We start from the raw sequence: 57,671 nt of genomic DNA, 5'->3' as shown, positions 1-57,671 counted from the left end.
CCGCGTCGTCGCTGGTGGCGGATCGTTTCGCCGGACTGCATGCCGGCAAGAGCGACACCTTTGTCCCCAAGCCAGTCATCTCGGATCCGTCCGGACTGCAGTACGTCCCGTACGAGCGCACGTTCAAGGGCCTGCCGGTCATCGGCGGTGACTTCGTCGTTGTCACCGACGCGCAAGGCGCCGTCAAGGCCACCTCCGTCGCACAGACCACAGCGATTCCCGAACTCGCGACGAAGTCCGGCATCAGCGCGGCCACCGCCAAGGCGACCGCGACCAAGCAACTCAAGGTCGTCACCTCCAGCACCACCCCGACGCTTGCCGTCTATGCCCTCAGCGGTACGCCGCGGCTGGCCTGGCAGTCTCGCGTCAGCGGCAGCAACGGCGAGGAGCCGTCGAGCCTTTCCGTGTACGTCGATGCTGTCAGCGGCAAGGTGCTCGGTACCAAGGAGCACGTGATGGCCGGCACCGGCACCGGCGCCTACAGCGGGCCTGCCCCGCTGCCCCTGGCGACGACGCAGTCCGGCAGCACCTTCACCATGAAGGACCCGGTCACCACCAACCTGGCCTGCCAGGACGCGGCGAACAACACGACCTTCAGCGGCCCGGACGACGTCTGGGGCAACGGGGTCGGGACCAGCCGGGAGACGGGCTGTGTCGACGCGCTCTTCGCCGCGCAGACCGAGAAGAAGATGCTCACCGACTGGCTCGGCCGTAACGGCATGGACGGCGCCGGCGGCGCCTGGCCGATCCGCGTCGGCCTGAACGACCAGAACGCGTACTACGACGGTTCGCAGGTCCAGATCGGCAAGAACACCGCCGGCGCCTGGATCGGTTCGATCGACGTCCTGGCGCACGAGATGGGCCACGGCATCGACGACCACACCCCGGGTGGTATCTCGGGATCGGGAACGCAGGAGTTCGTCGCCGACACGTTCGGCGCGGCCACCGAGTTCTACAGCAACCAGGGCGCGTCGTACGACCCGCCGGACTTCCTGGTCGGCGAAGAGGTCAACCTGGTCGGCAGCGGCCCGATCCGGAACATGTACGACCCGTCGCAGCTCGGCGACCCGAACTGCTACTCGAGCTCGATCCCGGGCACCGAGGTGCACGCGGCGGCCGGACCCGGCAACCACTGGTTCACCATGCTGTCCCAGGGCAGTGGCGGTAACCCGAACGTGCCGACCTGCAACAGCTCGACGGTGACCGGTCTGGGTATCCAGAAGGCCATCAAGATCATGTACAACGCGATGCTGATGAAGACGAGCAGCAGCTCGTACCTGAAGTACCGCACCTGGACGCTGACCGCGGCCAAGAACCTGTTCCCGGGCAGCTGCACCGAGTTCAACACCGTCAAGGCGGCGTGGGACGCGGTGAGTGTTCCGGCGCAGAGCGCTGACCCGACCTGCAGCACCAGTGGTGGCGTCACCGTCGGCAACCCGGGCAACAAGTCCGGCGTCGTCGGTACGGCGATCGCGTCGTTCACGCTGTCGGCCACCGGCGGCACCGCGCCGTACACCTGGTCGGCCACCGGCCTCCCGGGTGGCGTCACGATCGGCTCCTCGACCGGCACCATCTCCGGTACGCCGACCGCCGCAGGCACCTTCAACGTCACCGCCACGGCGACCGCGAGTGCCGGTGGATCCGGTAGCACCTCCTTCACCTTCACCATCACCGGTGGCGGCGGGGGCTGCTCCGGCCAGGTGATCGGCAACCCGGGCTTCGAGTCCGCCACTGCGGCACCGTGGACGGCCTCGGCCGGGGTGATCGGCTCCGACGCCGGTCAACCGACTCACGGTGGGACGAAGAACGCCTGGCTCGATGGCTATGGAACGACTCACACCGACACGCTGAGCCAGTCCGTCACCATCCCGGCCGGCTGCCACGGCACCCTGTCCTTCTACCTGCACATCGACTCGGCTGAGACCACCACCACGGTCCAGTACGACAAGCTGACGGTGAAGGCGGGCGCCACCACGCTGGCCACGTACTCCAACCTCAACAAGGCCACGGGCTACACCCTGCGGTCCTTCGACGTCTCGTCCCTCGCGGGCACGACGTCGACCATCACCTTCACCGGTACCGAAGACAGCTCCCTGCAGACGTCGTTCGTCGTTGACGACACGGCCCTCAACCTGAGCTGACCTGCCTGCGAGGCCCCGGTAACCATCTGGTTGGTTACCGGGGCCTCGCCTTGTCCACAAGCTGCTGAAGACCATTCGATCCTGACGGAATCTGTTGGTTTGTGGGCCTACATGTCTTGTCGGCGGGTGACGACGCGTGTAGCTTCCATCGCAGTGAGTGCCGCCCCACCCACAGATGGAGTCCCCTCATGCGCCGACGTCTGCTCGCGTCCCTGCTCGGTCTGGTCCTGTCCGCGACCCTCGTGCCGAGCGCGGCCCAGGCCGCCGTACAAGCCAAACCGGATATCGCGTCCACTCCACCGATGGGGTGGAACAGCTGGAACACCTTCGCCTGCAACATCAACGAGGGTTTGATCCGCGACACCGCCGACGCGATGGTGTCGTCCGGGATGGCGGCTGCCGGCTACAAGTACGTGAACATCGACGACTGCTGGATGGCGCCGCAGCGGGACGGGAGTGGGCGGCTGCAGGCCGACCCGGGCCGTTTCCCGAGCGGTATCAAGGCTGTCGCCGACTACGTGCACGCGCGGGGGCTGAAGCTCGGCATCTACTCGTCGGCGGGATCCCACACCTGCCAAGGGCTTCCGGCCAGCCTCGGGCACGAGACGGTGGACGCGCAGTCGTGGGCGAGCTGGGGAGTCGACCTGCTCAAGTACGACAACTGTGGTGAGCAGAACGGCATCCCGGCCACTACGCGCTACAAGACCATGGCTGACGCCCTGCAGGCCACCGGTCGCCCGATCCTCTACAGCATCTGCGAGTGGGGTCAGAACCAGCCATGGCTGTGGGCTGCCAACGCCGGCGGCCACATGTGGCGCACCACTGGCGACATCGCCAACAACTGGTCGAGTGTGATGTCCCTGCTGGACCAGCAGGTCGGACTGGAGCAGTACTCCGGCCCCAACGCGTGGAACGACCCCGACATGCTCGAGGTCGGCAACAGCGGTCTCACGTACGCCGAGAGCCGCGCCCACATGAGCCTCTGGTCGATCATGAACGCGCCTCTCGTTGCAGGCAACGACTTGCGCTCCATGCCCGCGTCGACTCGCGACCTGCTCACCGATCCCGACGTAGTCGCGGTCAATCAGGACTGGGCCGGCCGGCAGGGTGCCAAGCTCCGGGACGACGGTGACATCGAGGTGTGGTCGAAGAAGCTGTCCGACGGTGGTGCAGCGGTCGTCCTGCTCAACCGCTCACCGAACACTGCCACCATCAGTACGACGGCCTCTGCGCTCGGGTTGCCCGCGTCATCGGCGTACACGGTGAAAGACCTGTGGAGCAACGCCGTACGGGCGTCTGTGGGTAATGTGCGGGCACAGGTCGGTTCACACGACGCTGCGATGTTCCGCGTGACGCCGGGAGTTGCTGCGGACGTGGCGCCGATGGTTGTACCCGAGGCGGTTCCGGCGAAGGCTTACGTGTCGACTGCGGGACGGGTCGACGTACAGACGCAGTTGCACAACGACGGTCCGACAGCGGTGACCGGTGCGCAGATCTCCCTGACCGCACCGGCTGCCTGGACGGCGACTCCGGAAGGCTCGACGGAGCTGGGCACTGTCGGTGCTGGGCAGTCCGGGTCGGTCACCTGGCACCTTGCTGCGAACAACCCAGCGCTCGGTCCGGTCGCTCTGGCCACCAGTGCGAGCTGGACGTGGAACGGTAGTTCACAGAACGGCGCCGGAGCTGGCAGGTTCGTGGTGGCCAATCCACCGGCGCTCGGCCGTACGACGCTCTCCGACGGGACATGGGTCTACGCCGACAACGGCTGGGGACCTGTGGAGCGCAACATGAGTGTCGGTGAGCAGGCGGCCGGTGACGGCAAGCCGTTGACCGTTGCGGGGACTGTGTACCCGAAGGGCCTTGGTGTACACGCACCTGGTCGCGTCGGGTACTTCCTGGACGCGCAGTGCACCACGCTGACCACCAAGGCGGGTATCGACGATGAGGTGGGCGACAAGGGTGAGGTGCAGTTCGAGATCTGGGCTGACGGCACCCGGCTCACGCAGGCCACTGCAACTGGTGCTGGTGGAGCTGTCACGCTCAACGCCGACCTGACCGGCGTACAGGTCGTTGAGCTGGTCGTCGACCCGAAGGGCTCGCCTGACTTCGACCACGCCGACTGGCTGGCTCCTGAGCTCACCTGCGTCGGTACGCCGCCGCCCGCGGGCAAGTCCAAGCTCGGCGACCGGCCCTGGACCGCTATGACCAACGGCTGGGGACCGGTGGAGCGCAACCGCTCGAACGGCGAGCAGCCCGCCGGTGACGGTCAGCCGCTCACCGTGGCCGGCACCGTCTACCCCTCCGGACTGGGCGCACACGCCAACGGCTCGATCACTTTCTACCTGGGCAAGCGTTGCTCCACCCTGACTGTTGCCGTCGGCATCGATGACGAGGTCGCCGACCGCGGTCAGGTTCACTTCGAGGTCTGGGGCGACAGCACCCGGTTGGCCCAGGCCGACGCGACCGGTGCCGGCCCCGCCGTACCGCTCACTGCCAACCTCGCCAACGTCACCACGCTGGAGCTGCGCCTCGACTCGGCCGGCTCGGTCGACTACGACCACGCCGACTGGCTCAACCCCGAGGTCACCTGCAGCTGACAAATCATTGGCCGGGAGCCACGCCGTCGGGAACACTCGACGGCGTTGTCCGGCGGGTTCTGACCTGTAGGTCCGGACCAATTCACCTTTGTGAGAGGGTGAAGCAGTGGTGGTCATCCTGGTGGTGCTGGGCGCTGCGGTGTTGCACGCGACGTGGAACGCGATGGCGCATGGAGCGGTCGATCGGTCGGCCGGGGTGGCGTGGATGGCGTTGGCCACGGGGGTCATCGGGCTGGGGATCGTGCTCGTGCAGGGACTGCCGCCAGCGGGAACCTGGTGGTACATCGTCGGGTCCACGGTGCTGCACCTGGCGTACTTCGGTGGCTTGCTGACGTCGTACCAGCTGGGGCAGTTCAGCCAGATGTATCCGTTGGCCCGCGGTACGTCGCCCTGGGTGGTGGCTGTGGTCTCGGTCGTGGTTCTGCAGCAGACCCTGGCGCCGGCGGTGCTGGCGGGCGTGCTGCTGGTGTCGGCCGGGCTGATAGCGCTGGTGTTCATCGGGCGGCCCGGGCGGCGGCAGGTGCCGGCGTTGGCAGCGGCCACGGGAACCGGGGTGATGATCGCGGCGTACACGGTGGTCGACGGGCTGGCGGTGCACAAGATGCCGGTGCTGACCTACCTGGGGTGGGTCTTCATGCTGCAGGGGTTCGTGATGCCAGTGGCGGTCGTCGCTTGGCGAGGGACCGCTGTACTGCGGCTGCCGCGGGCTGCTGTGCTGTCCGGGCTGGGCGGCGGTGCCGTGTCGATGGTGGCCTACGGGCTGGTGTTGTGGGCACAGACCCGGGGCACCCTGGCTGAGGTCGCCGCGTTGCGGGAGACGAGCATCATCTTCGGCGCGCTCATCGGCGCCGTCTTCTTCGGCGAGCGCTTCGGCCCGCGCCGCGCGATCGCGGCCGCGGTCGTCGTCGCCGGCATCGTGCTGATCAGTCTCAACTAATTCGCTAACGTCCGAAAACACGCCGACCACGTACTGCGGATCTTCGGACGTTGAGTGAGTGGGGGTCCCGGGCGGGAGACCCCCACTCCGATCAGGGGTTACCAGCCGCGCTTGACCGCGTCCAGCGCGTCGACGAGGCCTTCACCGGCGAAGGCGTTGTTCGCCGTGGTGCCGGTGCAGCGGGCGTCGATGACGGCAGGGCAGGCGACGTCGTCGGCCTGCTTGCGCAGCGCGGACTCGATCTGCAGCGGGCCCCACCATGGGTGTGCCGACTTCATCAGTGCGGCGACGCCGGCGACGTGCGGCGAGGCCATCGACGTACCGCTCTTCGTGCCGTAGCCACCGCCGGGCAGGGTGGACAGGATCGTCCGGCCGGGCGCCGTCACGTCGATCTTGTTCAGGCCGAAGTTGGAGAAGGCGGCGCGGGTGCCGTCCTTCTGGAACGCGGCCACGGTGATCACGTGCGGGAGCTCGGTCGGCATGTTCAGGCAGTTGTTGTCGATCGTCCGGGTGACCGGCGTCGTGTCGTTCGGGCTGCCGGTGTCGGTCGTCTTGTTGGCCAGGTCGTAGTTCGAGTTGCCGGCTGCTGCGACCGCGAGTACGCCGCTGTCGGTCGCGTACGCCACGGCCCGCCGTACTGCTTCCTGGACCGCGCCCTGGTCGGCACCGTCCTTGCACCAGTACTCGTACGGGTCGATGAAGTAGCTGTGGTTGGTGACGTCCATGTGCCGCTCAGCCGACCAGATGAAGCCGCAGATCGCGTACTCCGGGTAGATGAAGCCGCTGTCGTTCACCACCTTGACCGAGGCGATCCGCACGCCCGGCGCGACGCCGACGATGCCGACACCGTTGCGGGCAGCGGCGACCGTGCCGGCCACGTGCGTGCCGTGGTCGCTGGTGGTCGGGCGCCAGGCGCCGACAGTCCGGTCCGGTACGCCGTTGGTGGTGCAGTTCACCGAGTCCTTGGCGTCGAAGTTCGGCGCGAGGTCAGGGTGGGCGTCGTCCACACCGCTGTCGTTGATGCCGACCAGGACCTTGCGGGAGCCATCCGTGATCGCGTGGGCCTGGTCCGCCTTGATCTGGGTCAGGTCCCACTGCTCGCTCTCACGGGGGTCAGGGACCGGAGTCGCCGCCGTCTCGAGCTCGGACGCCGCACCGGCCGGGGCCGCGGCGGAGGTCGCGGTCGTGCCGTCGGTGACGGCCGCCGTACGGGTGGCGCCGACGGACTGGACCTCTCGGCCGTCGCGGCCCGACTTCAGCGCGGTCTTGAAGTCGGGGTTGGTCGACTGGGCGACGACGACGCCGATCTGCCCGTAGGAGACCAGGACGGTGCCACCGGCGGCCTTGACAGCGTTCTCGACCTTCCGGACATGGCCCGGGGAGGCCTTGGTGTTCACCACGTAGTTCATCAGCGGGCCAGGCTCGGCAGCAGCAGCCGTCGGGGCCGGTACGGCGCTCGCGGCGGTAGCTGCACCGAGTGTGGTCAGCACGAGGGCGGTGGCGGCCAGGCCGGCGGACAGCCGGCGGGGTCGGGACAAACGGGTCACGCTGCCTCCAGATGGCGGGGCCTGGAGCGGACGGGTCCAGGCGCAATCACTGGTGACTCTAAATCCGATCACCGGCAAGTGGTCTGGTTTGTCCACAAGACAGGGGAAACCCTGCGTTTGTCACTACCGATCGTGCGACGGTTCACGCTCAGTTACCCACATCATGTGGATCACCCTGTGGATAACTCGTGGAGAAGTTGGGGACGAGCGGTGGATTGCCTGTGGGTGTAGGATAGATACATCAGAGATACCGACCGTATGTTTCAGTGCACAGCTAGTCGTTGGGTGAGGTAGTTGCAGTTCGAACTGGGGGAAGAAACCGCCGAGATCGCTCGGGTGGTCGTCGAGTCAGCGCCGGGTGTGGAGAAGATCCCTGCCGCTGAGCGCGTGTACGCCTATGTGAAGGCAGCGATCCTGGACCGGGTCTACCCCGGTGGGGAGCTGCTGACGGAGGGCGAGCTGGCCACTGCGGTCGGCGTATCGCGCACTCCGGTCCGGGAGGCGTTGCTGCGGCTGGAGGAGTCCGGCCTGGTCAAGCTGTACCCGAAGAAGGGCGCGCTGGTGCTGCCGGTGCTGCCGCAGGAGATCAACGACGTGCTCGAGGCACGCGAGCTGATCGAGACGCACGCGGCCGCCAAGGTCTGGCCGCGCCGCAAGCAGCTGATCGAGAGTCTGTCGGCGCGCGTCGACGAGATGCGCGCGCACCGCAAGGCCGGGGACGCGAAGAGCTTCCTGGAGGCCGACCGGGCCTTCCACGAGGCGATTGTCGGTGCCGCAGGCAACGAAATTCTCGCCAAGCTCTACAACAGCCTGCGGGACCGCCAGGTGCGGATGGGTGTGCCCGGTATCGAGGTGCAGCCGGCCCGGATGGACAAGTCGATCATCGCGCACCAGGAGATGATCCTGGCGCTCGGCGGGAACAGCGCCAAGCGTTTCCGTGAGCTCGTTGTCGCCCACATCGATTCCGCCGCGGCGGATCTGCGGGGGATTCGGTGACCGAACTCCTCTTCCCCCTGGGCGGACGGCGCGCCTGGGCGGTGTGGGCCACTGCTGTCTTCACCTACCTGGTGACCGTGCTGCACCGCGGCTCGATGAGTGTGGCGGGGCTGCAGGCGGCAGAACGCTTCCACATTTCCGCATCCGCGCTGGCCAGCTTCACCGTCGTACAGCTGACTGTCTACGCCGCCATGCAGGTGCCGGTCGGCGTACTGCTCGATCGGTACGGCTCAAAGCGGCTGCTGATCGTTGCGTCCGGACTGCTGTTCGTGGCGCAGTCCGCGTTCAGCATGGTCGACTCGTACCCGGCGGCGCTCGCTGCGCGCGCCGTACTGGGTGTGGGTGACGCACTGGTCTTCATCAGCGTGCTGCGCGTCGTCATGGCCTGGTTCCCCGCGCTCCGGCAGCCACAGATGTCGCAGGTGACCGGGATGCTCGGCGGTATCGGTGCGATCGTCTCGACCGCTCCGATGGCCGCTGCCTTCCACGCCTTCGGCTGGACCCCGACGTTCGCCGGCGCCAGTGTCCTCAGCCTGGTCGCGGGCGTCGCCGTACTGCTGCTGATGAAGAACACCCCGTACGACGAGCCGCTGCGGCGGCCCAAGCAGTCGGTCACCGAGGTGCGCAAGAACCTCCGCCGGGCCTGGAACGAGCCGGGTACCCGGCTGGGCCTGTGGACGCACTTCACCACCAGCTTCTCCGGCAGCACGTTCGGCCTGCTCTGGGGCTACCCGTTCCTCGTGCAGGGACAGGGCGTCGCGCCCGGGACCGCAGCGGCGATGCTGATCCTCCCTGTGCTCGCGGGGCTCTGCTACGGACCGCTGGTCGGCCGGTACGCCGCTAAGTTCCCGTTCTACCGGTCCTGGATCGTGCTGGCGGTTGTCGCGGGCTCGGTGCTGATGTGGACCGTCGTCCTGCTCTGGCCGGGTCAGGCCCCGATGCCGGTACTCCTGCTGCTGATCGTCGTACAGGCGGCTGGTGGACCCGGGTCGATGCTCGGATTGGACTACGCACGGACCTTTAACCCGAGCAACCGCTTCGGGGCGGCCAACGGAATGGTGAACACCGGCGGCTTCATCGCCACGCTGATCTGCATCGGCATGGTCGGGATCCTGCTGGACGCCTCGTCCGGTGGCGCTCCGCAGACGATCGGTGACTTCAAGTACGCGCTGGCCTTCCAGTACGTGCTGTGGGCGATCGGCATCCGGCAGATCCTCAAGTACCGCCGCCGGGCGCGTGGTCACCTGGCCCGCTACAACCCGGAGGCCTACCAGGCGCTGCTCGCCAACAAGGTCGTCCCCATCCAGGGCTGACACCAGTCAGGGCTGACACCCAGTCAGGGCTGACACCAGCTGTCGCGGGCCTGCCAGAGCGATGCCAGGCCCGTGACAGCGACCAGGCGCAAGGTAATCCCAGTGAGAAGCAACACCACTGGGAGGAATCGATGACTGCATCGAACCAGGTCGCCATCGAGGCGGTCGGCTTGGTCAAGAAGTACGGAAACACGACTGCGCTGGCCGGGGTCGACCTGACCGTCCCGACCGGGACGGTGCTGGGGGTGCTCGGGCCGAACGGCGCGGGCAAGACGACGGCGGTCCGGATCCTCGGCACGCTGCTGCGTCCCGACGCCGGCCACGCGACGGTCGGCGGGTACGACGTCGTCCGCGACGCCGCCAAGGTGCGCGGGATCATCGGGCTGACCGGGCAGTACGCGTCGGTCGACGAAGACATGTCGGGCCGCCGCAACCTGGTCATGATCGGCCGGCTGCTCGGGATGTCGCGGGCCGATTCCCGGAACCGCGCCGAGAAACTGCTCGAGCGGTTCGAGCTGACCGACGCCGGTGAGCGGATCGCGAAGACCTACTCCGGCGGCATGCGGCGCCGGCTCGACCTGGCCGCGAGCCTGGTCGGCAACCCCCGCATCCTGTACCTCGACGAGCCCACCACGGGTCTGGACCCGCACGCCCGCAACGGCGTCTGGGAGACGATCCGCGATCTCGTCCTGGACGGGACCACGGTGCTGCTCACCACGCAGTACCTGGAGGAGGCCGACGCATTGGCCGACTCGCTGATGGTGTTCGACAAGGGCCGCGTGGTCGCGTCCGGCCGTCCTGCCGAGCTGAAGGCGCAAGCCGGTAAGCAGACGCTCGACGTCCGTCCGGCCGAGCCCGCCCACCTGGAACGCGTCGCCGCGATCGTCGCCGAAGCAGTCGGCGTCCGGCCGAGCGTCGACGTCGTGAACGCACTGGTCAGCGCACCGGTCACCGACGGTACGTCGATGCCGGTCGTCGTCCGCCGGCTCGACGAAGCCGGTATCGCCGTCACTGAACTCGCACTCCGGCTGCCCAGCCTGGACGAGGTCTTCCTCGCCCTGACCGGTCATGCCGCCGAAGAACGCCCGGCCGACATCCTGGAAGGAGCAAGCCGATGACCACGGCAACTATCGAGAACGTATCGACGTACAAGTCCCGGCCCTTCGCCTGGGTGCAGCAGAGCCTGACCCTTGCCTGGCGCAACATCGTCCGGATCCGGCAGAACCCCGAGGCCCTGGCCGACGTGACGTTCCAGCCGATCATCTTCCTGACGCTGTTCCTGTTCGTCTTCGGTGGCGCGATGAACCAGGGCCAGGGCTGGCAGGGCTATCTGCCCTGGCTGCTCCCCGGCCTGCTCGTCCAGACCGTCGTCTTCTCCACCATGGGGACCGGTGTCGGCCTGAACGACGACTTCGCCAAAGGCGTCTTCGACCGCTTCCGCAGTCTCCCGATCGCCCGCATCTCCCCGCTGATCGGCGCCGTCCTCGGCGACGCCGTCCGCTACATGCTCTCGATCGTGATCCTGATGGCCACCGGCTTCGCCCTCGGCTTCCGCTTCGACAACGGTGTCGGCTACGGCCTGCTGGGACTCGTGATGGTCCTCGGCTTCGCCCTGTCCATGTGCTGGATCTGGGTCTGGCTGGGCCTCACCATGAAGACCGCCCAAGGCGTCCAGGGCATCGCCTTCCTGGTGATGTTCCCGCTCACCTTCGGCAGCAACATCTTCGCCCCCACCAGCACCATGCCCGCCTTCCTCCAGACGTTCGCGAAGTACACCCCGATCTCCTACCTCGTGGACCTGGAACGCGCCCTGATGGGCGGCGGCGCCATCCAAAAACCACTCCTGGTCACCCTCGCCTGGATGGTAGGCCTGGTAGCGATCTTCGCCCCGCTGGCCATCCGCGCCTACCGCCGCCGCACCTGACCGAACGCACCTGATGGGTTCACCCACGAGCTTGTGGGTTCCCCACCCGCATGCGGGTCCAAAGCCCACCATCTGATGGGGTAACCCATCAGATGGTTTCGGGGTTTCGGTGGCGTCTCGGGGCATGCCCCGAGCGGACAGGAACTCTTTGTCCACAAAGGGATTCCGGTGGTCCGGCTCCGTCGAATTCCTGGTTAGGCTTGACCGATGCGGATCAACGTTTACATCGACGGGTTCAACTTGTACTACGGCTCTCTCAAGGGCCGACCGTACAAATGGCTGAACCTCGAGCGGATGTGTGCGTTGCTGCTCCCTCACTCAATCCGCAGCCGGTGGCGAGCCAGCGACTGATGACCTGCCGACCGACGTTCGCGAAGCAGATTCGGGCGGGTGTGCTGGGCGCGAGCCAGTTCCCGGATCGGGTCGTCGGGGACTCCGGAGCCGTCATCCGGAAACCGGAGGGCTGGTAAAAGCAGAAGCCCCACCGGAGTGGGGCCTCGCACCCAGCCACCGAAGCAACTGGGGGAATGATCAGAGCCTAGCCGACCCCGTTCCGGCAGGCAACCTGCCGGGGTCAGAGCTCCGCGAAGGCGAGGGGTTCGCGGGTGCAGAGGTATGTTGCCCAGTGCAACTTAACGGGGGTTCCGGTGGCGTCTCGGGTGATGGTGAGGAGTTCGCCGGTCTCGCGCCCGGAGACGGTGCGGTAGGTGTCGTCGGCGACCTTTTCGAAGACGGCGGGGGCTTGCCAGTCGGCGGCGGCGGGGGACTTGCCGTGCAGGACGCCTTCCTTCACGGTGAAGGTGAAGGGGGAGCCTTCGGTGAACCAGGTGCCGAGTACGCCGGTGAGTTCGGCGGGGACCGGGGTGCCGGGGAGCCAGGGGTCGACGGGGAGCGGGTCGGTGTCGAGGACCTTGTTGATCAGGCTGATGGCGAGGGCCGAGGGGGCCGGGGCCGAGGTGGAGCTCTGCAGGCAGATGCCGGCGGTGCCGGAGGCGCGGTGGACGAAGGTCGAGGTGATGTGGCCGGGCATGCCGCCGTCGTGACCGACGTACAGCTCGTTGTCCTGGCGGAAGAGCATGAAGCCGAGGCCGAAGGCGAGTTGCCAGCGGGCGGTGTCGGCCATGATCTGGACCTGGCACATCTCTTCGAGGGTGTCTGCCGACAGCACCTCGGAGACCGGGTTCGCGATGAACATGGCCCACTTGGCGAGGTCCTCCGCCGTACTGGCGAGACCACCGCAGGCGGCCATCGCCTTGAGGTCGAGCAGCGGTTCCTGCACCGGTACGTCGGTGAAGGGCGGCACGTAATAACCGGTCGCAGCCGGACCACCGTCCATGCCGACCGTCGTACGGCGCATCTCCAGCGGATCGAGGATCCGGGCCTTGATGGCGTCGTACCAGGGCTTGCCGTCGAGGCGGGCGACGACCTCGCCGAGTAGTGAGTAGACCAGGTTCGAGTAGTGGAACCGGTGGTGCGGCTTGCCGATGCGGTCGGCCTCGTTCCAGCCGGCGACCAGTTCGTCACGGTCGGGGAACTTCATCAGGTCCCAGACGTCGCCCACGGGCTCGCGCTGCATGCCGCTCGCGTGGCTGAGCATCTGCCGGATGGTGACGCCACCGTGCTTGCTCTCCGGTACGTGCGTCTCCAGCGGGTCGTCGAGGCCGAGCTTGCCTTCGTCGCGCAGCGCCAGGATGGCGACCGCGGTCAGCGTCTTGCTCTGCGAGGCGATCAGGAACTGGGAATCCGCGGTCGGCGGCACTCCCGGAGTCGCCAGATCGGCGGAGCCGGCACCGTGCGACCAGGCCAGCGACCCGGCGCGGGCGACGGCGCCCACCACTGAGGGGACGCGGCCCTTGGCCTGGCGTTCGGCGACGAGTTGGGTGAGGGCGGTCTGCGTCTGCGCAGCGAGTTCGGTCACGACAGTCGACAATAAGCGAGCGAGATGACAAAAGGCAGAGTGCACGGACCGCGTCATGTGCGAGGCTGGTGTGGTGCGCATAGCGGTGCTCGGTCCTCTCGCGATGTGGGCGGCAGACGGGACTCCGCTCGACGTCCGCGGAGTTCGCCTGCGCGGGCTGCTGGCCAGGCTCGCGCTGAGCGCGGGGAAGCCGGTCAGCGTCGAGACCCTGGTCGACGGTTTGTGGGGGACCGGAGCACCCAGCGCCAACGCGCTGCAGTCGCTCGTCTCCCGGTTGCGCTCGAGCCTTCCGGCGACCGAGTCGAGCATCTCGATCCAGTCCGGCCCGGCCGGCTACACGCTGACCATCGGCCCGGACTGCGTCGACGCCCAGCAGTTCGAAGACCTGGTACGACGCGGTCGCGCGCGGCTGAGCTCCGAACCGGAGCAAGCCCACGCGCTGCTCTCCCAGGCCGACAAGCTCTGGCGCGGTGAAGCCCTCGCCGATCTGCGGGACCTCCCGTTCGTCGCGATCGAAGCGGACCGGCTGACCGAGCTCCGGCTCGGCGCGGCCGAGGACCTCGCCGAAGCCGCGGTCGCCTGCGGTCGCGCCCGCGACCTGATCACCGAGCTCGAGCGCCTCGCCGCCACGCATCCCCTCCGCGAGCGTCTGCACGAACTCCTCATCAGAGCCCTGTACGCCGATGGCCGCCAAGCCGAGGCACTGTCGGCCTACGAGCGAGTCCGTACGACGCTCGCCGACGAACTGGGCGCGGACCCGGGCGCGCGCCTTCGTGAGCTCCATGTCGCAGTCCTGCGTGGCGATGCGGTCGACCCGGTCGCGGCCGCCACCCCGGCGCCGATGCCGGCCGAGCCGCGGAGCAACCTGCGCGCGCCGATGACGAGTTTCGTCGGCCGTCGTGAAGACGTCGCCGAGCTGAGTCGCCTGCTGAGCAACGGCACGCGCCTGGTCACGATGGTCGGACCTGGTGGAGCAGGCAAGACTCGATTGGCCACCGAGACCGGTCGGACGCTGGTGGAGCAGAGCGGTGACGGCATCTGGTTCGTCGAGCTCGCGCCACTCGGCGACGCGGCCGACGTGGCCCCCGCCGTACTGTCGGCTCTTGGTGCGAGTGAGTACGTCGACGTCGTGCCGGCGTCGAGTCTCGTGCCCAAGCAGCTGCGGGCGAGCCGGGCCGCGACTGACCGGCTCGTCGAGGTGATCGCGGACCGCCGGATCCTGCTGGTGCTCGACAACTGCGAGCACCTGGTTCAGGAGGTTGCCGGGCTGGTCGACTCCCTGCTCGCGGCCTGTCCGCGACTGCGCGTGCTGACGACGAGCCGCGAGCCGCTCAGCATTCCGGGTGAACACCTGCATCCTGTTGGACCATTGGGGTTGCCACCCATCGATGCCTCCGGTGATGAGTTCGCCGCGATCCAGCTCTTCGTCGACCGGGCCCGCGCCGTCCGCCCGGACTTCGCGTTGACCGACGGGAACCGCATCGCAGTCGCCGAGATCTGCCGTCGGCTGGACGGGATGCCACTGGCGATCGAGCTCGCCGCAGCCAGGCTGCGGGCGATGACTCCGGAGCTGATCGTCGATCGGCTCGCGGACCGATTCCGCCTGCTGACCAGTGGTTCACGGACTGCACTGCCCAGGCATCAGACCCTGCGGGCCGTCGTCGAGTGGAGCTGGGATCTGCTCGACAACGACGAGCAGGCGGTCGCTCGCCGGCTCTCGCTGTTCTCCGGTGGCGCGACGCTGGGAGCGGCTGAGCGGGTGTGCAGTGACGACAACCTCCCGGCGGAGGCGGTGCTCGGCGTACTGGCTTCTCTTGTCGACAAATCGCTCGTCGAGGCCGTCTCCGGTGAGCGGTCGGTGCGTTACCGGATGCTGGAGACGGTTCGCGCGTACGGCGCCGAGCAGCTCACGGCGGCCGGTGAGCGCGATCGGTTCCGGCAGGCGCACACCGAGTACTTCCGTCGGTTGCTGCGCCAGGCCGCGCCCAATCTCCGGACCCGGGCGCAGGTCGAATGGATCGCGAGGCTGAAGGCGGACCACGACAACCTGACCGATGCCCTGCGCAGTTCGATCGACTCGGGCTCGGCGCGGAACTCGGTGCAGATGGTCTCCGTGCTCGCCGAGCTCTGGAACATGAGCGGTCGCCCGTCCGAGGCGGTCGGCTGGATGCGCGCAGCGCTCGCCGTACCGGGACCGAGCGTGCCGGTCGAGCGGGCGATCACCTTGATGATGCTTGCCTTCGGCACCATGTCCGCCGAGGAAGACCAAGCGGCGATGATTCCCAAGGCGCTGCGGGCGCTCGCCCAGGTCCGGCTGCTGTCGCGGCAGCACCAGATCGTCCGCGACTCGGCCGTCGGGCGGTTCGTCAACGCGATGTGGGCAGCGCTCCGGCGCGACACGGCGACGTCGTTCCGCGAGCTCGAGGCCGCGCGTGACCACCCGGAACCGTGGACCCGGCACATGGCCGCATTGCTGCTCGCGATGTTCCGCGACAACGAGGGCGAACCAGTCCAGATGGACGCTGATCTGGGGGTCGCTCTCGAAGGCTTCCGGGAGATCGGCGATCGCTGGGGCACGTCGATGGCGCTGCGCGGATTGGCGAGCCTGCAGGCCGCCCGCGGTGAGCATCGGGCCGCGCTGGACTCACTCGACGAGTCGATGCAGTTGTTCGCCGAGCTCGGCACCACCGAAGGCATCGGGCAGTTGCTCGGTGCGGCCTCGATCAGCAAGCTCGAGCTCGGTGACATCGACGGCGCCCGGGCGACACAGCAGCAGGCGCTGCGGATCGCCGAGGAGAACGGCTCCCGCGAGGGCGAGGCGATGTCACTGTTCGGCTTCTCGCGGATCGAGTTGCGGGCCGGCCGGCTGGACGAGGCGAAGGCACTGATCGATCGCGCCGACACAATGATGGGTGACCGCTGGGACCAGACGGCCCCGCACGGCAGGGCGATGTTGCTGGCGCAGTCCGGCCGGATCGCGCTGCGTCGTGGCGAGCTGGAGTCGGCGCGCGACCTGAACCGCCGGGCGGTCGAGGTCGCGCTGGGCAGCTCGGACATGCCGATCACCGCAACGATCGTCGACACCGCCGCCGAGATCGACCTCGCGTACGGCGAGGCGGAGGCCGGCGCGCGGACTCTCGGTCTGGCGGCCGCGCTGCGCGGGATGCGGAGCCTGCCGGACGCCGACGTCCGCGCCGCCACCGAACAGCTGCGGGAGCTGCTGGGTGACGACGGATTCGAGACGGCGTACGGCGCGGCCGCGGCGATGACGCGGGACGACGCCCTCGCCGAACTGCGTAAGCGGTTCAGCTCGTCATGAGCTGAATCGCCAGGTCCCGCAGGGATTTCTGCACCTTCTGCTCCGGCGGTCGCGGGTCGGCGAGCATCCAGTCGTAGACGACCGCGTTCACCGCCCCGAAGAAACTCAGACCGACGAACCGGAAGTCCCGGCGTTCGATCTCGCCCTTGGCCGCCGCACTGTCCCCGACGTCACGCACACTCGCGATCAGCAGGTCCCGGAACGCGATCCGTTGCTCCTCGACGGCCGGGCTGGTCCCGACCACCTCGACGAACGAGATCCGCGCCCGGCGCAGATCGGCCATGATGGTTTTCAGGTAGCTGTCGACCGCCGCGGTGATCCGCTCCCGGACCGGCCGGCCGTCGGTCGCCCGGATCGCGTCCCCGGTGTTCCGCACGGTCAGCTCGATCACCTGCGCATGCACCGCGAGCAGCACGGCTTCCTTGTTCTGAAACTCGTGGTAGAAGTGCCGAGTGGACACTTTCGCCTGTGTACACAGGCGTTCCACCGATGTCGCCGGGTACCCTTCGGTCCCGAACAACTCCAATGCCGCGGCCAGCAATCGCTCCCGGCGCGCAGCCTTCCACTCCTCGACCGATCGCCCGGAATAACGGCGTACGGAGGGTTCCCTCATTGCACCTCTTGTCGGCTACCCCGTGCCAGATCCCGGACATCCTATCCACCCCTTGGCGGCACCGGTACCGGTACCGGTCGTCGCGCCGAAGCACGCCACGACGACCGGCCCGCTGGTTGGAAACCAGTCAGCTCATCGACTCGTAGCCGACCCCGCCGTCGAGCAGTTCGCGGACGATGTCGAGGTGCCCGAGATGCCGGGCTGTCTCCTCGATCAGATGGCACAGGACATACCGCACGGACGCCTGTCCGCTGTCCCGTACGACGGCCTTTTCGAGGTCGCCGAGCTCCATTGCGGCAACGACCGCGTTCGAGCGCGCGTTCTCGGCCTCGTACTCGTCGAGCAGTTGCGCGAGCGGTACGTCGTCCACCAGCATCTCGGCGTCAGGATGCCCATCCGGTGTCCACGGGGTCTGCCCCGTGTCGGGAACGCCGCCGAGGTTCTGCTGGAACCAGCTGTACTCCACCCAGCGCAGATGCGCGACCAGAGCGGCAACGTTGGTGAGGGGCGAGGTCGGCAGCACCACGCGATGGGCGTCGACTTCGCTCAGTCCTTCGCACTTCACGCGGATGAGCGAACGCAGGTGGTCGAGCCAGCCAACGAGCTGTTCGCGCTCGTCGCCGGCGAGTGGCGGCCTCATGCGGCCTGCTTGCTGAAGTTCATTCGAAAGCTCCTGTGAACGGGGAGCCACCCGACCTCAGCCGCGGGTGCGGTGGTCGGACAGCACGATGGGGCCTTGCAACACCGTGCTCACCTCCCTCCGCGTAGAGCTGCACGCTACAACGGAGCCGTGCTCAGGCGCCAAGGTTTATCGGGGGCGGACCTGCGCCACTCACCAAGTGCCTCCGCTGGCCGATTCGCAGTCCGAGCTGCTGGTCTGACGGCGGACCGCCATCACCGTCTAACAGCGCGGGACCCGCGTCGTTCACGCTCAGCACGCCGTGCCGGACGGCTCCGGAACGCACTTGGACGGTGATGCAGGTCCGCCCTCAGCGGTTGTCCTTGATGCGTTTCGCCTTGCCCAGCGAGCGTTCCAGGGCGTGCGGGTCGACGATCTCGACCTTGGCGGTGACGCCGACGCGGTCCTTGATGCGGCGGGACAGCTTGGCGGCCGCGGTGGCGCGGTCGGTGAGGTCGGGGGCTGCTTCGACCTGGACGGTGAGTTCGTCCATCCGGCCGGGGCGGGTGAGAACGCAGAGGTAGTGCGGGGTGAGGCCCTCGACCAGGAGGATCTGTTCCTCGATCTGGGTGGGGAAGACGTTCACGCCGCGGACGATCATCATGTCGTCGGTACGGCCGGTGATCTTCTCCATCCGGCGCAGGCTCGGTCGCGCCGTACCGGGGAGCAGTTTGGTCAGGTCGCGGGTGCGGTAGCGAAGGACCGGGAAGGCCTGCTTGGTCAGTGAGGTGAAGACCAGCTCGCCTTCGGAGCCGTCGGGCAGGACCTCGCCGGTGACCGGGTCGATGATCTCCGGGTAGAAGTGGTCCTCCCAGATGTGCAGGCCGTCCTTGGACTCGACGCACTCCTGCGCGACGCCCGGGCCCATCACCTCGGACAGGCCGTAGATGTCCACGGCGTGCATGCCGGTGCGCTGCTCGACCTCGGTGCGCATCTGCTCGGTCCACGGCTCGGCGCCGAAGATGCCGATCCGCAGCTGGGTGTCGCGCGGGTCCATGCCACGCCGTTCCATCTCGTCGATGATCGACAGGAAGTACGACGGCGTCACCATGATGATCCGGGCGCCGAAGTCGCGGATCAGATCGACCTGGCGCTCGGTCATGCCACCGGAGATCGGTACGACGGTGCACCCGAGCCGCTCGGCTCCGTAGTGCGCGCCGAGGCCGCCGGTGAACAGGCCGTAGCCGTAGGAGACGTGGCAGACGTCGCCCGCACGCCCGCCGGCCGCCCGGATCGAGCGCGCCATCAGGTCGGCCCAGGTGTCGATGTCCTGCTTGGTGTACCCGACCACGGTCGGGCGACCCGTCGTACCGGACGAGGCGTGCACGCGCGACACCTCGGACTGCGGTACGGCGAACATCCCGAACGGATAGTTGTCCCGCAGATCCTTCTTGGCCGTGAACGGCAACCGGCTCAGATCGGACAGCTCCTGCAGATCACCGGGCTTGAACCCGATCTCGTCCAGGGCGTTCCGATAGTGCGGGACGTTCTCGTACGTCGTCCTGACCGTTGCCTGCAGCAATGACAACTGGCGGGACCGGAGCTCGTCGACGGACAGCCGCTCACCGGCGTCCAGCAGCTCCTCGGGACACGCATCACCGAGCATCTGTATTCCTCCGCGCTTAAGGACGGGCCAGCAGGGTCGCGATGCCCTGTCCGACGCCGATACACATGGTGGCCAGCGCATACCCGGCATCGCGGTGGCGAAGCTCCAGGGCGGCGGTGAGGGCGAGACGGGCACCGGACATCCCCAGGGGGTGACCCAGGGCGATGGCGCCGCCGTTCGGATTGACGTGCTCGGCATCGTCGGGGAGACCGAGGTCGCGCAGGACTGCCAAGGACTGTGAGGCGAAGGCCTCGTTCAGCTCGATCGCGCCGATGTCTTCCAGCGAGACACCAGTGCGGGCGAGAAGCTTGCGGGTGGCGGGCGCGGGCCCGATCCCCATGATCCGCGGCGGTACGCCGGCGGTCGCCGTACCGACGATTCGGGCCAGTGGTGTGACCCAGAGCCGCTCAACCATCGCGCCGCTCATCACGAGCAGAGCGGCGGCGCCGTCGTTCACGCCGGACGCGTTGCCGGCGGTGACAGTGCCAGGAGTGCGGAACGGCGTCTTGAGCCCGGCCAGTGCTTCGAGCGTGGTCTCGCGCGGGTGCTCGTCGGTGTCGACGACGGTCACTGCGCCGCGCTTGCCCGGGACCTCGACCGGCACGATCTCCTCGGCCAGCCGGCCGTTCGCCTGGGCCTTGGCCGCGCGCTGCTGACTGTGCAGCGCGAACAGATCCTGGTCCTCGCGGGAGATGTTGTAGTCGGCGGCAACGTTCTCCGCGGTCTCCGGCATCGAGTCGATCCCGTACTGCTTCTGCAGCAGCGGGTTCACGAACCGCCAGCCGATGGTGGTGTCGAAGACCTCGGCCTGCCGGGAGAACGCTGTCGTTGCCTTAGGCATCACAAAGGGTGCCCGCGACATCGACTCGACGCCACCCGCGATCAGTACGTCGTTGTCCCCGGCAATGATCGACCGGGCGGCATAGGCGAGGGCGTCCAGACCGGAGCCGCAGAGCCGGTTGATCGTCGTCCCGGGAACGTCGACCGGGAGACCGGAGAGCAGGACCGCCATCCGGGCGACGTTGCGGTTGTCCTCGCCGGCCTGGTTGGCGCAGCCGAGGATGACGTCGTCGATCAGGGCCGGGTCGAGCGTGGAGTGCCGGGCGATGAGTGCGCGGATCGCGTGCGCGGCCAGGTCATCCGGGCGGACGGTCGCGAGCGCGCCGCCGTACCGGCCGATCGGGGTCCGGACGCCGTCGACCAGGAATGCCTCACTCGTCATACATCCTCCGCAGGAATGATCGTGCCAGACAGCTGACGGCTGCGGCCGCGGAACTCGGCGATCACGTCGTCGCCACGGCGGACCGTTACGTCGTAGATCGCGTTCCGGCCGAAGGTGGTGCGCTCGGCCGCCTCGGCGACGAGCAGGTCGCCCCGGTGGGCGGGTGCGACGAAGACGATGTCACAGGCCTGCGCGACGGTGACCTGGTTACGGGAGTTGCAGGCGAAGGCGAACGCCGAGTCGGCCAGGCTGAAGACGAAGCCGCCGTGGGCCATCCCGTGGCCATTCGTCATGTCGTCGCGAACCGTCATCTCGACCGACGCCGTACCGTCCCCGACCGCGACCAGGCGCATGCCCAGCCCGGCGCTGGCGGTGTCCTCCGCCCACATCGCCGCGGCCACACGGTTCGCCAGGTCGTCGCCCATGTCTGATTGCCCCTTCAGGAAGGAGTTTGTTACACCCTAGCCCCGATTACGACATTGACTGTAACATCATCGTCATGACCTCGGACCTGCTCGCAGCCCACCGTGACCGTCTCGACGCCGCCCTGACCGCGATCCACAGTCGCGGCTACCACTCCGCCTTCCCGGAGTCCCCCAGTCCGCGGGTGTACGGCGAGACGGCGGCCGCCGACGGCCAGGCCGCGTTCGAGGCCCACCTCGGTACGACGTACGCCGTGGAGACCCCCGGAGCCCGCGGCACCGTGGTGACCGAGGAGTCGCCGTTCGGCATCAAGCTGGACGTGTCCTACCCGCGGACCGTCGAGGCGGGTCTGGACGAGCTGCTCGAGGCGTCGCGGAAGGGTCTGACCGACTGGCGGAACGCCGGGGTAGACGGCCGGACCGGCGTCGTACTGGAGATCCTGGACCGGCTGCACAAGCGGGTGTTCGAGCTCGCCAACGCCGTCCAGCACACCAGCGGCCAGGCGTTCGTGATGGCCTTCCAGGCCGGTGGCGCGCACGCGCTGGACCGCGCGCTGGAGGCCGTCGCCTACGCGCACGAGGAGATGAGCCGTTACCCGGCCGACGCACTCTGGGAGAAGCCGGCCAAGGGCGACCCGATCCGGATGCAGAAGACCTTCACCGTCACCGGCCGCGGCGTCGCGCTGGTGATCGGCTGCAACACCTTCCCGACCTGGAACTCCTGGCCCGGCCTGTTCGCCTCGCTCGTCACCGGCAACGCGGTCGTCGTGAAGCCGCACCCGCTGGCCGTGCTGCCGCTGGCGATCACCGTCGAGGTCTGCCGCGAGGTGCTCGGCGAGGCCGGCTTCGACCCGAACCTGGTCACCCTGGCCGTCGAGAAGGCCGGCGACGGCCTGGCCAAGCCGCTGGCCACTCGCCCCGAGGTGAAGCTGATCGACTTCACCGGCGGCACCGAGTTCGGCGACTGGCTCGAGCAGAACGCGATCCAGGCCTCGGTCTTCACCGAGAAGGCCGGCGTGAACGCGGTCATCATCGACTCCACCGACGCCTTCAAGGCCCTGACCGGGAACCTCGCCTTCACGCTCGCGCTGTACTCCGGCCAGATGTGCACCACCACCCAGAACATCTTCATCCCGGCCGGCGGCATCGAGACCGACGAGGGGCACAAGTCGTTCGAGGAGGTCGGGGCCGGGATCGGCGCCGCGATGAGCAAGCTGCTCGGGGACGACGCCCGCGCGGTCGAGATCCTCGGCGGCATCGTGAACCAGGCCGTGATCAGCCGCCTCGACCTGGCCGGCGAGTACGGCGACGTCGTACTGGAGTCGCGGGAGATCAAGCACCCGGCCTTCCCGGAGGCCAAGATCCGGACGCCGCTGCTGGTCGCGCTCGACGCCAAGGACACCGATGTGTACGGGCGGGAGTGCTTCGGCCCGGTCTCGTTCCTGATCAAGACGGCGGACACCGCGGAGTCGATCGCGCTGTTCCAGCAGACCGTCACCGAGGGTGGCGCGATGACCGCGGGCATCTACTCGACCGATGCCGCCGTCCTCGACCAGGCCCGCGAGGCCGCGCTCGACGCGGGCGTCGCGTTGTCGGAGAACCTGACCGGACCCGTTTTCGTGAACCAGTCGGCTGCGTTCAGTGACTTTCACGGCACTGGAGCCAACCCGGCGGCGAATTCGACCTATACCGACGGCGCATACGTTGCGAGTCGCTTCCGCGTCATTCAATCTAGGCGTCATGCCTGACGCTTTCAGTGCCCAGACCCTGCACGAAGCTCTTGCCTACTATCACCGCTGGCTGGCGTTCAATCAGCGCTACCAGCGGGTGCCGGGGGTGCAAGCTGCGGTCTACGCCGACGACGGGGTTGCCTTCTCGGCGGCGTACGGGTTCGCGGACCTCGAGAACGCCGTACCGCTGACCGAGGAACACCTTTTCCGGATCGCCTCGCACTCGAAGACCTTCACCGCGACGGCGATCTTCCAGCTGGTCGAAGAGGGGCGCGTGCGGCTCGACGACACGGCCGCCCAGCATGTGACCGAGCTGGTCGGTACGCCGCTCGGTGAGCGCACGGTCCGCGAGCTGCTCGCGCACGCCGGTGGGGTGACGCGCGACAGCGCCGACGCCGACTGGTGGCAGCTGTGGACCCTCTTCCCGGATCGCGCGCAACTGCTCGCCGTACTGCGGGACTCCGGCTCCGCGGTGCTCCCGGAGAACGACCGCTTCAAGTATTCGAACATCGGCTACGGCCTGCTCGGGCTCATCATCGAGGCGGCGACCGGTACGTCGTACAACGCGTTCGTGCAGACCGGGATCGTCGACAAGCTCGGCCTGACCGGGCTGGGGCCTGAGCTCGATCCGAACCGGCTCGGTGAGTACGCCGGTGGCTACAGCGCTCTCTCGTACGCCGATGTGCGGGTGCCGATCGATCACGTGGACACCCGGGCGCTGGCCGCCGCGACGGGATTCTTCGGGAACGCCCGGGATCTGGTCACGTACTTCTCCGCGCATTTCCCTGGCGACGAGCGGCTGCTGTCCGACCGCTCGAAGCGCGAGATGCAGCATCCGCTCTGGAAGACGGGTGAGGCGGACGGGCCGCGGTACGGGCTCGGCCTGCAGGTCGCGAAGATCGGCGACCGGGAGTACTTCGGCCACTCCGGCGGATATCCGGGCCACATCACCAAGACCTTCACCGACGGCGACCGCCGGTTGGCGATCTCGGTCCTGACGAACGCCATCGACGGCCCGGCCACCCAGCTCGCCGAGGCGGGCCTCAAGCTGATCGACCTCGCCGCCTCGAAGGAGCGCGGTGACGCGACCGGGCTCAGCCGCTTCGTCGGCCGCTACGCGGATCTGTGGGGCATCACGGACTTCGCCGTCCTCGGCGGCCGGCTCTACGCGATCGACCCGACCAACGGGGACCCGGCCGCCGACCCGCAGCCGCTCGAGGTCGACGGCGACACCCTCCGGGTCACCGGCGGAACCGGCTACGGCTCGTACGGCGAGTCCTACGTCTTCACCTTCGGCCCCGACGGCACTGTCGAGTCGATCCGTGGGTCCAGCGGGTTGTCGATGCAGCCCGTCGAGAAGTTCGCGCTGCCCGACCGGGTGACAGTCGCTCAGTAGGTCTTGCAGCTGGCCAACCGGCGGCGAGTACGGTCGGACCATGACGATCCACGGCGACCATCCGTTCCTGCCGCCGGAGTCCGACCGGAGCCCGGTCCGCCGGTTGCGCGGCAGGTTGCCGTCGCCGGTCGGCCTGTGGACCACCGCGTACGACGGTAAGCGGGCCGGGCTGACGGTGTCGTCAATGCTCGTCGCCGACGGCGATCCCGGGTACGTGATCGGCCTGCTCGACCCGGACTCGGATCTGTGCGAGATGTTGCTCAAGGCAAGGACTGCAGTGGTGTCGTTGCTCGGTGAGCCGCATCGTCAACTCGCCGACGCCTTCGGGTACGTCGCTCCGGCGCCGGGCGGGCCGTTCCGGATGATCGACTGGACCGAGACCGAGTGGGGCCCGGCCCCGGTCGGTGTCAGCGCGTGGGCCGGCTGCACGCTCGTCGATCCCGACCCGCCCGAGGTCGGCTGGGCGCTCCAGGTCCAGCTGGAGATCGTCCACGTGGAACTCGCCGCCGATGAGATCCCGGTCATCGTCCACCGTCGCGGCCGCTACATCGTCGTCTGACCCTCGCGACCGCCGCTCCGGGACTGAGCCGCGGTCGCGAGGGCGTCAGCGTGGGCCCGGAGAATCCGGTGGTGCACGGCGCAGTCGTCGAGATGTTCCTGTGAGCAGTCGAGCGTGTGTCGCAGGGCCTTCTGGGCCTGCTCGACCTGCCGAGCACGTTCATCGAGCTCGCCGAGCTTCGCCAGCGCCTTCGCCCGCCAGTCCGGCGCGGTTCGACCGGTCGGGCCGACCAGCGCCGCGATCTCGGCCAGGGTGAAGCCGCCGAGTTTGAGCAGGTCGATCAAGGCCACCTGTTCGACCGCTCGCGCGGCGTACATCCGTTTCCCGCCCGAGCGCCCGGTGGATCCCAGGAGCCCCTTGCGCTCGTAGAAACGCAGCGCCGAGGACGGCAGGCCGGTGCGCGCCTGCAGTTCGGAAATCGATAGTTCGCTCATTGACTTGAACCATAGTTCACCGTGAATCCTGGTCGCGCCCGAACACAGGAGGAGCTGGAGTGACAACAAATACAAGGCGCGTGGCCGTGGTGACCGGAGCCGGACGGGGGATCGGACTGGCAGTCACCCGGGCTCTGATCGCGGACGGGTACCAGGTGGTTGCCGGCAGCCGAACGATCACTGCTGCGTTGCGTGACGCGACGTCCGATGCGCTGACGGTCGACCTGGCAACCCCCGAGGGAGCGGGCGTGCTGATCCGGCACGCGATCGACCGGCACGGGCAGATCGACCTGCTCGTCAACAACGTCGCCGGAACTTCCGCACCTGCGGGTGGCTTCCTCGAACTCGACGACAACGCGTGGCAGCACACGGTGAATCTGACCCTGATGGCTGCCGTCCGCGCGATCCGGGCGGCACTGCCGAGCCTCCTGAGCAGTGCGGGGGCCATCGTCAACATCAGTTCGGTCAACGCGAGACTGGCCCAGCCGAGACTGGTTGCTCAGTCGGCCGCCAAAGCGGCGTTGACGAATCTCGGCAAGGCCTTGGCCGAGGAGTTCGCGGGTCGCGGTCTGCGGGTGAACACGATCTCTCCCGGACCCGTGTGGACGGACGTGTGGCGAGCTCCGGGCGGACCCCGCGATGTCCTGGCCCGGCGGGCCGGCGCCGACCCCGAGGACTTCACCGAGCGGCTGCCGGCGGCCGTCGGCGTACCGACCGGCCGGTTCGCCGAGCCTGCGGAGATCGCGGCGCTGGTGGTGTTCCTCGCTTCCGGCCAGGTGCCCAACATGAGCGGCGCGGACCTGGTGATCGACGGCGGGATGCTGAAAGCGATCTGACCGGCTGTGGTTCAGTGGGGGTATGCGAGCCACCACGATCCACGCGCCGTACGACATCCAGCTGAGCGACGTTCCGGACCCGAAGATCGACGGGCCGACCGACGCGCTCGTGCGGGTCGTTGCCTCCTGCATCTGTGGGTCGGACCTGTGGCCCTATCGGGGCGAGAACAAGATCAAGCCGGGCAGCCGGATCGGGCACGAGTTCGTCGGCATCGTCGAGGAGATCGGCGCCGACGTCCGGACGGTCAAGCCGGGTGACTTCGTGATCGCGCCGTTCGTGATCAGCGACGGGACCTGCCCGCACTGCCGAGCCGGGTTCCAGACCGCCTGCCAGAACCTGGTCGGCTTCGGCAGCAGCCGCGCCGACGGCGGTCAGGGTGAGTACGTGAAGCTCCCGTACGCCGATGGCACGCTGGTCGCCACTCCAGAGGTGCCGGACGAGGCGATGATCCCGTCGCTGCTGACCCTGTCCGACGTGATGGGCACCGGCTGGCACGCCGCCCGGGCTGCTCGGGTGAAGGCGGGCGACACGGTGGTCGTGGTCGGCGACGGCGCGGTCGGGCTGTCCGGCGTACTGGCTGCTGCGCGGATGGGCGCCGAGCGGGTGATCTCGCTGTCCCGGCACGAGTCGCGACAGCAGTTGGCGGTCGAGTTCGGCGCCACGGACATCGTGTCCGAACGTGGTGACGAGGCGCGCGACGCCGTACTGGAGTTGACCGGCGGTGTCGGTGCCGACGCGGTGCTCGAGTGTGTCGGGACCGGGCAGTCGATGGAGACCGCGTTCGATGTCGCCCGGGCGGGCGCCACGGTCGGGTTCGTCGGCGTACCGCACGGGGTCGAGGTCCCGATCCGGACGATGTTCCAGCGCAACGTCGGACTGGCCGGCGGGATGGCGCCGGTCCGGGCCTACCTGCCCGAGCTGATGGCCGACGTACTGGCCGGGGAGATCAACCCCGGGAAGGTCTTCGATCTGGAGCTGCCGCTGGCCGAGGTCGCCGACGGCTACAAGGCCATGCACGAGCGCCGTGCGATCAAGGTTCTGCTGCGTCCGTAACACCGCGTGGTCAGTCGATAACCAACATTACTACTCGAAACCGCTCATATGTGCGCGCTCTCATCGGAGATGCGCGGTGCGATGTCGGTTGCGCAACGCGCGCGCACGCAGCGTTGACACCGGAGTCCGCCGTGCCCAGAGTGGGGCGGTGTCAAGGGGGCATCGTTGTCAACGGCGCCACAACCTGCTTGATCGGAGAGTGGAACATGCGTGGTGGTCTGAGCAAGACCTTCGCGGTGCTGAGTGCGGCGGGTCTTCTCGCAGTGAGCGCCTGCGGTAACAGCAGCGATGGCGGCGGCAGCGGGGACACGGCCAGCAAGGACGTCACCGTCTTCACCTGGTGGGCCGACGGCGGCGAGAAGGCCGGTCTGGACGGTCTGGTGTCGGTGTTCAACACCGACTGCAAGGACTACAAGTTCGTCAACTCCGCGGTCGCGGGTGGTGCCGGTGCGAACGCGAAGCAGGTGCTGGCCAACGACCTGCAGGCCGGCAAGCCGCCGTCCACCTTCCAGGCGCACGCCGGCGCCGAACTGAAGGACTACATCAACGCCGGTCAGGTCGACGACGTGAGCGGGCTCTACAAGGACTACGGTCTGGACACGGCCTTCCCGAAGAACCTGATCGACCAGTTGACCGTCGAGGGCAAGATCTACTCGATCCCGGCCAACGTCCACCGCGCGAACGTGGTGTGGACGAACCCGACGGTCCTGAAGAAGGGCAGCATCGACGCCGGCAAGGCCCCGGCCACGGTCGACGCGTGGATCGCGGACCTGACCAAGCTGAGGAATGCCGGCGTCAAGGCGCCGCTGGCCATCTCCAAGGGCTTCGCCCAGGAGATGCTGGTCGAGGCGGTGCTGCTCGGCGAGCTGGGCACCGACACGTTCAACGGTCTGTGGGACGGCAAGACCGACTGGGCCGGTGCGAACGTGACCGCCGCCCTGAACAAGTACAAGACGCTGCTGACCTTCACCAACGCCGACCGCGAGGCGATCGACTGGTCGGACGCGCTGCAGTACGTCAACAAGGGTCAGGCCGGTTACACGCTGATGGGTGACTGGGTCGCCGCGCAGCAGCTGTCCGACAAGGTGCCGGACACGGCGTACACCTACTGGCCGTCCCCGGGAACCGCGGGCACCTTCCAGTTCCTGTCCGACTCCTTCACCCTGCCGACCAACGGCGCGGACCCGGACGGCGCCAAGTGCTGGCTGAAGACTGTCGGTTCGGCCGAGGGCCAGAAGGCGTTCAACACCAAGAAGGGCTCGATCCCGGCGCGCTCGGACGCCAATCCGGCCGACTACCCGAAATACCAGCAGGCCGCGATGGCCGACTGGAAGAAGGACAAGATCGCCCCGTCCTGCGCGCACGGCTCGGCCTGCTCCGCCGGTCAGAACAACGACATCCTGTCCGCGCTGAGCCAGTTCAGCGGTGCGCAGGACGTCGCGAAGCTGCAGACCGCGCTCGGCGCCGCGATGAAGACGAGCTGATGGCCTGCGAGTTGGGGATCTGATCATGCACGGAAGGATCCGAACCTGGGGCCCTGGCGCCCTGGTGCTGTTGCCGACCGTGCTGCTGCTCGGGTACTTCGTCTACGGCCTGATCGCGTGGTCGTTCAACACGTCGCTGACCGATCGGCACACGGCCCGCAAGGGCCCGGCCGACTACGTCGGCTTCGAGAACTACGCGCACCTGTTCGGTGAGGAGCGGTTCCTCAACTCGCTGAAGAACCTCGGCGTGCTCACGGTGGCGTTCATCGTGGGCACGCTGATCTTCGGCGTGCTCTGGGCGCTGCTGCTGGAGAAGGGCGTCCCGGGCGAGGGCATCTTCCGGTCGGTCTTCCTGTTCCCGATGGCGGTCTCGATGATCGCCTCGGGGGTGGTCTGGAGCTGGTTGCTGAACCCGTCCCAGGGCGACGACGCGCGCGGCTTGAACCGGCTGTTCTCGATCCTGCACCTGGGTGCGTTGGAGAATCCGTGGTGGACCGCCGGCAGCCGGTGGACCACGATGGCGTCGATCGCGCTGCCCGCTGTCTGGCAGTTGTCGGGCTACATCATGGCGCTGTTCCTGGCCGGCTTCCGGGGCATCCCGGGCGAGCTGCGCGAGGCGGCCCGGGTGGACGGCGCCTCGGAGTTCAAGCTCTACCGGCACGTGCTGTTCCCGCAACTGTCCCCGATCGCGCTCTCGGCGCTGATCATCCTGGGGCACATGTCGCTGAAGCTGTTCGACCTGATCTACGCGATCACCGGGCCGAACCAGTTCCGCACCGAAGTGCCGTCGGTCTACATGTGGAACACCTTGCTCCGCAGTGACATGGCCAAGGCGGCTGCGATCGCGATCGTGCTGTTGGCTGTCGTTGCAGTGCTGGTCATTCCGTACGTCGCGTACACCGTCCGGCAGGAGGCAGAAGAGTGAGCGCCCCAACTGCTGTTACCGATGCGACCGGCTCGGCCGCGGCGGCGATCCGTCGTACGCCGACAAGCCGTGGGGTGATCGCGGACGGCTCCACGCGCAAGAGCCGGACCGTCCGGTACATCCTGCTGATCCTGTTCCTGCTGTTCGTGCTCACGCCGGTGTACGTCGTGATCGTGACCAGCTTCAAGACGTCTGCCGACACCACTGCCGCCGACCAGTGGGCGTTGCCGCACACCTGGACCCTTGAGCCGTGGCGCAAGGCGTGGGACGTCCTGCAGCCGTACATGATCCGCTCACTGACGCTGGCGATCCCGGCCGCGATCATCTCCTCGCTGATCGGTTCGGCCAACGGGTTCGTGCTGGCCCGGTGGCGGTTCCCCGGCGCGAACCTGGTGTTCGCGTTCATCCTGTTCGGGATGTTCATCCCCTACCAGGCGGTGATGCTGCCGCTGCGGACGACGTTCACCGAACTGGATGTCACCCGGGGGGTGCCGACGCTGATCATCGCGCACTGCATCTACGGCATCCCGATCTGCACGCTGATCTTCCGGAACTACTACGCGACCGTCGTCCCGATGGAGATCATCGAGTCGGCCCGGGTGGATGGCGCCGGACTGATCCAGACCTACGCGCGGATCATCCTGCCGATCTCCATCTCCGGTTTCGTGGTGACGTTGATCTGGCAGTTCACCTCGGTCTGGAACGACTTCCTGTTCGCGTTGTTCCTCACCCAGCAGAACAACGGCCCGGTCACTCTCGGGCTCGCGGCCCTGTCGGGCGGCCAGAAGGTCGACTACGCAGCCAGTATGGCGGGCGCCCTGATCACGTCCTTCCCGACGCTGATCGTCTACATCGTGCTCGGCCGCTGGTTCATCGGCGGTCTGATGGCCGGAGCACTCAAGGGCTGACCATCGTCACGGCCTGTGCATCCCGGACGCTCGGGGATGTACAGGCCGTTGTCATGTGATCACGGCGTGTCCTAACAGTTGTCCACAGGACGCGCGCAGGGGCCTGCGGGGGGCTAGGTACGGGCGGTAACCTCACGAAGGTGACCAAGTCACCCCGAGGGCGAGACGGACGGCGCAATCACCTGCGCCTCGTCGATTCCACCCCTGATCCCACCCAGGCACCTACGGCGGGCGTCGACGTCGACACCACGCCGAGTGTCGCCGTGCTCGAAACCCTGCTCGAGACCCTGACCCTCGACCTCGCCGCCGCCCCCCGCAGCCTGCACCCGGTGATCGCCGAAGCCTCCGTAGCCCGGTCCGCCGCCATGCTCGCCGACCAGCTCTGGCCGGCCGGCCGCCCCGACGAGATCGGCGAGGTCGAACGCTTCTTCTGGGCCGACGCCGCCCGAGTCCTCGGCGAACGCCGCGACCCGGAGTCATTCCAGCTCCTCACCTCACTCGCCCGCACAGTCGGTCCGGCCGGCCGTCTGCCCTTGCAACGCGCCCACCTGTCCCGCTTACGCACCGAGGACGAGGTGCAGGACTGGGTCACCCGCATCGCCGGCTTCCGGCTGACCAGCGCGATCGTGTCCGAGGACATCACGGGTGACGGGCTGAGCGTCGTACTGGATTATGACGACGAGCAGCATCCGCATACCGTCGTCGTCTTCATCGACAACAACATCGGCGCGATCGTCAAGGACGTCTTCGTCGGCCCGCCCGTCGACCGTGTTCTCGACGCCTACCAACGCGGCGGCCGCGTCACGATCCGCACCGTCCGCCCCGCCACCGCCGCCGGAATCATCCTGCAGGCCCTCGGTGAAACCAACGACTACGACGAACCGCCCGTGACTGAGGACTTCGAGTTCTTCTCGGCCCTGCTGGTGAATCGCCTCACCCAGTTGCCGGAACGGCCCGTCCGCCCGCCCATCCGACCGCTCCTGTCGCCACGCCAGCGCGACCAGCTGGTCGACGAGTTTCTCCAGTCCCCGTTCGGATCCGACCTCCCCGACGACGCGGCCGACATCGTCCGCCTCTGGATCGACCACGCCGTCGATCACACAGTCGGCGGCCCGCTCCGCGTGAGCGCCGTACTGGTCGAACTCTTCCTCGCCTACTGGCTACCCCGCAAAGTCCTTGCCGACAGCACCTACTTCGCCGCCGTCCCAACGGTCGTCAAAGCCTGGCTGGCCCACGCCGGCGACCGCACCCAACTCGCGTTGGACGTAGTCGAGGAAGCGGTCGACGCGGTGGACGTCTGGACTCCGGCGTTGCAGGCGTCCGCCATCATCGACCCGGTCGGCGAACGCGTCTTCCTGGACGACACCACCAGCGACCTGGAAGACGCCTACCGCGCCCTCTCCGGCCTAGGCTCCCCACCGCAACCAGACCTTCAGGGCCTGGACAAATCCCAAGCCGCCACCCTCTCGGTCCTGGCCCCCCACGCCTGGCTCATGGCCGGCGAAACCCTAGGCACCGCCTACGCTCCCGACGCCTTCGACATCGCCGAACGCCTAGTCCGCGAAGCCCCCGACCTCCTGGCCAAGGCCCGCCTCTCCACCTGGCCCCGAGCCATCGTCTGGCTCCTGGCCCACCGCCACTGCCTAGTAGGTCCCGGCGAAACCCTCACCCCCTACTCCCTGGCCGCCGACCTCTCCTCATCCCCCGCCACCCTCCGCAAAACCGCCAAACTCCTCACCGACACCCTCATCCTCCCCCGCTAACCGCCCCCCTTCCTGTCCCCGCCCGCCGTTGGGCCATTTCAGGGGATATCCGCTCAATGTGCTGGTTCTCTGCTCAAATTTTGAGGGGAGAAGGGACAAGATGAGGGGAGATCCGTTCATTTTGCGGAAGGCCCAGGGCGGGTGGGGTGGCCGGGGAGTTTTGCCGGTCGATACGGGTCGGTTTTGATCCCTAGTTCCGGCGGACTGCTTGCTGTGTGGAAACTCCATGTCAGCTGGTGCACTTTAGTTTCCACAAAGGGTGGGTTCGTCCGCCTTCAGCGGCCACTGAAGCCTTCGGGTACGGCGGGTCTGTGGCTGAGGGGAATGGTGCGGTTGGCGATCGGGGCTCGCGTTGTTTTGGGTTGACGGGCTGTGGCTGGGGTTCATGAGGGGTCGCGTTGGGGGTGACGGTTCCTTGGGGATCTGCTACTGCGGCGGGTTAGCTGTCAGGCATCCGAGTGGCGGTCCGAGGGGCGGGCGGAGTACAGGACGAGTTGAGGCTGGGCGGACAATAGGGGCATGCATGTGCGCGCGCCGGAGCTCAGAGGTCGTGGGTGGCTCAACACGGGTGGTCAGGAGTTAGCGCTAGCCGACTTCCGCGGCCGCTTCTTACTCCTCGATTTTTGGACGTTTTGCTGCATCAACTGTCTGCATGTGCTGGACGAGCTGCGGCCGCTCGAGGAGAAGTACGGTGATGCGCTGGTGATCGTCGGCGTGCACTCGCCGAAGTTTGCGCATGAGGGCGAGGAGGCGGCCGTCAACGCCGCCGTCGAACGCTACGAGGTCGCGCACCCGGTCCTGGATGACCCGGAGCTCGTCACGTGGCAGAGCTACACGGCTCGCGCCTGGCCGACGCTCGTGCTGGTGGATCCCAATGGCTACATCGTGGCGCAGTACTCGGGTGAGGGCCACGCCCACGCGCTCGACGCGCAGCTGGCTGAGCTGATCGCTGAGCACGAAGCCGCAGGCACGTTGACGCGAGGCAAATCGCCGTACGTCGCACCGGAGCCGCAGCAGTCGGAGCTTCGCTTCCCGGCGAAGGTCATTGCCCTGGACAACGGGAACCTCTTGGTGGCCGACGCCGGCAACCACAGCATCGCCGAGCTCAAGGCCGATACAGAGACGCTGGTACGGCGAATTGGTACCGGCCAGCGTGGTTTCACCGACGGGGCGCAGCCGACCTTCTCCGAGCCCAACGGCCTGACCCAGCTGCCACAAGAGATCGCGGAACAGGTCGGGTACGACGTCGTCGTCGCGGACACGGTCAACCACGCCCTGCGCGGGCTCAACCTGACGACCGGCGAAGTCACCACCCTCGTCGGCACCGGTAAGCAGTGGATGGACGGCGACGGGACCGATGTACTGAGCTCGCCGTGGGATGTCGCGTGGTGGCAGGACAAGGTGTGGATCGCGATGGCCGGCGTCCATCAGCTCTGGACGTACGACCCGATCACCAAGGTCACCGAGGTCGCGGCCGGCACCACCAACGAGGGCCTGAAAGACGGCGATCCCAGAGCGGCGTGGTTCGCGCAGACCAGCGGCCTCGCAGCAGACGGCGACCGGCTGTGGCTCGCGGACTCGGAGATCTCCGCGCTCCGCTGGATCGACACCGAGGTGCACACCGCCGTCGGGACCGGACTGTTCGACTTCGGCCTCCGTGACGGCAAGGCGAGTGAAGCGCTCCTCCAGCACCCGCTCGGCGTGACCGTGCTCCCCGACGGTTCGCTGGCGATCGCGGACACGTACAACGGCGCCGTACGGCGGTATGACCCGCAGACCGACACAGTCGACACCATGGCCACGGACCTCGCCGAGCCGAGCGGAGCCGTTGTCGTAGGCAACGAACTGCTCGTGGTCGAGTCGGCCGCACACCGCCTCACGAGGATCCCGCTCGGGGCCTCCGCGAAGGCGTCCGAGTTCAGCACGCGGACCCAGCGGCCGCCGATGGAGATCGCCGCAGGCGAGGTGACCCTGGAGGTGGTCTTCACTCCGCCGCCAGGTCAGAAGCTGGACGGCCGCTACGGTCCCTCGACCCGACTCCTGGTCTCCTCGACGCCGGACACCCTCCTGAAGGAAGGTGCGGGCGACTCGACCGACCTCACCCGGCGATTGGTCATCGACGAGCGCGTGGGCGACGGCGTACTGCATGTCGCGGTTCAGGCCGCGTCCTGTGACGACTCGGACGCGGTCGAGTTCCCCGCCTGCCACATGCATCGGCAGGACTGGGGAGTGCCGGTCCGCGTCACTGCGGACGGACCGGCACGGTTGCAGCTGGTGCTGTCAGGAGGCTGAGCCGAGGGGGTTGGCTTACTCCTGGATGTCGCGGTGGTGCTGCTCGACGACGCGGTACTCCTCTTCGATCGCGGGGTCGATCGCGTCCGTCTCCACCCGGCGCCGCCGGTTGGTGATGTAGAACGACAGCGCGATCCCCGCGAGACCGGCGAGCAGAAGGATGTAGCCGACGACCTGCAGGTTCACCGCGTCCCAGCTGTCGCGGACGGCGAACGCGAAGATCGCGCCCACCACCATCAGGAATATCCCGACACCGATGCTCATCCGAGCCTCCTAAAAGAAGTGCGCGCGTGTGTACGACGCTACTCCGTGCGTGCGACCTAATCCATCACTTGTCAGACACGCCACCAGTACCCCGTGAGCAAACGTCAGTTGCGATCGAGCTCGATGTCGCCGCTGACGGTCGTCGCGGAGAGGCTGTGGGCGCCCGCGGTGTCGTTGCCGAGGTTGTTCTCGACCTCGCCGGAGCGGGTATCGGTGGTCACCCGGTAGCCGCCGGGCGCCGTGATGTCGACGTCGCCGCTGGTGCCTTTGACCTGTACGTCGTTCGCCTCGGCCAGGTCCAGCCCGATGTCACCGGATGAGGTCTCGACCTCGACCGCGCCCCCGCGGAGACCCTCGGCGTCGATGTCACCCGAGTTCGCCTTCACCTGCAGCCGGCCGGTGAGATTGCGGATCGAGACGTCGCCGGAGGTGAGGTCGAGCTTCACGTCGCCGGTCACGTCGGCGAGCTCGACCTTGCCCGAACGCGAGTCGGCGTCGATCCCGGCGATCCCGGTCAGCGTCAGGTCACCACTCCCGTTCTCGCCGACCACCTTGGTACCGCGCGGCACGGTCACCTCGTAGTCCGCGCTGCAGTTCCAGCCGCAGTCGCCGTCGAGCTTCAGGGTGCTGCCGTCCACCGAGTACGCATCACCGTGCTTGAAGAACCAGTAGTGCCGCTTCTCCTTGACCGACGTGGTGTCGTCGTCGGAGACCTTGATGCTGATGTCGGCGTTGTCCGCCGCCAGCTGGACCGTGTCGATCTTCGCGTCGACCTTGTGCTCGTCGTCGCTGTCCTTCCCCGCGAACTGCCACAACCCGATACCGGCCGCTATCACCAGCACCGCGACCCCCAGCTGCCTGCTCTCCATCGTCCGCCTCCCAGCGTGTCAGCCTCGACCGTAGGTGGACGACGCCGTACGCCGGATCAGGCAGACCCCCGAGCCGAACCCCCTGGAACCCCTGAGCGGAACCCCGGAGGGTCAGGAGCGGTGGGCGCCCCGCGCGACCTGACCGGCGAGGTCGTCGCCGACAGCACCGAAGAAGGTCCGCGCCCAAAGATCCTTGTCATGCCAGTACGGACCATCGACGCCCGGCAGCGACGCCGGAGCCTCGCCACGCTTCAGCGCTCGGCGGCAAGCGGCGCAGAGCGGCAGCGTCAGGGTGGCGCCGTCGGACTTCACCTGGGTCGGCTGTCCGGACGACCTGCCGTGCAGCGGGTTGAAAGCACACAGGTCCGGTACGACGTCGACCGGGCGATCGGCGGCGACCGCGACTGCGGCGTCGTACTCGCGCCTGGCCTTGTCCAGCAGGACCATCGCACCGACCACGTCCACGAGATCCTCGGACGAGTCGAGCACCTTCTCGGCCGCCTGACGAGCGTCGAGTGCGGCCTGCTGATGCGACAGCCCGCCGCCCTGCCACGTCGGCAGCGCGGCCAATTGCGAACCGAGGGTGGTCAGCTCAAGCATCGTCTCGCGGGTCAGCCGCCGGCGCTGCTCGGCCGCCACCGTCGCGGCGACGTGCGGCGGGATGCTGAACGGCTTCTCGCGCCGCGGCTCGCTGACACCGCCGGAACGACGGCGGGTCAGACCGATCACCAGCCCGAGAGCCACCAGCGCGACCAGACCGAGGACGACGAACAGCGCGGCCTTGCCGCCAGACGACGAGTCGTCGGAGTCCGAGTCCGCACCCGGGCTGGTGGTCTTGACCGGCTTGGTCGACTTGGTGGCCGGAGGCAGCGCCGGCAAAGCCAACAGCGCGTACATCCGGGCGATCACCTCGGTCGGCCCAGCGTCGTACCCGGTGTCGTCGAGCGCTCGTTCCCGGACAGCCTGGAGCCGGTCCTCGGTGAGCTGCGGCAGGTTGTGCGCCTCGTACCAGGGGAACCGGCTGCCACCGTCGATCACGACGTACAGGCCTGGCAGGTTGAGTGCGTCGATCACCAGCGTGAGCACGTTGTTTTCCTTGCCCTGGAACGCGTCGCTCGGCGTCAGCGGCAGCACGATCGAGTAGACCGGGTAGCCGAGCGCCTTGGCCTTGGTGCGCACGTCGGCCAGCAGGTTCTCCGGCAAAGCAGTCTTGTACGCCGGATCGACGTACAGCGCGTCTTTGCGCAGAGCCGTCGCGATCTCGCGGGCACGCTCGGCAGGCGTCTGCGTCGGGTGAGCCTGGGCCGGCGTCGCGGTCAGCATCAGCAGCGTGACCAGCGAGGCGAGCATCAGGGCGATCAGCTTCTTCACGAGCGTCCTCCACGTCTTGGGGCGACCAGCGCCGCTACGCCCAGCACCACACCGGCCAGAATCGCGCCGCCTAGCAGTCCGAGTACTCCCGCGCCGAATCCGCTCCCGAGCGCATCACCGACGGTGAATCGATCCGGCTCGGACCGGTACGGCGCTTTCGGCGGGAGTGGCGTCGTCCGAGCCGGCTCGGCGTCGTACCGGTCGTTCACCTTCACCGTGTCGAGGTAGTCGGACAGCTGACCGCTCATCGGTTGTTTGCCGGTCGAGTAGGCCGACTGCGAGGCGTACGCGTGGAGCTCGTGCGCCACCCCGTACGTCGTGTTCTCGTCCATCACGACGTACACCCCCGGCTTCCCGTTCGCCTGCGCGAGCCACCCGGCCAGGAGCGCGGTATCGCCCTTCTCCTGGAACCACGTGCCGGTCGGTACGACGGCGACGTAGACCGGCACCGGCGCCGACCGGATCACCTGAAGCATCTGCTCCGTGTCCGCCGAGTAATCGGGGTCCACATACAGCGGCGTGCTGACCCAGGCCTTGGCCGCGGCGGTGATCCGGGCATCGGCCGGGACCGCGGCCATGGCCGCCGACGGAACGGCCAGGACGAAGATCGTTGCCACGAGCAACATAAGGGCGCGCCTCATCGGACGTCGTCCAGCCGGCCGGAGACACGCTCGGCCAGGTCGTCGGTCAACGCGCCGAAACCGGTCGCCACCATCGGGCTGTCCTTCGGGTCCAAGGTCCAGTACGGGACGACTTCGTGACTGCGTCCGAGCAGTCCGCTGCTGCGCCGGACCCGCAGCCCGTACGGCGTCTTGCCCTTGGCCAGTCGCTCGGCGCACAGGCGACAAGCCGGTACGTCGATGCCGTTGGACCAGGTGACGTGGTTCGTCCCGGCTCGGTGCGTCGGATCGAAGAAGCAGGGCGGCCGAACCGCGGTTCCGTCGGCGGCCTGCCGAGCCTGGCGGGCCAGCACCAGCGCACCGGTGACAGCGAGCAGGTCGTCCGGCTGATCCGCTCGCAGAGTGCGGGCCGCGTCCAGCCGATGGTTCGCATCGTCGCGCCGATCGAGCAGTTCGAGCGAAAGGCTGGACCGCTTCTCCAGTTGCCGGACCGAGGTGGCCGCGCGCTTGATCGTCTGGTCGGCCTGCCGACGGATCTCAACCAGATGCGACGCACTCTTCGGCGGTGAACCCGGCCGGCGACCGCGTCGGCGCAGTACCAGCCACAAGGTCAGGACGAAGCCGGCCAGGCCGCCGACGCCGAGCCCGATGAACGCGGCCCGATCCTCCTGAGAGGTAGCGGAGGGTGTGTCCACCTGCGGCGGCTCGAGGTCGCTCGCCACGGGCGCGGGCAACGCGCGACCGTCGTACGCTGTCGCTGCCTGCTGGATCGTCCGGACGATCTGCGGCGCGGGCCGGTTGTCGACAATGTCGAGGCGCTGCTTGTCATCGGACTTCACACTGCTGAGGTCGCGCCCCTTGAGACCGCCCGGCCGGAACAGCTCCTCGACACCCGACCAGTAGTCGTCCGACACGACACGAACGACGTACAGGCCCGGCTGACCGACTCGCGCTTGCAGCAGCGTCGGCAGGTCATACAGGTTGTCCTTCAGGTACGGCGTTCGTGGGACCAGCGCGACGTACACGGCGAAGCTGGCCTCGGCCGACTCGGCGCGGATCCAGTCCAGCTCGGAATCCGGGATCGCCGGGCGGAGGCGGGCGTCGACGTACAGGTGGTCGGTGCGCCAGCCGGACGCGACCTGGTCCGGAAGCGAGGGGCTCGCCGCGTGAGCGGGGAGCAGTGGCAGGGCCACGAGGACGGCGAGCAGCGTGGCGAGGCGGCGGAGGTGGGCGGACATCGCGGACAGCCTACGACCACCTGACGGATACACATCCGCACAGACGCGGTCATGGGACCAGCGGTTCCTTACGGACACCGCGGCCCTGGCTAGGACAGGGGAAGCCAAGCCAGGGACGCGGGTGCCACGGGCAGAAACGCTGCTACACGGAACCGCTTCAGAAGAAGGGCAGATGGCGGGGCAGATCGATCGGTCGAGACATGCCCCTTGACGGGGAAACAAACCTCCGGCTCGGACCGCGCAAGCGACCGAGCCGGAGGAGTCCTCAGAAAGCCGACTCGGGCAGATCCATGATGTCGAGATCGGTCAGCTCGGCCTTGATCCGCTCGGCGCGGACGGTCGGCATCGTCGAGCGGACGAACCACTGGGCGGCCGCGACCTTGCCGCTGTAGAAGTCCTGGTCGGCCGGGGACAGGTCGCCACCGAGCCGCTCCAGGGCGACCTCGGCCTGACGCAGCATCAGCCACGAGCAGACGACGTCACCGAGGACGAACAGCAGCCGCGAGGTGTTCAGCGCGACCTTGTAGACGTTGCGCGGGTCGCCGTTCTCGGCCTGCGGGTTGCTCGCCATCAGGGCCTGGCCCATGATGCCCAGCAGCTTCTGCGTGTCCTCGAGGCCCTTGGCCAGCAGCCCGCGCTCCTCCTTGAGGCGGCCGTTGCCGGCCTCGGAGGCGACGAAGCCCTGGATCTGCTCGGCCAGGTGACCGAGGGCCTTGCCCTGATCCTTGATGATCTTGCGGAAGAACAGGTCCTGACCCTGGATCGCGGTCGTGCCCTCGTAGAGGGTGTCGATCTTGGCGTCGCGGACGTACTGCTCGATCGGGTAGTCCTGCAGGAAGCCGGAGCCACCGAAGGTCTGCAGTGACTCGGTGCCGAGCAGGGTCCACGACTTCTCCGAGCCGTAGCCCTTGACCAGCGGCAGGAGCAGGTCGTTCACGCCCTCGGCGACCACGTCGTGCTCACCGGCGTACCGGGCCTGCTCGGCACGGTCCTGGTACGTCGCCGTGAACAGCACCAGCGCGCGGAGCGCCTCCGAGTAAGCCTTCTGGGTCAGCAGCGAACGCCGTACGTCGGGGTGGTGGGTGATCGTCACCCGCGGCGCGTCCTTGGCCGGGTTGGTCAGATCGGCGCCCTGGACGCGCGTCTTGGCGTACTCGAGCGCGTTCAGGTAGCCCGAGGACAGCGTCGCGATGGCCTTCGTGCCGACCATCATCCGCGCGTACTCGATCACCTGGAACATCTGCGCGATGCCGTCGTGCACCTCGCCGAGCAGCCAGCCCATGGCCGGGATGCCGTCGCCGAAGGTGAGCTCGCAGGTCGTGGAGACCTTGATGCCCATCTTCTTCTCGACGTTCGTGACGAAGGCGCCGTTGCGCTCACCCGTCAGCTCACCGGTCTCCAGGTCGAAGTGGTGCTTCGGTACGACGAACAGGCTGAGCCCCTTCGTCCCCGGACCGCCGACACCCTCGACGCCCTGCGGACGGGCCAGCACCAGGTGGACGATGTTCTCGGTCATGTCCTGCTCGCCCGAGGTGATGAACCGCTTGACGCCCTCGATGTGCCAACTGCCGTCGTCCTGCAGGGTGGCCTTCGCGCGCCCGGCGCCGACGTCGGAGCCGGCGTCCGGCTCGGTCAGCACCATGGTGGCGCCCCAGCCGCGCTGGATGATGTGCTGCGCGATCTTCTTGTCGCGGTCGATGCCGTTACGCCAGAGCACGTGCGCGAAGTTCGGCCCGGCGGCGTAGATGTGGACGGCGGGGTTCGCGCCCAGGATCATCTCGGCCGCGGCCCAGCGCAGCGACGGCGGGGTCGGCTGACCGCCGAGCTCGGCCGGCAGCTCCAGCTTGAACCACTCGGCGTCCATGTAGGCGTGGTAGCTCTTCTTGAACGACTCCGGCATCCGCACCTCGTGCGTCTCCGGGTCGAACACCGGCGGGTTCCGGTCGGCGTCCTCGAACGACGCGGCCACCTCGTTCTTGGCCAGCCGGTCGATCTCGCCGAGGACCTCACGCGCGGTGTCGACGTCCATGTCGGCGTACGGTCCCTGCCCGAGCACCTCGCCCCGGCCGAGAACCTCGAGCAGATTGAACTCGATGTCCCGCAGATTCGACTTGTAGTGGCTCACAGGTTCCCCTTAACACAGATACTCACGAGTAACTTGAGTATATACCCGCCGGTAACGAAGGCAAAGCTGTTTGGGTGGTAAGCGTGGCGACCAGGCTGATCTATGAGACGCATGCGACGACCCTCGACAACCAGAACGGCATCGCGACCGGCTGGCTCCCCGGCGAGCTGTCGGCGCGCGGGCGACAGGAGGCGGAGGAGCTCGGAGTACGGCGGCGAGGTGTCGACGTGGTGTTCAGCTCGGACCTGCGCCGGGCGGTCCAGACCGTCGAGCTGGCCGATCTCGCCGTACCGCATCTGCAGGACTGGCGGCTGCGCGAGTGCAACTACGGCGAGCTCAACGGTGCGCCGACGGACGCGCTCAGCCCGAAGGCCGAGCGCGTCCACAAGCCGTTTCCCGGCGGCCAGAGCTACAACGACGTCATGGAACTGACGCGAGCGTTCCTCGAGGACGTCAAGCGCTGGTACGGCGGCGCCACCGTGCTCGTGGTCGCCCACTCGGCGAACCGCTGGGCGCTACAGCACCTGCTCGGCGGAGGGGTCCCGCTGGCGAAGCTGATCGCCGAGCCGTTCAACTGGCAGCCGGGATGGGAGTACCGGCTCTAGGGCGTGTAGACGGTGTTCTTGCCGTAGAGCTTCTGGGTGAAGGCGGACATGTAGGTGGCGGTGTTCGCCTCAGTCAGGTTGTAGGTGAGGAAGACGCCGTACCCGTCGGCCACCGTGCGCTGCGCGAAGCTGGCGGCTGTGGCCTGGCTGGTGGCGGTGTAACTGACGGCGGCCGGCGAGTACTTCGACTTGGCGAAGGCCGGGTTGGCCGAGTAGCTGCCGTAGTACGGCTGCCAGGCGTAGTCGAAGGTGTTGGCGAGGTTCACGCCGTTGTACTGCAGCTTGGTCGACGCGGGGCCGATGTCGTACAGCGTGATGAGCTTGCCGGCCGGCAGCTTCTGGCGCAGCGCCTGGACCAGGTAGACGAACGAGTAGTCGTTCGGCTGGCCGGTGCCGTTGTTGCCGTACTCGACGTACTCGTCGTCGAAGTCGATCCCGTCCAGTCCGTAGGTGGCGACGGCGTTCGCCAGCTCCTGGGCGAACGCCTCGGCGGAGGCCTTGTCCGGGAAGTTCGCGAACCCGGCGCCCTGGTGGTTGCCGAGGATCGACAGCGTGACCTTGATCCCCTTGTCCTGCAGGGGTTTGATCTGCGTCGCGCGGTTGTTCAGGACGTTCGTCACCTGCGGGTTGAAGGACAGGTACGCCTTGCGGGTCGTCGTGTCGAAGTTGATGTTCGCCGCGAAGATCACCGCGATGTCGACCACCGGACGGCCGTCGTTGGCCAGCGTGTACTTGCCGGCGCTCAGCATGCTGTGGTCGTTGACCTCGATGTACGCGACCGTGGTCGGCTTCTTGACGGCGGCGCACGCCTGCGCGGCCGAAGTTACACCGGTCGCGGCCACGGCGGTCCCCGCAGCGATCGCGGTCAGAAGGGTCCTTCGGCGCATGAGCTCACTCATTCGATCGACTCCTCGTCACAAGGGTGGGCGGTCCGCTACGACGGCCCAGCTGAAATGGCACAGCTAAACCGGTATAGCGGACCGATCATCGATCGACGGGAAACCCAGTGTCAAGGGGTCAACGCAGCGTGACCACCTCCGCGGCAGCCTGGTCGCGCTGCCGCGGACGAATTCGTCGAAGTCCTGGCCCCGAGTCACCCGGCGCCCCTCCTGTGATCTGGTCTGTACCGAGAATGACACCGGCGCGGTCCGGAAGGTTGAGACAGAATGTGCGGAAGCCGGAGGAGGGACTGACATGCGAGTCATCGGGTTGATGTCCGGGACGTCGTACGACGCGATCGACGCGGCGGCGGCCGACCTCCGCCTGGACGGGGACCAGTTGGTGCTGACCCCACTCGGACTGCTCAGCCAGCCGTATCCGGACCAGGTGCGTCTCGAGCTGGCCGGATTGTTGCCGCCAGCAAGCACTTCTGTGGAGCAGGTGTGCCGACTGGACACCGGGATCGGGCAGGCGTTCGCGGCCGTGGCGCGGCAGGCGGTCGAACAGCTCTGTGGTGGGTACGCCGATCTGATCGTGTCGCACGGGCAGACCGTTTATCACTGGGTCGACGAGGGGCAGGTCCGCGGGACGCTGCAGCTCGGGCAGCCGGCGTGGATCGCGGAAGCGACCGGAACGACGGTTGTGTCGGATCTGCGGGCGCGTGATGTCGCGGCGGGTGGTCAGGGCGCGCCGCTGGTGAGCATCGTCGACGTGTTGTGGCTGCGCGGGCGGACCGGCGTACCGATTGCTTTGAATCTTGGCGGGATCGCGAACATCACCGTGGTGGACGGGGATCCGGTCGCGTTCGATACCGGACCGGCGAATGCGCTGATTGATGCGGTGGTCTCGGAGCTGACCGTGGGGCGGCTGAGTTTTGACGCCGACGGGGTGATGGCTGGGCGTGGCGAGGTGCACGAGGAGTTGCTGGCGCGGCTGCTCGCGGAGCCGTACTACGCGCTGCCGGCACCGAAGAGCACGGGCAAGGAGCTGTTCAACCTCGCGTACCTGGCCCGGATGATGGAGGGGCTGCCCGAGATCCCGGCCGACGACCTGGTCGCCACGGTGACCGCGCTGACGGCCCGCACGGTTGCGGACGCCGTACGGCGGCATGGTGGGACCGAGGTGATCGCCTCCGGCGGCGGAATCCGGAACCCGGCCCTGATGCAACGGCTCGGTTCCGAACTGGACGGCGTACCGGTGGTGAACACAGACGAGCTGGGGTTGCCGTCGGCGGCCAAGGAGGCGCTGGCGTTCGCCGTACTGGGGTTCCTGACCGTGCACGGGCTGGGCGGGACAGTGCCGAGCTGCACCGGCGCTACGCACTCGAGCGTGCTCGGATCGATCACTCCCGGCCTCGGTGGTGTGCCGCATATCTCGGCCGATGTCCGCCCTCCGGCGAGCCTTCTGATCGAGTCAGCGCCACACTAAGTGCCCCGTAGGCGGCGTCGCTCGGCGCTATCGGCGCCCAGGCACGCACCTCGCGGCACTTGCCCAGCGCCCACGATGCTCCGCATCGAGGCCACTGACCAAGCACCACGATGCACGCACCTGGACACCGCTATCGCTCGAGCGACACCACCTACGGGACACTAGTTCTGTGACGAGGTTGTTCGTGGTGACAGGAGCGCCCGGGGCCGGCAAGTCGACGGTCGTGCCGGAGCTGGTGCGGTTGAATCCGGGGAATCTCGTCGTGATGGACATGGACGAGCTGCTGGACGACAACGGTCGGCTGCTCGGGATCAGCATCGCGAGTCCGACCGCGGCGCCCATCTGGCCGGCGTACAACGCGGTCTGGCTGCGCATCACCGAGCTGATCCGCCGCTCCGGCATCCCCGTCCTGCTGCTGACGCCCGGTCTCCCCAGTGAACTTCCGGAAGGGCGCTGGCTGCACCTCGACTGCCCCGACGCGATCCGCCGCAAACGGCTGGCCGCCCGCGGCTGGCTCCAGGATCAGATCGACGACGCCCTCGCCGACGCCGCCGAACTCCGCAAGTACGTCCCCCGCTCGGTCCGCGGCGACGTCTCGCCCGAACGCGTCGCCCGCAGCATCCTGGACTGGATCCGTGGCGAACGCTTCGGCAAGACCCTCAACCTCTGGACCCGCTTCCGCGGCTGACGGTGGACACCCCGCGGTCCGGATGACAACATGTTGTCCATGCAGATCCCGCCGCGCGCCGACTGGCCGAAGCCGGCCAAGGAGACCGAAGGCGGCGCACTGCTGACCGACGTCATCCTCGCCACCTTCCGCCTCAACGTCCGCCTCCTCGAGGCCGCCCAGGAACTGGCCGCCCACGGCGGCCTCACCGCAGCCTGGTGGCAGGTCCTCGGCGGCGTCCTCGACGAACCCCGCTCGGTCGCCGACGTCGGTCGCCTGATGGGCGTCAGCCGCCAAGGCGTCCAGCGCATCGCCGACCTCCTGGTCGACCGCGGCCTCGCCGAGTACCGCGACAACCCCGCGCACCGCCGCGCCAAACTCCTCGCCTGCACCGAAGCCGGCTACTGGGCCATCCGCCAGGTCTCCATCGCCCAACACCCCTGGGCCGCCACCCTCAGCGCCGACCTGGACCTCCCCGCCCTCCGTACCACCCTCACCACCCTGCAATCCCTCATCACCAAACTAGAAGCCTGAACGCCCCCCGCACGACCGACTGCAGGTAGTCAGCTAGGCCCGGACCCACCCTCCGCCAGCACGACCGACTGCAGGTAGTCCGCCCCTCCATCCCGGCCGCCCCCGAGCCCCCGCGCGAATCATGCGGCCCGTTCACCCCACCTGCAGTTCGTAGTGCCGCCGGGGCGTGTCGGTCGTACGTCGGCACGAGCGACTGCAGGTGGTCGCCCCCAGCCGGGTCCGTCCTCCGGGCCCCCGCGTGAATCACCCCGCCTGTTCACCGCACCTGCAGTCGGTAGTGCCGCCGGGGCGTGTCGGTCGTACGTCGGCACGAGCGACTGCAGGTAGTCCCCCCAGTCCGGTCCGTCCTCCGGGCCCCCGCGTGAATCACCCCGCCCGTTCACCGCACCTGCAGTCGGTAGTGCCGCCGGGGCGTGTCCGTTGTACGTCGGCACGAGCGACTGCAGGTAGTCGGGTCCGAGCCTGGTCCGTCTTCGCGCCCAGGCGTGATTCATCCGGTCCGTGCACCGCACCTGCAGTCGGTAGTGCGGTCGGGGTGTGTCGGTCGTACGCCGGCGCGAGCGACTGCAGGTACTGCGTTTGGTGGGTGCTCACCCTGCGGGCGCGAGGTGGTGGCAGGCGCGGCGAGTGACCACCTGCAGTCGTTAGTGGCGAGTGACCACCTGCAGTCGTTAGTGGCGAGTGACCACCTGCAGTCGTTAGTGCAGGACGGCGGCGGCCGGGGTTACCGGGCTGGGTGGAGGGTGACCTGTTGGGATTGGCCGTGGGTTTGGTGGGTGGTGAAGGTCAGGCGGGTGCCGGTGAGGGTTCGGGTGACTTGTACGGCGGGGTTGGGGGTGACTGGGCGTAGGTATCGGGCCCAGAGGTTGAGGGTGATGGTGGCGCGGGTGGTGGTGGGGTCGGAGACGGCGACGGTCAGGCCGGCGGGGGTGCGTTGGAGGAGGACCGAGGCGGGGCCGTCGATGGTGAGGCCGGGCAGGTGATGTAGGCCTGGGGTGAAGGTGTTGGCGGCGGTGAGGCGGAGGCCTTGGTGTTGGATTGCTTGCAGGCGCGGAGTGTTGGCCAGTACGGCGAGGCGTCCGTGGCTGTAGGCGCGGAGCGCGGGCTCGGTCGCGTGGGGGACGAGTGCGTAGGCGAGTGAGCGGGTGGAGCCGGCGGGTTGGGCGGCGGTGAGGGCGAAGACCTGCTTGGTGACGGGGGTGTCCGGGTTGGCGGTTCGGATCACGCGACGGCTGCGGGTGACCTGCTGCACGTCTGCGGTGAGGTCGGCGGGGGTCAGGAAGTAGTAGCCGACGGCAACATTATTCGCGGTCGCGTAGCGCAGCCAGCGGGGCCTGCCGGAACCGGTCCAAGGCCGGCCCTCACCGGTGATGGTCACAGCCTCGCTGGGGTCCGCGATGCGGGTGTCGAGGGTGGTGGTGACCGCGCGGTCGCTGTCACGGATACCAGCCGCGAGGACCACGATCTCGTCGTCGAGCAGGAACCAGGACTTGGTCGCGGACGCGTTCCGGTAGGTGACGAAGTTGTCCGGGAGTTCGTCGCGGGACGCGTAGGCGAAGTCGTCGGACTGCACCCAGCCAGCCGCGCCGTACGCGCCGAGGGTGGCGCCACCGGAGTACTTGTTGGTGCCGGTCGGGAAGTAGACGTAGGTGTTCTGCGCCTCCGACGACGCCGTGAACTGCGGCGGGTTGTCGTAGTACGCGGTCCCGTAGAGCTCCGGGATGGTCTTGCGGGTCTCGACCGGAGCGGTCACCCCGGCGAGCGCGTACGGCGAGATGGTGGTGAAGTAGTCGACGCCGTACGAGCGGGTTTGGTCCTGGCCGGTCAGATACAGGTAGTGCGCGCCGTCGCCCTGGAACCACGGCATCAGGTTCTCGCCGCTCATGTACTCGTACTTGCTGATGCGATCCGAGTTCCGCGCCAGTGCGAAGGCGAATCCGGGCCGACGGTGCACCGTCCGGTCCATCGCGTTGAACGCGACGCTGCTGGCCGCCGGGTTGAGATCGGCCGGCACGATCGTGGGATCGGCCCGCAGGTCCGCGAACCGCGCGATGCTCACCGGCGAGACGAAGCTGTTCGGGTTGATCGTCGGTCGCGCGGTGAACTTGGCGAACCCCTTCAACCGCGCCGCGTCCTGCGTGGTCGCATAGTCCGCCAGGTCGACGACCGCCTCCACGACGACGGCCACATCGTCGTACCCGGTGGTGGTTCGGGAGACCGCGCGGCCCTTGACGATCTCCATCATCCAGCCCTCGAAGATCAGCGGCGCGAACCCGTGCTCGACCCAGCCCTGTACGACGCCAACCAGCTGATCGGTCTGTGCGTACGACGTGTTGTCGAGGATCTTGATGGTCTGGACGACCCGGCTGAGCAGAGCTTTGCCGTAGGAGCCGGTGTAGGCCACGGATGCGTGCTGGATGAAGGAACCGTCGGCGTAGTACCCGTCGGTGACGCCGTGCTGCAGGTTGTACGGATCGACGGTCGCGAAGACCGTGAACTGATCCTGCAGCGCCTTGCGGATCCGGGCGTCGTCGCCGAGCAGCGCGCCTTGCAGGACTCGGTTCGCGGTGATGTCGACGAGGTTGGCGCCGGTGTGGAATCGCGAGTCGAGGTCGACGTCGCCGTTCTTCCCGTTCCGCAGGTAGGCGTCCATCGAGGCGACGTACGGCGTGACGAGGGTGGCGGGGGCGTCGATCAGGGCGAGCGTCTTGGAGACGAACGTGGAGATCCCGATCTCCCACGTGAACCAGTTGCCGTAATACCCGGTCGACTGATCGCCGTACCAACCGTCGGACAGGCGCTGAAGGCCGTCGGCGATCTTGGCGCGGATCTGCGCGTTGCCCTGCAGGTCGGAGGCCGGCCCGGGACGGCGGTAGGCGAGCGCGATCTCATAGAGATGCTGGTACGACGCGCTCAGGTTCGGATCGCTGGTCCCGAGTGGGAGGCCGGCGAACAGCTCGTTGGCGCCGGCTCGGTCCATCGCGGCGAGCCAGGTCCGCGCGGTCGCGTCGATCGCGGAGACCTTTGCAGCGACCTCGGGGCGCGCGTTGGAGGCCGCCGTACCGGCGTAGATCGCGATCGCGTTGGCCAGCAACTGGTCCGGCTCGTCCGCCGTGGCGGCTCCTGCGCTCACTGGTCGTACGGCGGTCAGCAGCGCGGTGGCGGGGACAAGCGACAGCAAGCGGCGGCGGGTGATATCCACAAGAACTCCCAGGGCGATGGGAAAAACCTCACCCCGGGAGTCAATCAGCCGGAACTATCTTCCGGCAAGCGGTTACCACCCTTCACTTTGAGCGGTGCGGAGTCACCGGCCGCGCCCGGCAATCGTGGCCGTGAACAGGATGTGGTGGCCCCGGACAGGTGATTTCTTGTTCAAGCCCACCACCGGCTCTGCGCACCCCCGACAAGTGGCCGCGGAGCGCCGGGGCGGCTGGGGTCAGGAGCCGCCGGCCCCAACGAGTTGGCCGTCCATGGAGAGGATGCGGATCGGCCCGCCGGTGGTCTTGGAAGGGATGACCAGGGCTATTTGGTGGAGGTAGTCCTGGTGCAGGGCCTGGGTGTACTTGACCATGCTGCTGAAGGCTGTCGCCTCACCGCTGGTCCAGTAGGCGTTGGAGCCTGGCTCGACGCGCTGGAGGTACTGCTCGGTCAGCGCGAGGAAGACGAGGCCTTCGCCGTCGGCGGTGATGAAGGTGACCGGGGTGCCGGCCGGCTTGAAGGTGTCGCTGACGGCGGCGATGTAGGACTCGGCGGCGTCGGTGACCTTCGACTTGGCGCGCTGCTCGAGCAGCTTGGCCATGCCGGGGGAGGGGGTGAACGCCTTGGCTTCGGCGGCCTTCGGACCGCCGCTCAGGTACGCCGCCAGGGTCGGTGCGACCGCGGTCGGGTGGGTGGCGAGGTTGGTCACGTCGGCGCGGCTGGGGGTCCGCACGCCTTCCATGGCCGGGAGGGCGATGGACTGGCCGGGGTAGACCGAGTGCGTCAGCAGCCAGGGGGCGCCTGCGCTCTCGCGCTCCCACACGCCGAGCTGGCGGGTGCCTGCGGCGCCTGAGACGCCGGATGTGACGACGAAGCGCATCGGGTACGCCGCGAACTCGGGCGCACCGACAACCGGGTCGGTGAACGTGAACGGCTTGTCCGTGGCCTTGCCGGCGGCGTCGAGCTTGCGGCCGATCTGGAAGCCGGCCAGGGTCTGGGCGAGCGTCGGCTGGGACTCGATGGTGGCGGCGAGTTTGTCGTCGCGGGTCGCGTTGGCCTTGTTGTTGACCTCGTTGTACTTGGTCACCACGGCCTTGGCGTCGATGACGGTGACCGCGGGCCGACGGTCGGGGACCGTCAGGTTGTTCTTCGGCGGCATCAGGCCGCAGCTCGTTGCTGTCAGCAACAAAGCGCCGCTGGCCAGGAGAGCTGCCGTCCGCTTGACCGCCTCGTCGCTCTTCACGAACTCCGGCGACTCATCCAGCGGGAGCGTCTCCGCGGGCGGAGTGGGCTCGGCCTGGCGAGTCGGCTGGGCAGCGCCCTCCGCATCCCAGGCCGGCGTGGGAGTGGTGAGCGGAGCCGCGGGCGCGGTGGTGGTCGGCAGCGCCGCGCGGGACTTCGCCCGGGCAACCGCCGCGGGCGACATCAGCATCGGCGCCGACCGCAACGGCTGCACTCCCGGAGTCGATCGGCCAGGAGCCTGCCGAGCCGGAACCGCCTGCCGAGCCGGAGCCGCGACCGGAGCCGGGACGGCCGGAGTGGCCGGCGTGGTCGGGTCCAGAGCCTGGGTCGGAGCATTCGGACCCGCGAGAACCGCAGCCTGATGCGGAGCCGCCGACACGGCGGGCGTCGACGACGGCTGAGCGATCACCGCGAGCGTCTCGGTCGCCTCATCCGCGGTCACGTGCTCAACCGGCCGTACGTCGGGCGCCCGGTACGCCGGGACGTCGTCGAGCATCGCGGGCACCCGGCCGACCGGAGCGAACGGACTGTCGCTCCGAACCGGAGCCGTTCCGGTCTCAGTAACCGCGTCCACGTCTTCCGCATCCGAGGCCGCCGATGGCCGACGGAACGCCAGGGCGATCCCCAGCGTGAGAGCCACGATCCCGGCGCCGAGCACGAGCAGGCTGATCCCGAACGACCGGTGTAGCTCGATCCCGAAGCTCACCTTCGCGTCGACCGCCGGCGTGCCGTCGGCGTTCATCACGACGACCGAGTAGCGGCCGTCCTGCATCGGCCAGGCGATCGACTGGCCGCCGGTGCCCCCGGACTTCGCCACCCACCAGTCCAGATCGCCGGGCGGCGTCAGCTTGTTCTCGAAGCCGTTCATGGTCTGGGTGCTGATCGTGGACGGTACGTCGTACCGGATCACGCGGGTGTGGGCGGCGCCGGCCAGGTAGTCGGCGACGTCGAGGTCCTGCGCGATGCCGACGAAGAGCGGCTTCGACCCGGTCACGCTGACGCGCAGGGTCGGGCCGTGCCGGTCGAGCAGGTCGGGTGCGGTGACCACGGCCAGGCCGTCGCTGGTCAGCGACCGGCCGCCGGTGGAGATGGTGTTGTCCGGTCCTACCAGCCAGAACGCGGCGGCGGCACCGGCGACGCCGACGACCAGGCCGATCAGGGTCAGCAGCAGGCCCAAAGCAGTGCGGGCGAAACGCATCGAGAGCTCCCGTTGGTACGACGAGCCCGGCCCGCGGACGGGGGACCGGACAGCGGGCTCGGCCGTGGGCCCCGTCGGGATCCCCGTTACTTCACCCGTTGACGTACCTAACTGATCGACCACGGATCTGTTACGATCCCGTCAATTAGCGAATCGCCATTCACAAATTCGGAGGCCGGAGATGGCCCGTCCGCGGCTGGTGAGTGACGACGCGATCCTGGACGCGACGCGCCGGGTGCTGGCCGAGTCCGGGCCCGCGCGGCTGACCCTGGCAGCGGTCGGTGAGCGGGCCGGGCTGGCGGCGCCGACGTTGATGCAGCGGTTCGGCTCCAAACGCGGCCTGCTGCTCGCCGCAGCCACTCGGTCCGCGCAGCAGGTGCTGCCCGAGGCCGACGAGGCCGCGTCCCGCCACGCGTCGCCGTTGGCCGCCCTCCGCACCTTTCTCCTGGCCGCTGCCGCGCACCAGCTCGTGGACCTGGGCAACGATCCGGAGGTACGGCGTCAGACCCAGTCCCGCTCGGATGCCGTGCTGGCCGCGTGTGAGCGGTTCTACCGCGCCGCCCAAACCAGCGGCGAGCTGCGCCCGGCGGCCGACGTACAGGCTCTTGCTCGGCAGACCCTGGTCAGCTGGACCGGCGCGCTCGCGGTCACCGGCCTCGGACCGCCGCGCGCGCTGATCGCGGAGCAGCTCAGTGCACTGCTCGCGCCGCATCGTTGATCAGGGCAACGATCAACCGTTTGATCGACCCGCCAGGATGTGCCCGGCTCGGCGGGCGACGACGAGGGCACTGATCACATCGGTCACGAAGAAGAGATGCGCGATCACGTTGACGGCACAGAAGGCCGGGGTGATGGCTCGTCGCCGCATCAGCAGCGCCAGGCAGGCGATCCCGTAGATCGAGGTCGGCAGCAGCATCAGGTAGCCGCAGATGAGGCCGGGAGCGAGGCTCAGCGAGGCGATGGTCGCGGTGAACCACAGATCGCTCGTCGACCTCACGAGGTAGAGCGAGAGGGCCGACAGCACTCCGGTGATGACCAGCGCGAGGACGAGGTTCTGGACGAACAGCGGGATCATCGTCAGCTTGACCGCGCGGTTCGAGCGCCGGAGCGCGTCGAGGTCGTCGGCCAGGAAGTACCGGACCGCGATCCGGAGGGCGACCAGCGGCACGACCGGGACGACCACGAGGACCATGAACGCCACGGCCGGGACGATGGCGAGCTGGAAGTCCAAGGTGGTGCCGACGAAGATCCGCCAATCGAGGTAGTACACCCCGACGACGACCAGCCAGATCGTCGAGAGGGTCGAAAACACGAGCAGCACACCGGTCAGCAGGTGCTTCGTCACCACACTCGGCGGGCGCGCCGTACCGAGGCGGTTCCGGGCGACCTCGATCACGACCATCGCGCCGACGATGTCGGTGACGAAGAGGAACTGCAGAATCAGGTGCAGGCCGTAAAAGACCGGGCCGATCCGATCGGTCTTGCGCATCAGCGTCAGACAACCCACCGTGTACGCCGAAGTCGGCAGCAGCACGAGGTAGGTCAGGACGACGAACAGCAACGCGGTCAGGAATCCGCGCAAACCGAAGTGGTCCTTATCGGCTGAGCCGACGTGGATGACGACTCTGGTCAGCGCGACGAAGTTCAGGACGAAGAACGGGATGGCGGCGATCTTCACCAGATTCGCCGAGGCCTGCAGCGCGTGCAGGTCCTGGCGCCGCCGCAGGCGGATCGCATCGGCGACCACGAAGCCCGCCACGACGAAATAGACGAGCATCCATCCGACCAGCAGCACGGACAGGGCGGGCAGTTCGTAGATCAGGCCGATGAGCAGGAGGGCGCCGAGGCCCAACCACGCTCCGAGGGCTTTCGCCGCCGTACTCGTCATGGGTATGCGCCTCGACATGTGCTGACAAAGGGGCGGGCGACCGGTCACCCGAAGGACGCCTGAGCGTATAACCGCCCGGGGGGCATCACCGGGGCGAACATTCTCGTGGAGCGGGTGACGAGAATCGAACTCGCACTGTCAGCTTGGGAACTGACTTGTCATCCGCCAGACGGCTGAGCGTGGCCACGCCTAGGGGCAAATCCGGGCTCGATTGACCGTCGCCGACCGCCCCTAACCGACGCTAGCCGTCCAATCGGGCACGGATCGGGCACGGATCGGGCACAGGGCTTCGGTGCTGACACCAGGTGCTGCGCTAGCCGCGTGACCCGGCTGGGTGGTGTCCAGCTCTCGTGTGGCGCATACAAATCTACGCGGCGAGGGGCTATCTTCATTGTCGATAGTCTGAAATGGGGTGGGCTCTTGATTCTCGACACGCAAGTTGACCCTGAGATGGGGTTGAAGATAGCACAATTGGGTCGATTGGCTAGTAATCTGACTAACCATGTTATGGCCGAACCTGGTGTGTCTAGGCCAGGCGGGAAGCGTCTCCAATTGGCAGTGCACAGGCTAGTCGCCATATGTTCATTTCCAAATGAAGAACAGGGTTCAGAGAAGGTGAGGCTGGCGCCGCATATCTATCTGTATCTTGATGATGGGGTAATCAGTTCATTTGTGCGCCGACTTCATATATTCGCTGAGGCTGCAGATGCGGATTCTTGGGATGAAGCCGATGCCTACGATCTCGCAAGTGAGATTGAGGAATACCTGAGGCAATCCTGCAATCGCCTAATAGTCGATTTCGAGAACGGAACGCTTAGAGGCAAGGCTGGCGAGGGATATCACTCTGCCGAACATAAGGCTGTCTCCAGGACTTCTAGTGATGCTGGAGAGGCAATCGACTCAATTGCACGTCAGCGACGATTGGATGCGGCTGCGAATGAGCTCGAAAAACTCAAGCTGTCTGCGCAGAGGGCGGCCTCTACTGTTGCTGAGGGTGAGCTGTCCGAGGCCTTCAGTTCCTATGGAGACCGAGAGAATAGGCTCGCTGAGGTATTCCGGATCACCGCAATCTGTCTTCTGCTATTGCTAATATCATTCTCGGTATTTAGTGCCGCAAAGCTTCCCGCCAGTCTCGGGGCATCGCTGGCGCACGTGGGGATTGGCCTGTCTGGACTCGCTGCATTCGGCTATATGGCGCGGGAATCGTCGCAGCATCGCCGGGCGGGTAGATGGGCGAAGGTTATGTCAGTGCAGCTCAGGACGCTGGATGCCTATGCGGCCGATATGGAGGACGAGCAGCGTCGTGCGTTGCGCGAACAGTTTGCTCGCCGAGTATTCGCATCACCCGAGTATTCACTTGATGATGCCGGTCCGGCTGGAGCGACCACAGACCTCGGCCCAGTACTCGAAGCGGTTATGAGCCTGATCAAGGTCGCGCGCGGCACTTAGGTGAATTAACTTCCTGACGGTTTTAGTACACGAGCGACGTCCGGCGGCTCGTACAGGTCGCTCTTCTGGACCTTGCCGTCACGCTCAATCGGGCGCCCGTCGCGGTCGAGCTTCGTCATGTTGGCGCGGTGGATCTCGGTGATGACAGCGTCTAGGTCGATGCCGTAGCTGATGGCCGTTCCGTAGGCGGCGTAGACGACGTCGGCCAGTTCGTGGGCGATCTCGACTAGATTGCCGCCTTGAGCTGCCTCGGCGACCTCACGGACTTCTTCGTCAAGGATGCGCTGGCGGGCTTCGGCGAGCTCAGGTGCCAGAGGAGTCGGGCGGTCAGGGTGTGACAGCCCGAAGACCTCGTGGAACTCGCGGACCTTCCGCCAGGGCGATTCACTCACCGGCGGGCCGTTCGGCCGGCACTGTCTCGACGGCCTTCGGTTCGGGGTGGCGGCCGTACTCGGTGTAGAGCGGAAAGCCTTGTGCGAGTGCCTCCTGGGCGCGGGCGAGTCGCCGAACCATGGAGGGGCGCATGCGGTCACTCGCCTGGTCGAGCGTCATGAACTGGAAGCGTCGGGCTTCGGTGTCGTCCAAGGTGATCTGGGAAATCTGCTCATCGGTGAGTACGCCGCCGTCGAAGATGAACATGATCCCGTCGAACCACGGGCCTGATGCCGGGATCCAGTCCACCACGAGTGGCGGCCCGATTTCGATGTCGATCCCGATTTCCTCGCGAGCTTCACGACGAACAGCGTCTAGCGGCGACTCGTCGAACTCGGTGACCCCGCCGGGGATCTCAAGGGTCGGCTTGTAGACCGCCTCTAGGAAGAGGATCAGACCTTCGCTGTTGCGGACAAGGGCACCGGCTGCGGTGGTCTTCTTCGGCAGTCTGGCGGCTATGCCAGCGTTGAATTCCTTCTCCGGCTCACCATCGGCAGCTACGTCGGCTTCGCGATAGGGGTGGGTCATTTACCTGCACCTTCTGGGTTGAGCCCGCTTTGGTCGAAGAAGTCTCGAACAACCTGCGTGGTCGTGAATGGCTTGAGCTTCGCGGCTAGACGTTCGAGGTGGCGGTGTGCGCGGTTGGAGTCAACGTTGTCGGTCAGCGCGACTATTTCCGCGCCGTAGTGACAAGCCAGCTCGAGTTCACCTTCCCGGGCGGCCGCAATCCCGAGTTCGGCGGCACTGTAGATTCGGCGTCTGGGTCGGTCTCCCGATCCTTCCCAAACCTGAGTGAGATGCCTCCTCGCTTCCTTGGTGTTGCCAAGGTCGTTCCAGCAGGTCCCTGCGTGGCTGGCGAACATGATTTCATCCCACTCAGGCTCCCAAGCGCGCGGCGTCCCCGACTCGATCCGCTCATAGGATCGCTCAGCTTGGTGGAGTGCGGCTGTTGCGTCCCCAACCGCCCCGAGAGCGGCATGCGATCGAGCAACCAGCAGATCGGCCTCAACGAGGACCGGCGGGCTACCAGCGGACTCAGCGACATTCTGAGCGACTCTGGCCACGCGCAAGGCAGATGCAGCCTGACCGATGTGGAGCGCCTGGTGCGTGATGCTGGTCATCAGGTACGCCGACAACGCGACATCTCCGACCTCGCGCGCCAGCCGGAGCGCCTGAGTGAAGTACGCCTGCCCCATGCCATGGTGTCCGGCGTCGTAGTACATCCATCCGACGATCTCGCACAGCTCGGCCACGGCAGAGAAGAGCTCAGAGCGAGCTTGCGACTCGATCTCCCTTTGGAGCAAGGGCAAGGCGACATCGTGCAGATACTTGCGGGCCGTTGCTCGACACTCGGCACCACCCGCACGCCGTTCAATCGTGTCAATGGCCGTGATCATCGCCCGGACCTGCTGCACATTCGCGCTCGTGACGCGGCTTCCGTCGGCGCTGACAACGGCTTGCCCTACGGCCGACATCAGCCAGTCGAGCACGGTTGCGGCGAGATCGTCGGGGCGATACACGACGCTGTCGGCCGACGGCTCCGCAAGGTTTTGGAGGATCGTCACGGCCACGTCTAGGCCGGAAGGGTAGACAGTCAACGAGTGGCCGGCCTTGGGTGAAGAGTTCCCGGCCACCAGCGCGGGGCGCATCTCCCTGAAGCGTTCAACGACGGCCTCAGGTGCATCGGTCAACGCGCGGGACATCACCCCCTGCATATCTGGCCTGAGAGGGGTCCGCGGACGCTTCCGCCAGTTGTACAGCGTGCGCGGCGCAACCCCGAGAACGTCCTGTGCAAACGCCTCGTCCGTCATCGCCGGATTCACGGCACGGTAGGCGTCTTGCAGCGCTTGAACGGTCTCGGAGGTCCATGCCCCGCTCTGCAGATTCATTCAGCTAGACCGCCGATGTGCAGAGCAATTTGCAGACGAGTTGCAGACGCCTTTCATGGTTTGGTGCCTCGATCGGCCGTTGACTTGTCGCTATGAGATTCCAGCGATTCAAGCCTCACCGTCAGGTCCTCCACGGTCCTACGCAGCTCCGCGAGCTGGTCCTGGACGGACGCCGGTTGAGCGCCTTCGGGATCGAGGCCGGACAGGTCCTCACTGACGAAAGTGCCCCGGCCACGGGAGGACACGAGCAGCCCTTCTCGCTGCAGCTCCCGAATCGCGTTGTGGAGCGTCATTTCGGCCACGTCGTACTCGGTCGTCAGTGCACGGAGTGGTGGAAGCTTCGCCCCCGCCGGGAACTCTCCTGCACGGATTCGGCGGCGGATGTCTTCTGCCAACTGAGCTTGCAGCGGCTGCGCGCTGCTCCGGTCGATCGCCACTCAATAACCGTACCGGAAACCACTAGGGCACGGCGGTGTATTGACAGATTCGATTGCCCTAGGGCACGCTAGGGCAATCGAAGTGACGCCCCGGCGGGTGCAACCGCCGAGGCGTCTGGGCCGCACCAATCCATTGCGTAGAGGAGCACAACCCAATGAGCATCATCCACCTTCCGGTCCTTCGGGACGATGAGCCGTCCGCCGCCGATCTGGTGGCGATCGAGCTGGAATGGCCGCTGATCGCGGCTGAGCTTGACCTGCTGGACGCCCAGATCACTCAGCTTTCGACCGGTCCGAACATGTCCGACATCGATCGTCGTCGTGTTCGTCGCGCCGAGCACCGCGTCTTGGCCGTCACCCGCCGGTTGCGAGACCTTGACGGCACGCGCGCCGCCCCGTGCGGATGCCCGGGCAATGTCGTCACGAGCACCTTGTCCGGTGGCGGAGAGCAGTGCGGTGCCTGCGGCTCGACCTGGGACCGGCACGACACGATTGTCACGTTCTACGCGTACGAGATCGGCGGTGCGGCATGACCGCCGTCGACCACGCCCACGAGGCGACCCTGAATCTGCAAGACGCCGACGACGCGCTGAGCGTCCAGAGCGAGCTCTACCGCCTGCGCCGGGCGCAGGTCCACGCCACTCTCGCTACTGTGCCGCCGGT

48 protein-coding genes (1 of these 48 running past the window's edge) are annotated in these 57,671 nt (G+C 67.6%); 26 read left to right on the top strand and 22 right to left on the bottom strand.

The window, feature by feature from the left end; genetic code table 11:
• The 3 genes from ACFVWG_RS15245 to ACFVWG_RS15235 form a co-directional block, all read left to right on the top strand.
• Positions 1 to 2,141, top strand: partial view of a M4 family metallopeptidase gene (locus tag ACFVWG_RS15245; RefSeq protein ID WP_391543894.1) — the 3' portion only. Its footprint begins 166 nt before the window's first position; 2,141 of the gene's 2,307 nt are visible here — the last part of the coding sequence; its start codon lies beyond the left edge, outside the window; its stop codon occupies positions 2,139 to 2,141.
• A 188-nt stretch (positions 2,142 to 2,329) separates the two neighbouring features.
• Complete coding sequence (locus tag ACFVWG_RS15240; protein WP_391543893.1) at positions 2,330 to 4,738, top strand: NPCBM/NEW2 domain-containing protein; 2,409 nt, start codon at positions 2,330 to 2,332, stop codon at positions 4,736 to 4,738.
• Between the two features lie 106 nt (positions 4,739 to 4,844).
• Positions 4,845 to 5,675, top strand: coding sequence for an EamA family transporter (locus ACFVWG_RS15235; protein ID WP_391543892.1), 831 nt, complete (start codon positions 4,845 to 4,847; stop codon positions 5,673 to 5,675).
• A 98-nt stretch (positions 5,676 to 5,773) separates the two neighbouring features.
• On the opposite strand, the gene ACFVWG_RS15230 is transcribed toward ACFVWG_RS15235, so the two are convergent.
• Positions 5,774 to 7,222 (bottom strand): S8 family serine peptidase, encoded by a 1,449-nt coding sequence (locus ACFVWG_RS15230; protein ID WP_391543891.1) that lies wholly within the window; start codon positions 7,220 to 7,222, stop codon positions 5,774 to 5,776.
• 294 nt (positions 7,223 to 7,516) lie between these two features.
• On the opposite strand from ACFVWG_RS15230, the gene ACFVWG_RS15225 reads away from it, so the two are divergent.
• The 5 genes from ACFVWG_RS15225 (at position 7,517) to ACFVWG_RS15205 (ending at position 11,806) form a co-directional block, all read left to right on the top strand.
• Positions 7,517 to 8,218, top strand: a complete 702-nt coding sequence (locus ACFVWG_RS15225; RefSeq protein WP_391543890.1) for a GntR family transcriptional regulator — start codon at positions 7,517 to 7,519, stop codon at positions 8,216 to 8,218.
• Positions 8,215 to 9,531: a nitrate/nitrite transporter gene (locus ACFVWG_RS15220; RefSeq protein ID WP_391543889.1), complete on the top strand. Its 1,317-nt coding sequence runs from the start codon at positions 8,215 to 8,217 to the stop codon at positions 9,529 to 9,531. Before ACFVWG_RS15225 ends, ACFVWG_RS15220 begins: the two co-directional genes overlap by 4 nt.
• Before the next feature lie 131 nt (positions 9,532 to 9,662).
• On the top strand, positions 9,663 to 10,649 hold the full coding sequence (locus ACFVWG_RS15215; RefSeq protein WP_391543888.1) for an ATP-binding cassette domain-containing protein: 987 nt from the start codon (positions 9,663 to 9,665) through the stop codon (positions 10,647 to 10,649).
• Entirely contained in the window at positions 10,646 to 11,455 is an 810-nt protein-coding gene (locus ACFVWG_RS15210) for an ABC transporter permease (protein WP_391543887.1), read from the top strand. The genes ACFVWG_RS15215 and ACFVWG_RS15210 overlap by 4 nt, the downstream gene beginning before the upstream one ends.
• Positions 11,456 to 11,662: 207 nt before the next feature.
• Entirely contained in the window at positions 11,663 to 11,806 is a 144-nt protein-coding gene (locus ACFVWG_RS15205) for a hypothetical protein (protein WP_391543886.1), read from the top strand.
• Positions 11,807 to 12,029: 223 nt separating this feature from the next.
• Here the strand turns inward: ACFVWG_RS15205 and ACFVWG_RS15200 are convergent, their stop codons facing one another.
• Complete coding sequence (locus ACFVWG_RS15200; protein ID WP_391543885.1) at positions 12,030 to 13,373, bottom strand: serine hydrolase domain-containing protein; 1,344 nt, start codon at positions 13,371 to 13,373, stop codon at positions 12,030 to 12,032.
• Between the two features lie 55 nt (positions 13,374 to 13,428).
• Between ACFVWG_RS15200 and ACFVWG_RS15195 the strand changes: the two genes are divergently transcribed.
• Positions 13,429 to 16,692 carry a BTAD domain-containing putative transcriptional regulator gene (locus tag ACFVWG_RS15195; protein ID WP_391543884.1) on the top strand — a complete coding sequence of 1,088 codons (3,264 nt, stop codon included), beginning with the start codon at positions 13,429 to 13,431 and terminating at the stop codon, positions 16,690 to 16,692.
• On the opposite strand, the gene ACFVWG_RS15190 is transcribed toward ACFVWG_RS15195, so the two are convergent.
• From ACFVWG_RS15190 to paaI, 5 genes are all read right to left on the bottom strand, one after another.
• A complete protein-coding gene (locus ACFVWG_RS15190; protein ID WP_391543882.1) occupies positions 16,679 to 17,305 on the bottom strand; it encodes a TetR/AcrR family transcriptional regulator in 627 nt (208 codons plus the stop codon). The genes ACFVWG_RS15195 and ACFVWG_RS15190 overlap by 14 nt on opposite strands.
• Positions 17,306 to 17,432: 127 nt before the next feature.
• The gene (locus tag ACFVWG_RS15185) at positions 17,433 to 17,945 is read right to left on the bottom strand and encodes a DinB family protein (RefSeq protein WP_391543881.1); all 513 of its coding nucleotides are present in this window, start codon (positions 17,943 to 17,945) and stop codon (positions 17,433 to 17,435) included.
• Positions 17,946 to 18,294: 349 nt separating this feature from the next.
• Positions 18,295 to 19,590: a phenylacetate--CoA ligase PaaK gene (paaK, locus tag ACFVWG_RS15180; protein WP_391543880.1), complete on the bottom strand. Its 1,296-nt coding sequence runs from the start codon at positions 19,588 to 19,590 to the stop codon at positions 18,295 to 18,297.
• A gap of 16 nt (positions 19,591 to 19,606) precedes the next feature.
• On the bottom strand, positions 19,607 to 20,812 hold the full coding sequence (gene pcaF / locus ACFVWG_RS15175) for a 3-oxoadipyl-CoA thiolase (protein WP_391543878.1): 1,206 nt from the start codon (positions 20,810 to 20,812) through the stop codon (positions 19,607 to 19,609).
• Positions 20,809 to 21,237 carry a hydroxyphenylacetyl-CoA thioesterase PaaI gene (gene paaI, locus ACFVWG_RS15170; protein ID WP_391543877.1) on the bottom strand — a complete coding sequence of 143 codons (429 nt, stop codon included), beginning with the start codon at positions 21,235 to 21,237 and terminating at the stop codon, positions 20,809 to 20,811. The genes pcaF and paaI overlap by 4 nt, the downstream gene beginning before the upstream one ends.
• 74 nt (positions 21,238 to 21,311) lie before the next feature.
• Here paaI and paaN point away from each other — a divergent pair, with 74 nt between their 5' ends.
• Genes paaN through ACFVWG_RS15155 form a run of 3 tightly spaced genes read left to right on the top strand, consistent with a single transcriptional unit; the run spans position 21,312 to position 24,919 of the window.
• Positions 21,312 to 22,982, top strand: coding sequence for a phenylacetic acid degradation protein PaaN (gene paaN, locus ACFVWG_RS15165; protein WP_391543876.1), 1,671 nt, complete (start codon positions 21,312 to 21,314; stop codon positions 22,980 to 22,982).
• Positions 22,975 to 24,360 (top strand): serine hydrolase domain-containing protein, encoded by a 1,386-nt coding sequence (locus ACFVWG_RS15160; RefSeq protein WP_391543875.1) that lies wholly within the window; start codon positions 22,975 to 22,977, stop codon positions 24,358 to 24,360. Before paaN ends, ACFVWG_RS15160 begins: the two co-directional genes overlap by 8 nt.
• Before the next feature lie 40 nt (positions 24,361 to 24,400).
• Complete coding sequence (locus ACFVWG_RS15155) at positions 24,401 to 24,919, top strand: flavin reductase family protein (RefSeq protein WP_391543873.1); 519 nt, start codon at positions 24,401 to 24,403, stop codon at positions 24,917 to 24,919.
• Here the strand turns inward: ACFVWG_RS15155 and ACFVWG_RS15150 are convergent.
• Positions 24,904 to 25,353, bottom strand: a complete 450-nt coding sequence (locus tag ACFVWG_RS15150) for a MerR family transcriptional regulator (protein ID WP_391543872.1) — start codon at positions 25,351 to 25,353, stop codon at positions 24,904 to 24,906. The genes ACFVWG_RS15155 and ACFVWG_RS15150 overlap by 16 nt on opposite strands.
• 59 nt (positions 25,354 to 25,412) lie before the next feature.
• Between ACFVWG_RS15150 and ACFVWG_RS15145 the strand changes: the two genes are divergently transcribed.
• The 7 genes from ACFVWG_RS15145 to ACFVWG_RS15115 all read left to right on the top strand — a co-directional run bounded on the left by ACFVWG_RS15145 (position 25,413) and on the right by ACFVWG_RS15115 (position 34,615).
• Positions 25,413 to 26,189 carry an SDR family NAD(P)-dependent oxidoreductase gene (locus ACFVWG_RS15145; RefSeq protein WP_391543870.1) on the top strand — a complete coding sequence of 259 codons (777 nt, stop codon included), beginning with the start codon at positions 25,413 to 25,415 and terminating at the stop codon, positions 26,187 to 26,189.
• 22 nt (positions 26,190 to 26,211) lie between these two features.
• Positions 26,212 to 27,243, top strand: coding sequence for a zinc-dependent alcohol dehydrogenase family protein (locus tag ACFVWG_RS15140; protein WP_391543868.1), 1,032 nt, complete (start codon positions 26,212 to 26,214; stop codon positions 27,241 to 27,243).
• A 206-nt stretch (positions 27,244 to 27,449) separates the two neighbouring features.
• Positions 27,450 to 28,727 (top strand): ABC transporter substrate-binding protein, encoded by a 1,278-nt coding sequence (locus ACFVWG_RS15135; protein WP_391543866.1) that lies wholly within the window; start codon positions 27,450 to 27,452, stop codon positions 28,725 to 28,727.
• A 25-nt stretch (positions 28,728 to 28,752) separates the two neighbouring features.
• On the top strand, positions 28,753 to 29,652 hold the full coding sequence (locus ACFVWG_RS15130) for a carbohydrate ABC transporter permease (RefSeq protein WP_391543865.1): 900 nt from the start codon (positions 28,753 to 28,755) through the stop codon (positions 29,650 to 29,652).
• Positions 29,653 to 29,699: 47 nt separating this feature from the next.
• Complete coding sequence (locus tag ACFVWG_RS15125) at positions 29,700 to 30,560, top strand: carbohydrate ABC transporter permease (protein ID WP_391544377.1); 861 nt, start codon at positions 29,700 to 29,702, stop codon at positions 30,558 to 30,560.
• Between the two features lie 140 nt (positions 30,561 to 30,700).
• Positions 30,701 to 32,323: a hypothetical protein gene (locus ACFVWG_RS15120; protein ID WP_391543864.1), complete on the top strand. Its 1,623-nt coding sequence runs from the start codon at positions 30,701 to 30,703 to the stop codon at positions 32,321 to 32,323.
• Positions 32,324 to 32,842: 519 nt separating this feature from the next.
• Positions 32,843 to 34,615, top strand: coding sequence for an NHL domain-containing thioredoxin family protein (locus ACFVWG_RS15115; RefSeq protein ID WP_391543863.1), 1,773 nt, complete (start codon positions 32,843 to 32,845; stop codon positions 34,613 to 34,615).
• A gap of 15 nt (positions 34,616 to 34,630) precedes the next feature.
• Here the strand turns inward: ACFVWG_RS15115 and ACFVWG_RS15110 are convergent, their stop codons facing one another.
• From ACFVWG_RS15110 to ACFVWG_RS15085, 6 genes are all read right to left on the bottom strand, one after another.
• On the bottom strand, positions 34,631 to 34,879 hold the full coding sequence (locus ACFVWG_RS15110) for a DUF6458 family protein (protein WP_391543862.1): 249 nt from the start codon (positions 34,877 to 34,879) through the stop codon (positions 34,631 to 34,633).
• Between the two features lie 104 nt (positions 34,880 to 34,983).
• Positions 34,984 to 35,748, bottom strand: a complete 765-nt coding sequence (locus ACFVWG_RS15105) for a DUF4097 domain-containing protein (RefSeq protein ID WP_391543861.1) — start codon at positions 35,746 to 35,748, stop codon at positions 34,984 to 34,986.
• A 111-nt stretch (positions 35,749 to 35,859) separates the two neighbouring features.
• The gene (locus ACFVWG_RS15100) at positions 35,860 to 37,119 is read right to left on the bottom strand and encodes a hypothetical protein (RefSeq protein ID WP_391543859.1); all 1,260 of its coding nucleotides are present in this window, start codon (positions 37,117 to 37,119) and stop codon (positions 35,860 to 35,862) included.
• Entirely contained in the window at positions 37,116 to 37,760 is a 645-nt protein-coding gene (locus ACFVWG_RS15095; RefSeq protein WP_391543858.1) for a hypothetical protein, read from the bottom strand. The genes ACFVWG_RS15100 and ACFVWG_RS15095 overlap by 4 nt, the downstream gene beginning before the upstream one ends.
• On the bottom strand, positions 37,757 to 38,977 hold the full coding sequence (locus ACFVWG_RS15090; protein WP_391543857.1) for a hypothetical protein: 1,221 nt from the start codon (positions 38,975 to 38,977) through the stop codon (positions 37,757 to 37,759). The genes ACFVWG_RS15095 and ACFVWG_RS15090 overlap by 4 nt, the downstream gene beginning before the upstream one ends.
• 265 nt (positions 38,978 to 39,242) lie before the next feature.
• A complete protein-coding gene (locus tag ACFVWG_RS15085; RefSeq protein ID WP_391543855.1) occupies positions 39,243 to 41,102 on the bottom strand; it encodes an acyl-CoA dehydrogenase in 1,860 nt (619 codons plus the stop codon).
• Between the two features lie 83 nt (positions 41,103 to 41,185).
• On the opposite strand from ACFVWG_RS15085, the gene ACFVWG_RS15080 reads away from it, so the two are divergent.
• Positions 41,186 to 41,707 (top strand): histidine phosphatase family protein, encoded by a 522-nt coding sequence (locus tag ACFVWG_RS15080; protein WP_391543853.1) that lies wholly within the window; start codon positions 41,186 to 41,188, stop codon positions 41,705 to 41,707.
• Here ACFVWG_RS15080 and ACFVWG_RS15075 read toward each other — a convergent pair.
• Positions 41,704 to 42,606 carry an endo-beta-N-acetylglucosaminidase H gene (locus tag ACFVWG_RS15075; protein WP_391543851.1) on the bottom strand — a complete coding sequence of 301 codons (903 nt, stop codon included), beginning with the start codon at positions 42,604 to 42,606 and terminating at the stop codon, positions 41,704 to 41,706. The two genes, ACFVWG_RS15080 and ACFVWG_RS15075, sit on opposite strands and share 4 nt — an antisense overlap.
• A 295-nt stretch (positions 42,607 to 42,901) precedes the next feature.
• Between ACFVWG_RS15075 and ACFVWG_RS15070 the strand changes: the two genes are divergently transcribed.
• The 3 genes from ACFVWG_RS15070 (at position 42,902) to ACFVWG_RS15060 (ending at position 45,275) form a co-directional block, all read left to right on the top strand.
• Complete coding sequence (locus tag ACFVWG_RS15070; protein WP_391543850.1) at positions 42,902 to 44,074, top strand: anhydro-N-acetylmuramic acid kinase; 1,173 nt, start codon at positions 42,902 to 42,904, stop codon at positions 44,072 to 44,074.
• A gap of 169 nt (positions 44,075 to 44,243) precedes the next feature.
• Positions 44,244 to 44,762: an AAA family ATPase gene (locus ACFVWG_RS15065; RefSeq protein ID WP_391543849.1), complete on the top strand. Its 519-nt coding sequence runs from the start codon at positions 44,244 to 44,246 to the stop codon at positions 44,760 to 44,762.
• Between the two features lie 39 nt (positions 44,763 to 44,801).
• Complete coding sequence (locus ACFVWG_RS15060; RefSeq protein ID WP_391543848.1) at positions 44,802 to 45,275, top strand: MarR family winged helix-turn-helix transcriptional regulator; 474 nt, start codon at positions 44,802 to 44,804, stop codon at positions 45,273 to 45,275.
• A gap of 724 nt (positions 45,276 to 45,999) precedes the next feature.
• Here the strand turns inward: ACFVWG_RS15060 and ACFVWG_RS15055 are convergent.
• Together ACFVWG_RS15055 and ACFVWG_RS15050 are read right to left on the bottom strand one after the other, a co-directional pair.
• Complete coding sequence (locus ACFVWG_RS15055) at positions 46,000 to 48,477, bottom strand: polysaccharide lyase family 8 super-sandwich domain-containing protein (RefSeq protein WP_391543846.1); 2,478 nt, start codon at positions 48,475 to 48,477, stop codon at positions 46,000 to 46,002.
• A gap of 234 nt (positions 48,478 to 48,711) precedes the next feature.
• Complete coding sequence (locus ACFVWG_RS15050; RefSeq protein WP_391543845.1) at positions 48,712 to 50,913, bottom strand: hypothetical protein; 2,202 nt, start codon at positions 50,911 to 50,913, stop codon at positions 48,712 to 48,714.
• A 181-nt stretch (positions 50,914 to 51,094) separates the two neighbouring features.
• On the opposite strand from ACFVWG_RS15050, the gene ACFVWG_RS15045 reads away from it, so the two are divergent.
• Positions 51,095 to 51,631 carry a TetR/AcrR family transcriptional regulator gene (locus tag ACFVWG_RS15045; protein WP_391543844.1) on the top strand — a complete coding sequence of 179 codons (537 nt, stop codon included), beginning with the start codon at positions 51,095 to 51,097 and terminating at the stop codon, positions 51,629 to 51,631.
• Positions 51,632 to 51,643: 12 nt separating this feature from the next.
• Here ACFVWG_RS15045 and ACFVWG_RS15040 read toward each other — a convergent pair whose 3' ends face one another.
• A complete protein-coding gene (locus ACFVWG_RS15040) occupies positions 51,644 to 52,801 on the bottom strand; it encodes a hypothetical protein (RefSeq protein ID WP_391543842.1) in 1,158 nt (385 codons plus the stop codon).
• Between the two features lie 615 nt (positions 52,802 to 53,416).
• Here ACFVWG_RS15040 and ACFVWG_RS15035 point away from each other — a divergent pair.
• On the top strand, positions 53,417 to 54,250 hold the full coding sequence (locus ACFVWG_RS15035) for a hypothetical protein (RefSeq protein WP_391543841.1): 834 nt from the start codon (positions 53,417 to 53,419) through the stop codon (positions 54,248 to 54,250).
• 5 nt (positions 54,251 to 54,255) lie between these two features.
• Here ACFVWG_RS15035 and ACFVWG_RS15030 read toward each other — a convergent pair whose 3' ends face one another.
• The 4 genes from ACFVWG_RS15030 to ACFVWG_RS15015 are packed head-to-tail and all read right to left on the bottom strand — an operon-like array spanning position 54,256 to position 57,008.
• The gene (locus ACFVWG_RS15030; protein ID WP_391543840.1) at positions 54,256 to 54,642 is read right to left on the bottom strand and encodes a MazG nucleotide pyrophosphohydrolase domain-containing protein; all 387 of its coding nucleotides are present in this window, start codon (positions 54,640 to 54,642) and stop codon (positions 54,256 to 54,258) included.
• Positions 54,635 to 55,210: an NUDIX domain-containing protein gene (locus ACFVWG_RS15025; protein ID WP_391543839.1), complete on the bottom strand. Its 576-nt coding sequence runs from the start codon at positions 55,208 to 55,210 to the stop codon at positions 54,635 to 54,637. The genes ACFVWG_RS15030 and ACFVWG_RS15025 overlap by 8 nt, the downstream gene beginning before the upstream one ends.
• The gene (locus ACFVWG_RS15020) at positions 55,207 to 56,571 is read right to left on the bottom strand and encodes a hypothetical protein (RefSeq protein WP_391543838.1); all 1,365 of its coding nucleotides are present in this window, start codon (positions 56,569 to 56,571) and stop codon (positions 55,207 to 55,209) included. The genes ACFVWG_RS15025 and ACFVWG_RS15020 overlap by 4 nt, the downstream gene beginning before the upstream one ends.
• Positions 56,572 to 56,624: 53 nt before the next feature.
• Positions 56,625 to 57,008: a GntR family transcriptional regulator gene (locus tag ACFVWG_RS15015; RefSeq protein WP_391543836.1), complete on the bottom strand. Its 384-nt coding sequence runs from the start codon at positions 57,006 to 57,008 to the stop codon at positions 56,625 to 56,627.
• Positions 57,009 to 57,163: 155 nt separating this feature from the next.
• Between ACFVWG_RS15015 and ACFVWG_RS15010 the strand changes: the two genes are divergently transcribed.
• Positions 57,164 to 57,541: a DUF6284 family protein gene (locus ACFVWG_RS15010; RefSeq protein WP_391543835.1), complete on the top strand. Its 378-nt coding sequence runs from the start codon at positions 57,164 to 57,166 to the stop codon at positions 57,539 to 57,541.
• Positions 57,542 to 57,671: the final 130 nt, after the last annotated feature.

Source organism: Kribbella sp. NPDC058245, assembly GCF_042882005.1.
Taxonomy (GTDB): domain Bacteria; phylum Actinomycetota; class Actinomycetes; order Propionibacteriales; family Kribbellaceae; genus Kribbella.
Note: the sequence above shows the minus strand (reverse complement) of the source record. Positions and strands in the feature narration are given on the sequence as shown.

Bases quoted from the DNA above. Each gene is read 5' to 3' on its own strand.
- ACFVWG_RS15010 (WP_391543835.1), top strand. From the start codon at position 57,164: ATGAGCATCATCCACCTTCCGGTCCTTCGGGACGATGAGCCGTCCGCC.
- ACFVWG_RS15190 (WP_391543882.1), bottom strand. From the start codon at position 17,305: ATGAGGGAACCCTCCGTACGCCGTTATTCCGGGCGATCGGTCGAGGAG.
- ACFVWG_RS15060 (WP_391543848.1), top strand. From the start codon at position 44,802: ATGCAGATCCCGCCGCGCGCCGACTGGCCGAAGCCGGCCAAGGAGACC.
- ACFVWG_RS15210 (WP_391543887.1), top strand. From the start codon at position 10,646: ATGACCACGGCAACTATCGAGAACGTATCGACGTACAAGTCCCGGCCC.
- ACFVWG_RS15040 (WP_391543842.1), bottom strand. From the start codon at position 52,801: ATGACGAGTACGGCGGCGAAAGCCCTCGGAGCGTGGTTGGGCCTCGGC.
- ACFVWG_RS15050 (WP_391543845.1), bottom strand. From the start codon at position 50,913: ATGCGTTTCGCCCGCACTGCTTTGGGCCTGCTGCTGACCCTGATCGGC.
- ACFVWG_RS15150 (WP_391543872.1), bottom strand. From the start codon at position 25,353: ATGAGCGAACTATCGATTTCCGAACTGCAGGCGCGCACCGGCCTGCCG.
- ACFVWG_RS15205 (WP_391543886.1), top strand. From the start codon at position 11,663: ATGCGGATCAACGTTTACATCGACGGGTTCAACTTGTACTACGGCTCT.
- ACFVWG_RS15140 (WP_391543868.1), top strand. From the start codon at position 26,212: ATGCGAGCCACCACGATCCACGCGCCGTACGACATCCAGCTGAGCGAC.
- ACFVWG_RS15105 (WP_391543861.1), bottom strand. From the start codon at position 35,748: ATGGAGAGCAGGCAGCTGGGGGTCGCGGTGCTGGTGATAGCGGCCGGT.
- ACFVWG_RS15110 (WP_391543862.1), bottom strand. From the start codon at position 34,879: ATGAGCATCGGTGTCGGGATATTCCTGATGGTGGTGGGCGCGATCTTC.
- ACFVWG_RS15130 (WP_391543865.1), top strand. From the start codon at position 28,753: ATGCACGGAAGGATCCGAACCTGGGGCCCTGGCGCCCTGGTGCTGTTG.
- ACFVWG_RS15185 (WP_391543881.1), bottom strand. From the start codon at position 17,945: ATGAGGCCGCCACTCGCCGGCGACGAGCGCGAACAGCTCGTTGGCTGG.
- ACFVWG_RS15095 (WP_391543858.1), bottom strand. From the start codon at position 37,760: ATGAGGCGCGCCCTTATGTTGCTCGTGGCAACGATCTTCGTCCTGGCC.
- ACFVWG_RS15090 (WP_391543857.1), bottom strand. From the start codon at position 38,977: ATGTCCGCCCACCTCCGCCGCCTCGCCACGCTGCTCGCCGTCCTCGTG.
- ACFVWG_RS15115 (WP_391543863.1), top strand. From the start codon at position 32,843: ATGCATGTGCGCGCGCCGGAGCTCAGAGGTCGTGGGTGGCTCAACACG.
- paaN (WP_391543876.1), top strand. From the start codon at position 21,312: ATGACCTCGGACCTGCTCGCAGCCCACCGTGACCGTCTCGACGCCGCC.
- ACFVWG_RS15155 (WP_391543873.1), top strand. From the start codon at position 24,401: ATGACGATCCACGGCGACCATCCGTTCCTGCCGCCGGAGTCCGACCGG.
- ACFVWG_RS15135 (WP_391543866.1), top strand. From the start codon at position 27,450: ATGCGTGGTGGTCTGAGCAAGACCTTCGCGGTGCTGAGTGCGGCGGGT.
- ACFVWG_RS15195 (WP_391543884.1), top strand. From the start codon at position 13,429: ATGTGCGAGGCTGGTGTGGTGCGCATAGCGGTGCTCGGTCCTCTCGCG.
- ACFVWG_RS15075 (WP_391543851.1), bottom strand. From the start codon at position 42,606: ATGAGTGAGCTCATGCGCCGAAGGACCCTTCTGACCGCGATCGCTGCG.
- pcaF (WP_391543878.1), bottom strand. From the start codon at position 20,812: ATGACGAGTGAGGCATTCCTGGTCGACGGCGTCCGGACCCCGATCGGC.
- ACFVWG_RS15160 (WP_391543875.1), top strand. From the start codon at position 22,975: ATGCCTGACGCTTTCAGTGCCCAGACCCTGCACGAAGCTCTTGCCTAC.
- paaI (WP_391543877.1), bottom strand. From the start codon at position 21,237: ATGGGCGACGACCTGGCGAACCGTGTGGCCGCGGCGATGTGGGCGGAG.
- ACFVWG_RS15240 (WP_391543893.1), top strand. From the start codon at position 2,330: ATGCGCCGACGTCTGCTCGCGTCCCTGCTCGGTCTGGTCCTGTCCGCG.
- ACFVWG_RS15215 (WP_391543888.1), top strand. From the start codon at position 9,663: ATGACTGCATCGAACCAGGTCGCCATCGAGGCGGTCGGCTTGGTCAAG.
- paaK (WP_391543880.1), bottom strand. From the start codon at position 19,590: ATGCTCGGTGATGCGTGTCCCGAGGAGCTGCTGGACGCCGGTGAGCGG.
- ACFVWG_RS15070 (WP_391543850.1), top strand. From the start codon at position 42,902: ATGCGAGTCATCGGGTTGATGTCCGGGACGTCGTACGACGCGATCGAC.
- ACFVWG_RS15025 (WP_391543839.1), bottom strand. From the start codon at position 55,210: ATGACCCACCCCTATCGCGAAGCCGACGTAGCTGCCGATGGTGAGCCG.
- ACFVWG_RS15045 (WP_391543844.1), top strand. From the start codon at position 51,095: ATGGCCCGTCCGCGGCTGGTGAGTGACGACGCGATCCTGGACGCGACG.
- ACFVWG_RS15020 (WP_391543838.1), bottom strand. From the start codon at position 56,571: ATGAATCTGCAGAGCGGGGCATGGACCTCCGAGACCGTTCAAGCGCTG.